Source organism: Lentzea sp. NPDC055074, assembly GCF_053608005.1.
This window is the reverse complement of the sequence record NZ_JBSGUQ010000005.1, coordinates 454082-511215: the sequence shown is the minus strand read 5'-3', so window position 1 is coordinate 511215 and position 57134 is coordinate 454082. Positions and strand designations below refer to the sequence as shown.

General features: G+C 69.7%; 52 protein-coding genes, 1 pseudogene and 1 riboswitch (2 of these 54 running past the window's edge). Of the genes and pseudogenes, 28 read left to right on the top strand and 25 right to left on the bottom strand.

From position 1 onward, the window contains the following. Positions 1 to 1820 carry the 5' portion of an FtsX-like permease family protein gene (locus tag ACWF7A_RS15720; RefSeq protein WP_452251142.1) on the bottom strand. 571 nt of this gene lie to the left of the window's left edge, so only the first 1820 of its 2391 coding nucleotides appear in the window; it begins with the start codon at positions 1818 to 1820; the stop codon falls past the left edge of the window. A gap of 107 nt (positions 1821 to 1927) precedes the next feature. Here ACWF7A_RS15720 and ACWF7A_RS15715 point away from each other — a divergent pair, with 107 nt between their 5' ends. Further along, positions 1928 to 2419 carry an NUDIX hydrolase gene (locus ACWF7A_RS15715; RefSeq protein ID WP_452251141.1) on the top strand — a complete coding sequence of 164 codons (492 nt, stop codon included), beginning with the start codon at positions 1928 to 1930 and terminating at the stop codon, positions 2417 to 2419. Positions 2420 to 2446: 27 nt separating this feature from the next. Here the strand turns inward: ACWF7A_RS15715 and ACWF7A_RS15710 are convergent, their stop codons facing one another. From ACWF7A_RS15710 to ACWF7A_RS15685, 6 genes and pseudogenes are all read right to left on the bottom strand, one after another. Then, a complete protein-coding gene (locus tag ACWF7A_RS15710) occupies positions 2447 to 2761 on the bottom strand; it encodes a hypothetical protein (protein WP_452251140.1) in 315 nt (104 codons plus the stop codon). A gap of 13 nt (positions 2762 to 2774) precedes the next feature. Beyond that, positions 2775 to 3110 (bottom strand): antibiotic biosynthesis monooxygenase family protein, encoded by a 336-nt coding sequence (locus ACWF7A_RS15705; protein ID WP_452251139.1) that lies wholly within the window; start codon positions 3108 to 3110, stop codon positions 2775 to 2777. A gap of 13 nt (positions 3111 to 3123) precedes the next feature. Continuing rightward, positions 3124 to 4002, bottom strand: coding sequence for an aldo/keto reductase (locus ACWF7A_RS15700; RefSeq protein WP_452251138.1), 879 nt, complete (start codon positions 4000 to 4002; stop codon positions 3124 to 3126). Between the two features lie 195 nt (positions 4003 to 4197). Continuing rightward, the gene (locus ACWF7A_RS15695) at positions 4198 to 5253 is read right to left on the bottom strand and encodes a glycoside hydrolase family 5 protein (RefSeq protein ID WP_452251137.1); all 1056 of its coding nucleotides are present in this window, start codon (positions 5251 to 5253) and stop codon (positions 4198 to 4200) included. Positions 5254 to 5350: 97 nt separating this feature from the next. Further along, complete coding sequence (locus ACWF7A_RS15690; RefSeq protein WP_452251136.1) at positions 5351 to 6106, bottom strand: ABC transporter permease; 756 nt, start codon at positions 6104 to 6106, stop codon at positions 5351 to 5353. A gap of 50 nt (positions 6107 to 6156) precedes the next feature. Continuing rightward, positions 6157 to 6804 (bottom strand): annotated as a pseudogene (locus ACWF7A_RS15685) (ABC transporter ATP-binding protein); the annotation flags it as partial. Positions 6805 to 6915: 111 nt separating this feature from the next. Here ACWF7A_RS15685 and ACWF7A_RS15680 point away from each other — a divergent pair. From ACWF7A_RS15680 to ACWF7A_RS15670, 3 genes are read left to right on the top strand one after another with little or no spacing between them, the layout of a single operon-like run. After that, entirely contained in the window at positions 6916 to 7983 is a 1068-nt protein-coding gene (locus ACWF7A_RS15680) for a sensor histidine kinase (protein WP_452251135.1), read from the top strand. Continuing rightward, a complete protein-coding gene (locus ACWF7A_RS15675; RefSeq protein ID WP_452251134.1) occupies positions 7980 to 8609 on the top strand; it encodes a response regulator in 630 nt (209 codons plus the stop codon). Before ACWF7A_RS15680 ends, ACWF7A_RS15675 begins: the two co-directional genes overlap by 4 nt. Then, entirely contained in the window at positions 8609 to 9109 is a 501-nt protein-coding gene (locus ACWF7A_RS15670; RefSeq protein ID WP_452251133.1) for a DUF6368 family protein, read from the top strand. The genes ACWF7A_RS15675 and ACWF7A_RS15670 overlap by 1 nt, the downstream gene beginning before the upstream one ends. A gap of 59 nt (positions 9110 to 9168) precedes the next feature. Here ACWF7A_RS15670 and arc read toward each other — a convergent pair whose 3' ends face one another. Further along, entirely contained in the window at positions 9169 to 10968 is a 1800-nt protein-coding gene (gene arc, locus ACWF7A_RS15665; RefSeq protein ID WP_452251132.1) for a proteasome ATPase, read from the bottom strand. A gap of 724 nt (positions 10969 to 11692) precedes the next feature. On the opposite strand from arc, the gene ACWF7A_RS15660 reads away from it, so the two are divergent. Continuing rightward, positions 11693 to 12517, top strand: coding sequence for an Rv0361 family membrane protein (locus ACWF7A_RS15660; protein WP_452251131.1), 825 nt, complete (start codon positions 11693 to 11695; stop codon positions 12515 to 12517). 40 nt (positions 12518 to 12557) lie between these two features. After that, positions 12558 to 13430: an Rv0361 family membrane protein gene (locus ACWF7A_RS15655; protein WP_452251130.1), complete on the top strand. Its 873-nt coding sequence runs from the start codon at positions 12558 to 12560 to the stop codon at positions 13428 to 13430. Positions 13431 to 13495: 65 nt separating this feature from the next. Here ACWF7A_RS15655 and ACWF7A_RS15650 read toward each other — a convergent pair whose 3' ends face one another. Continuing rightward, positions 13496 to 14320 carry a tRNA (adenine-N1)-methyltransferase gene (locus tag ACWF7A_RS15650; RefSeq protein ID WP_452251161.1) on the bottom strand — a complete coding sequence of 275 codons (825 nt, stop codon included), beginning with the start codon at positions 14318 to 14320 and terminating at the stop codon, positions 13496 to 13498. Between the two features lie 15 nt (positions 14321 to 14335). Then, positions 14336 to 15454: a site-2 protease family protein gene (locus ACWF7A_RS15645; protein ID WP_452251129.1), complete on the bottom strand. Its 1119-nt coding sequence runs from the start codon at positions 15452 to 15454 to the stop codon at positions 14336 to 14338. A gap of 108 nt (positions 15455 to 15562) precedes the next feature. Here ACWF7A_RS15645 and ACWF7A_RS15640 point away from each other — a divergent pair, with 108 nt between their 5' ends. The 4 genes from ACWF7A_RS15640 to ACWF7A_RS15625 all read left to right on the top strand — a co-directional run bounded on the left by ACWF7A_RS15640 (position 15563) and on the right by ACWF7A_RS15625 (position 18337). Beyond that, positions 15563 to 16408 (top strand): RecB family exonuclease, encoded by an 846-nt coding sequence (locus ACWF7A_RS15640; protein ID WP_452251128.1) that lies wholly within the window; start codon positions 15563 to 15565, stop codon positions 16406 to 16408. Continuing rightward, positions 16405 to 17178, top strand: coding sequence for a thioesterase family protein (locus ACWF7A_RS15635; RefSeq protein WP_452251160.1), 774 nt, complete (start codon positions 16405 to 16407; stop codon positions 17176 to 17178). Before ACWF7A_RS15640 ends, ACWF7A_RS15635 begins: the two co-directional genes overlap by 4 nt. 15 nt (positions 17179 to 17193) lie before the next feature. Beyond that, the gene (locus ACWF7A_RS15630) at positions 17194 to 17361 is read left to right on the top strand and encodes a hypothetical protein (protein WP_452251127.1); all 168 of its coding nucleotides are present in this window, start codon (positions 17194 to 17196) and stop codon (positions 17359 to 17361) included. A gap of 361 nt (positions 17362 to 17722) precedes the next feature. Then, positions 17723 to 18337 (top strand): phosphoribosyltransferase, encoded by a 615-nt coding sequence (locus ACWF7A_RS15625; protein WP_452251126.1) that lies wholly within the window; start codon positions 17723 to 17725, stop codon positions 18335 to 18337. Here the strand turns inward: ACWF7A_RS15625 and ACWF7A_RS15620 are convergent. Genes ACWF7A_RS15620 through ACWF7A_RS15610 form a run of 3 tightly spaced genes read right to left on the bottom strand, consistent with a single transcriptional unit; the run spans position 18298 to position 19744 of the window. Further along, complete coding sequence (locus ACWF7A_RS15620; protein ID WP_452251125.1) at positions 18298 to 18609, bottom strand: antibiotic biosynthesis monooxygenase family protein; 312 nt, start codon at positions 18607 to 18609, stop codon at positions 18298 to 18300. The genes ACWF7A_RS15625 and ACWF7A_RS15620 overlap by 40 nt on opposite strands. Further along, positions 18606 to 19466 (bottom strand): ATP phosphoribosyltransferase, encoded by an 861-nt coding sequence (gene hisG / locus ACWF7A_RS15615; protein ID WP_452251124.1) that lies wholly within the window; start codon positions 19464 to 19466, stop codon positions 18606 to 18608. Before hisG ends, ACWF7A_RS15620 begins: the two co-directional genes overlap by 4 nt. 14 nt (positions 19467 to 19480) lie before the next feature. Beyond that, complete coding sequence (locus ACWF7A_RS15610; protein ID WP_089912086.1) at positions 19481 to 19744, bottom strand: phosphoribosyl-ATP diphosphatase; 264 nt, start codon at positions 19742 to 19744, stop codon at positions 19481 to 19483. Between the two features lie 108 nt (positions 19745 to 19852). On the opposite strand from ACWF7A_RS15610, the gene ACWF7A_RS15605 reads away from it, so the two are divergent. The 4 genes from ACWF7A_RS15605 (at position 19853) to ACWF7A_RS15590 (ending at position 22147) form a co-directional block, all read left to right on the top strand. Then, the gene (locus tag ACWF7A_RS15605) at positions 19853 to 20503 is read left to right on the top strand and encodes a (2Fe-2S)-binding protein (RefSeq protein WP_452251123.1); all 651 of its coding nucleotides are present in this window, start codon (positions 19853 to 19855) and stop codon (positions 20501 to 20503) included. Positions 20504 to 20551: 48 nt separating this feature from the next. Beyond that, a riboswitch (cobalamin riboswitch) is annotated at positions 20552 to 20726 on the top strand. 33 nt (positions 20727 to 20759) lie between these two features. Further along, positions 20760 to 20948, top strand: a complete 189-nt coding sequence (locus ACWF7A_RS15600) for a CbtB domain-containing protein (RefSeq protein ID WP_093588538.1) — start codon at positions 20760 to 20762, stop codon at positions 20946 to 20948. Positions 20949 to 20970: 22 nt separating this feature from the next. Beyond that, positions 20971 to 21726 carry a CbtA family protein gene (locus ACWF7A_RS15595; RefSeq protein WP_452251122.1) on the top strand — a complete coding sequence of 252 codons (756 nt, stop codon included), beginning with the start codon at positions 20971 to 20973 and terminating at the stop codon, positions 21724 to 21726. 250 nt (positions 21727 to 21976) lie between these two features. Continuing rightward, the gene (locus ACWF7A_RS15590; protein ID WP_452251121.1) at positions 21977 to 22147 is read left to right on the top strand and encodes a hypothetical protein; all 171 of its coding nucleotides are present in this window, start codon (positions 21977 to 21979) and stop codon (positions 22145 to 22147) included. Here the strand turns inward: ACWF7A_RS15590 and ACWF7A_RS15585 are convergent. Both ACWF7A_RS15585 and metH read right to left on the bottom strand, forming a co-directional pair. Continuing rightward, on the bottom strand, positions 22144 to 22800 hold the full coding sequence (locus tag ACWF7A_RS15585; RefSeq protein ID WP_452251120.1) for an HAD family hydrolase: 657 nt from the start codon (positions 22798 to 22800) through the stop codon (positions 22144 to 22146). The two genes, ACWF7A_RS15590 and ACWF7A_RS15585, sit on opposite strands and share 4 nt — an antisense overlap. Continuing rightward, positions 22793 to 26332 carry a methionine synthase gene (metH, locus tag ACWF7A_RS15580; protein WP_452251119.1) on the bottom strand — a complete coding sequence of 1180 codons (3540 nt, stop codon included), beginning with the start codon at positions 26330 to 26332 and terminating at the stop codon, positions 22793 to 22795. Before metH ends, ACWF7A_RS15585 begins: the two co-directional genes overlap by 8 nt. Before the next feature lie 48 nt (positions 26333 to 26380). Here metH and ACWF7A_RS15575 point away from each other — a divergent pair, with 48 nt between their 5' ends. The 5 genes from ACWF7A_RS15575 to ACWF7A_RS15555 all read left to right on the top strand — a co-directional run bounded on the left by ACWF7A_RS15575 (position 26381) and on the right by ACWF7A_RS15555 (position 30224). Then, positions 26381 to 27280 (top strand): PAC2 family protein, encoded by a 900-nt coding sequence (locus ACWF7A_RS15575; RefSeq protein ID WP_452251118.1) that lies wholly within the window; start codon positions 26381 to 26383, stop codon positions 27278 to 27280. Positions 27281 to 27385: 105 nt separating this feature from the next. Further along, positions 27386 to 27910: an RNA polymerase sigma factor gene (locus ACWF7A_RS15570; protein WP_452251117.1), complete on the top strand. Its 525-nt coding sequence runs from the start codon at positions 27386 to 27388 to the stop codon at positions 27908 to 27910. Then, the gene (locus ACWF7A_RS15565; protein ID WP_452251116.1) at positions 27910 to 28638 is read left to right on the top strand and encodes a hypothetical protein; all 729 of its coding nucleotides are present in this window, start codon (positions 27910 to 27912) and stop codon (positions 28636 to 28638) included. Before ACWF7A_RS15570 ends, ACWF7A_RS15565 begins: the two co-directional genes overlap by 1 nt. A 144-nt stretch (positions 28639 to 28782) precedes the next feature. After that, the gene (locus tag ACWF7A_RS15560) at positions 28783 to 28989 is read left to right on the top strand and encodes a hypothetical protein (RefSeq protein WP_452251115.1); all 207 of its coding nucleotides are present in this window, start codon (positions 28783 to 28785) and stop codon (positions 28987 to 28989) included. A gap of 74 nt (positions 28990 to 29063) precedes the next feature. Further along, positions 29064 to 30224: an MFS transporter gene (locus ACWF7A_RS15555; protein ID WP_452251114.1), complete on the top strand. Its 1161-nt coding sequence runs from the start codon at positions 29064 to 29066 to the stop codon at positions 30222 to 30224. On the opposite strand, the gene ACWF7A_RS15550 is transcribed toward ACWF7A_RS15555, so the two are convergent. Then, entirely contained in the window at positions 30154 to 31737 is a 1584-nt protein-coding gene (locus ACWF7A_RS15550) for an ABC transporter permease (RefSeq protein WP_452251113.1), read from the bottom strand. The two genes, ACWF7A_RS15555 and ACWF7A_RS15550, sit on opposite strands and share 71 nt — an antisense overlap. After that, positions 31734 to 32621 (bottom strand): ABC transporter ATP-binding protein, encoded by an 888-nt coding sequence (locus tag ACWF7A_RS15545; protein WP_452251112.1) that lies wholly within the window; start codon positions 32619 to 32621, stop codon positions 31734 to 31736. Before ACWF7A_RS15545 ends, ACWF7A_RS15550 begins: the two co-directional genes overlap by 4 nt. A gap of 82 nt (positions 32622 to 32703) precedes the next feature. Here ACWF7A_RS15545 and ACWF7A_RS15540 point away from each other — a divergent pair, with 82 nt between their 5' ends. After that, positions 32704 to 33201 (top strand): GbsR/MarR family transcriptional regulator, encoded by a 498-nt coding sequence (locus ACWF7A_RS15540; protein WP_452251111.1) that lies wholly within the window; start codon positions 32704 to 32706, stop codon positions 33199 to 33201. A gap of 66 nt (positions 33202 to 33267) precedes the next feature. Here ACWF7A_RS15540 and ACWF7A_RS15535 read toward each other — a convergent pair whose 3' ends face one another. Next, positions 33268 to 34368, bottom strand: coding sequence for a S1 family peptidase (locus ACWF7A_RS15535; protein ID WP_452251110.1), 1101 nt, complete (start codon positions 34366 to 34368; stop codon positions 33268 to 33270). A 499-nt stretch (positions 34369 to 34867) separates the two neighbouring features. Between ACWF7A_RS15535 and ACWF7A_RS15530 the strand changes: the two genes are divergently transcribed. Together ACWF7A_RS15530 and ACWF7A_RS15525 are read left to right on the top strand one after the other, a co-directional pair. Then, positions 34868 to 36574, top strand: a complete 1707-nt coding sequence (locus ACWF7A_RS15530) for a S8 family peptidase (RefSeq protein WP_452251109.1) — start codon at positions 34868 to 34870, stop codon at positions 36572 to 36574. Between the two features lie 150 nt (positions 36575 to 36724). Further along, the gene (locus ACWF7A_RS15525) at positions 36725 to 37108 is read left to right on the top strand and encodes a hypothetical protein (RefSeq protein WP_452251108.1); all 384 of its coding nucleotides are present in this window, start codon (positions 36725 to 36727) and stop codon (positions 37106 to 37108) included. A gap of 9 nt (positions 37109 to 37117) precedes the next feature. Here ACWF7A_RS15525 and ACWF7A_RS15520 read toward each other — a convergent pair whose 3' ends face one another. Together ACWF7A_RS15520 and mshC are read right to left on the bottom strand one after the other, a co-directional pair. Then, positions 37118 to 37576, bottom strand: a complete 459-nt coding sequence (locus ACWF7A_RS15520) for a hypothetical protein (protein WP_452251107.1) — start codon at positions 37574 to 37576, stop codon at positions 37118 to 37120. Between the two features lie 16 nt (positions 37577 to 37592). After that, positions 37593 to 38831: a cysteine--1-D-myo-inosityl 2-amino-2-deoxy-alpha-D-glucopyranoside ligase gene (gene mshC / locus ACWF7A_RS15515; RefSeq protein ID WP_452251106.1), complete on the bottom strand. Its 1239-nt coding sequence runs from the start codon at positions 38829 to 38831 to the stop codon at positions 37593 to 37595. Between the two features lie 237 nt (positions 38832 to 39068). On the opposite strand from mshC, the gene ACWF7A_RS15510 reads away from it, so the two are divergent. From ACWF7A_RS15510 to ctaD, 5 genes are all read left to right on the top strand, one after another. Then, positions 39069 to 43226: a glycoside hydrolase family 2 TIM barrel-domain containing protein gene (locus tag ACWF7A_RS15510; RefSeq protein WP_452251105.1), complete on the top strand. Its 4158-nt coding sequence runs from the start codon at positions 39069 to 39071 to the stop codon at positions 43224 to 43226. Between the two features lie 67 nt (positions 43227 to 43293). Next, positions 43294 to 44100: a slipin family protein gene (locus ACWF7A_RS15505; protein WP_452251159.1), complete on the top strand. Its 807-nt coding sequence runs from the start codon at positions 43294 to 43296 to the stop codon at positions 44098 to 44100. A gap of 97 nt (positions 44101 to 44197) precedes the next feature. Then, on the top strand, positions 44198 to 48094 hold the full coding sequence (locus ACWF7A_RS15500; RefSeq protein ID WP_452251104.1) for an AAA family ATPase: 3897 nt from the start codon (positions 44198 to 44200) through the stop codon (positions 48092 to 48094). Next, positions 48095 to 49420, top strand: coding sequence for an esterase/lipase family protein (locus ACWF7A_RS15495; RefSeq protein ID WP_452251103.1), 1326 nt, complete (start codon positions 48095 to 48097; stop codon positions 49418 to 49420). 38 nt (positions 49421 to 49458) lie between these two features. Beyond that, complete coding sequence (gene ctaD / locus ACWF7A_RS15490; protein ID WP_452251102.1) at positions 49459 to 51219, top strand: aa3-type cytochrome oxidase subunit I; 1761 nt, start codon at positions 49459 to 49461, stop codon at positions 51217 to 51219. A gap of 25 nt (positions 51220 to 51244) precedes the next feature. Here ctaD and ACWF7A_RS15485 read toward each other — a convergent pair whose 3' ends face one another. After that, positions 51245 to 52057 carry an SCO6745 family protein gene (locus tag ACWF7A_RS15485; RefSeq protein WP_452251101.1) on the bottom strand — a complete coding sequence of 271 codons (813 nt, stop codon included), beginning with the start codon at positions 52055 to 52057 and terminating at the stop codon, positions 51245 to 51247. Positions 52058 to 52188: 131 nt separating this feature from the next. Here ACWF7A_RS15485 and ACWF7A_RS15480 point away from each other — a divergent pair, with 131 nt between their 5' ends. Continuing rightward, complete coding sequence (locus ACWF7A_RS15480) at positions 52189 to 52725, top strand: DUF4240 domain-containing protein (protein WP_452251100.1); 537 nt, start codon at positions 52189 to 52191, stop codon at positions 52723 to 52725. A gap of 161 nt (positions 52726 to 52886) precedes the next feature. Here ACWF7A_RS15480 and ACWF7A_RS15475 read toward each other — a convergent pair whose 3' ends face one another. The 4 genes in view from ACWF7A_RS15475 to ACWF7A_RS15460 are tightly spaced (at most 55 nt apart) and all read right to left on the bottom strand, a layout consistent with a single transcriptional unit that may run on beyond the window. Further along, positions 52887 to 53270, bottom strand: a complete 384-nt coding sequence (locus ACWF7A_RS15475; RefSeq protein WP_452251099.1) for a hypothetical protein — start codon at positions 53268 to 53270, stop codon at positions 52887 to 52889. Further along, positions 53270 to 55198, bottom strand: coding sequence for a vWA domain-containing protein (locus ACWF7A_RS15470; protein WP_452251098.1), 1929 nt, complete (start codon positions 55196 to 55198; stop codon positions 53270 to 53272). Before ACWF7A_RS15470 ends, ACWF7A_RS15475 begins: the two co-directional genes overlap by 1 nt. Further along, entirely contained in the window at positions 55195 to 56586 is a 1392-nt protein-coding gene (locus ACWF7A_RS15465; RefSeq protein ID WP_452251097.1) for a sigma 54-interacting transcriptional regulator, read from the bottom strand. The genes ACWF7A_RS15470 and ACWF7A_RS15465 overlap by 4 nt, the downstream gene beginning before the upstream one ends. 55 nt (positions 56587 to 56641) lie before the next feature. After that, positions 56642 to 57134, bottom strand: partial view of a N,N-dimethylformamidase beta subunit family domain-containing protein gene (locus ACWF7A_RS15460; RefSeq protein WP_452251096.1) — the final stretch only. Its footprint extends 1652 nt past the window's final position; only the last 493 of its 2145 coding nucleotides appear in the window; its start codon lies beyond the right edge, outside the window; its stop codon occupies positions 56642 to 56644.

Genomic DNA, 57134 nt, shown 5'->3' with positions numbered 1-57134 from the left:
GGCGTGTAGCCCGTGATGCTGCCCGGAACCGTCCCGACCACCTCGTACTGCTTGCCGTCGGCCTCGACGAACGGCTTGTCCTCCCAGTGCGGGGGCACGATCGCGGTGCCCGCGACGAGCTGCTCGGCGCCGGACACGTTCTGCGCCTTCAGCCACGTCCGGAACTGGTCGGGGTCCACGCTCGCGGCCCCGTCCCCCGTCTTGTGCAGCACGACGCTCGCGGCCACGCCCGCCTGGGCCGGGATCTCCGGCAGCGGCCGGTCGCCCGCGTCCACCACGGTCGCGTCCGGGCGCTCCTCGTTGGCGTACTGGAAGGTCAGCTCCTCCGCCCCGCCGAGCACGACCAGGAAGAACGTCACCATCGAGCTCGCCAGCAGCAACGGCAGCGCCACCGACGCCGACCGCTGGGGCATCCTGCGCACCTCGGCACCGGCGAGCTTCCACTGCGTGCCGCCGATCCGGCCGAACAGCCGCGCGATGAGCGGGACCGTGACCGGGCCGAGGATCCAGAACAGGCCGGTCACCGCGGCGATGGCGGAGAACGTGACGGCGAGCGGAGCGGCGGAGGTGCCCTTGGCGGCGATGGCCGCCATCGCGAGCAGCACGGCACCGCCGGTGAACAGCACGCCGAACACGAGCCGAAGGCGACGCACGGACCGAGGGGGAATCTCGTTCTCCGCGTCACGCAGAGCAGCCAACGGCGAGACGCGCGCGGCGTTGATCGCGGGACGAACAGCCGCCATCACGCTCAGCAGCGCGGCGACGACGACTCCGAGGATCACGTACCCGAGCGAGGGCAACAGCTCCGGGCTCAGTTCCACCGCGCCGAACAGCACGGAGATGCCGGAGACGTCGAACGTCCTGGCCAGCAGCCACGCCATCGGCCCGCCGAGCAACGCACCGGCGACACCGGCCAGCGCACCCGTCACGAGGGCCTCGAACAGGCTCCTGCGCACCAGCGGCCCGCGCTGGGCGCCGATGCAGCGCAGCAGCGCGGTCTGCCGCTGCCGTTGCGCGTAGACCGCGCGGAACGTGGCGGCCGCGACGAACACGGCCGTGGCCAGCGCGAGCACGCTGAACGGCAGCAGGATGAACGTCAGTTCGTTGCCGATGCTGTCGGCGTCCGGCGCCGGGTCCCACACGACGTACGACGCGCCCGCGGCGGCCTTGACGGCGTCGCGCGCACCGCCGATCACCCAGATCTCCTTGGTGAACGGCTCCGGGTCGAGCTTCTTCGCGAGGTCCGGACCGGCGACCAGGATCGGCCGCGAGTCGAGCCCGCCCTTCTTCATGACCCCGCTGACTGTCACCTCGACGGGCTTGCCGTCCGCGGCGGCGAGCTCGATCCGGTCGCCCGGCTTCAGCCCCTGCTCGTACGCGGTGATCTTGTCGACGGCGACGTCACCGTCCGCCGCCGGCGCCTTCCCCTCGGCGAGCGGCCAGCGCACCAGGTCGGGCTGCTGGACGTGCACCTCGGCGCGGTGCTCCCCCGCACGGCCGTTGGTGTCCAGCAGATCCGCCTGCGCCACCTGCACGGGCACGGCCCGGCCGACGGACGAGAGCTTGGCGAGCACCGCGGCGTCGAGCTCGGGGCGGTCGGTCTCGGGTGTGCCGTACTCGGCGGGTTTGGTGTCCACCACGTGGCTCACCGACGACGGGGTGAGGGGCGCGCCCTCGTCGACCGACCGGGTGAGCGCGTCGCTCAGCACCAGTGCGGCCAGCAGGCAGGCCACGCCGACGACGAGCGCGACGCCGGGCAGCAGCGCGCGGCCCGGCCGGGCGCGGAACTCGGCGACGCCGAGCCGCAGGGAAGTGGACACGAATCCTCCTCGGTGACGTCTGACGTCCACGAAGGTAGGAAGGAAGGCGATCAGCGGGCGTCGGACTGGGGTAGCAAGCTCGCGTACGACCACAGGAGGACACGGGGATGATCACCCTCTACGACGAGGCCGCGAACGTCATCGGCGAGGTGACCCGCGAGCGCATGCGCGCCGAGAACCTCTGGCACGGCTGCGTCCTGACCGTCGTGCACTCCACCGACGGCGAACGGGTCTACGTGCACCGGCGCACCGACACCAAGGACATCTTCCCTGGCCTGTACGACTTCTCGGCGGGCGGCGTGATCGACGCGGGCGAGACCCCGGACGAGGCGGCCCGCCGAGAGCTGTGCGAGGAGCTCGGCGTCGAGACCCCGCTGACACCTCTGTTCCAGACCACCTACGTCGACGAGCAGACGCGCTATCACGCGTGGGTCTACGAGACGCGCTGCGACGGCCCGTTCACCCACCAGCCCGAGGAGGTCGCCTGGGGCGGGTGGATGGACGCGGCCGAGCTGCGCGGCAGGATCGAGGACCCGGGCTGGCCGCTCGTGCCGGACGGCCGCGTGATCGGCCGGGAATGGCTCGCCAGGACCGGGTGAGGCGGTCGCGGAGGACGTTCCCGGCCGTCACGGGGAACGTTCCGCTGCTCCCTGTTCGAACCCGAGGCGGCAGCCCTCGACCTGGTCGGCCACCCGCTCCATGAACCAGCGCATGATCTCGTAGGGGATGACGTGCTCGTCGTGGCTGTGGATGTGGACGGCCGGCTCCAGAGCCGGGTCCTCGTCGGGCACCACCGCCACCAGGAAGGCGGCTTCGGGCCAGTGCGGCTCCGCGTCGGGCGTCTCGACGGGGGCCGCCTCGCTCAACTCCACGCACCACGCGTCGTCAGGCAAGGCGTAGTGGAACTGGACGGCGTAATGGCGGCCTGCATGAACGCGCACCTCTCGCATGTTCTCAGGACCGGGTGAAGCCGTGGCTGCGCTCGACCTTCGCGATGTGCAGCGTGTAGCTCTCGTACCAGCTGTCGCGGCCGCGTTTCTGCGCCACCTGGTGCTCGGCGTTCGTCCGCCACCGCGTGAGGGCCTCGGCGTCGCGGAAGTACCCGACGGTGATGCCGAGCCCGCCGGGGTTCTGCGCGTGGTCCATCCCGAGGTAGCCGGGGATGTCGCGGACCAGCTCCTCCATGCGCGCGTTGGTCTCGGCGTAGCCGGCCTGGTCCTGGGTGCGCACGGTGGTGAAGATCGCCGCGTAGTAGGGAGGGTCGAAAGCCGGGAGGGGTGCGTCGCTCACGGCGCCACCGTAGCTAGTTCCAGGTGAGGCCGGAACGGATTTTCCAGTACCGCTCGGCGGGCTCGGCCAGGTCGGGCAGGTCCACCTCGACGGCCAGCGCCTCCACATTGGACCGCAGCTGCTCCGGGCTCGCCGCTCCGGACAGCACGACGTCCGCCCACGGCTGCCGCGCGATCGCCGCCAGCGCGACGGCGTCCGGCCCGACGCCCAGCGCCTTCGCCTGTGCCGCAACCGCTTGCGGTGGCTCGACGACGAGCCGTCCGTTGGCGACGCCCTCCTTGACGATCACGCGCAGCCCGGCGTCGTGCGCCTCCCGCAGCGCGTCGCCGGCCGAGGTCTCCAGCAGGTTCCAAGTGGACTGGACGGACCGGAAGACCCCGAGTTCCACAGCCTTGCGGATGGTGTCGGCCTGCCTCGGCCCGGACGTCGAGAAGCCCAGCGGCACCCCGATCCCGGCCATCGCCTCCAGCAGCGCGCGGTCGGTGAACAACGGGCTGTCGGCCGTCAGCGAGTGCACCTGGTAGAGGTCGACCCGCGGCAGCAGCGCCGTGGTCTCCTGCCACTGCCGCGTGAACCGGGCGAGCGAGTGCTCCTTGACCTCGTGCACCTCGGCGTCGGGCCGCCAGTCCGCGGTGTAGGCGTAGCCCCACTTGCTGGAGATCGTCACGTCGTCGTGGCCGGGAAGCCACGACGAGAGGAAGTCCTCCGACAGGCCGTACGACCGGGCCGCGTCGACCCACCGGATGCCCAGTTCGTAGGCCGTGTCGAGGACGAGATGGCACTGCGCGCGCATGGACTCGACGTCGCGCACGGCCGGCAACGCACCCTCCCGGCCGAGGTTGATGTACGCGGGACGACCGAGGGACGCGAGACCTAGAGCGAGCTGAGCCATGCCGTCAACGGTAGGTCACCGCTGGTCGGGCGCGCGCACGATGTCCCGCACCCGGACTCCCGCCGGCTTCAGCCTGCGCGTGCCGCTGAACGACGTGCCCGAGCAGGTGCCCCGAGGGCAAGCGGCACAACGAAGAACGGCGGCCCCGAAGGACCGCCGTTCACCTGACCCGCCGGGGCCGGTCGTCCAGAGGGATCAGAAGTCGTCAGCCGTGCGGATGTGGTTGCGCACCCACTTGCCGGCCTCCTTCAGCACACCCTCACCGGCGAAGTTGCCGCCCGAGCAGGTGCCGCTGTTGAACACCGCACCCGTGCGGTGGTCGTCGGAGAAGTTCCAGTTCGTCCAGGAGATCTTGGCCTCCTTCATGAACGAGATGAACTTGTTCGCCATGGTGAAGTCGTTGGGACCGTCACCGGAGGCCTCCTGCGAACCGAACTCGGTGACGAAGACCGGCACCTGGCTCGAGACCGTGCGCAACGCGTTGAGGTACGAGTCGCGGTGGTCCTTCGCGTAGAAGTGGAACGTGTACATCAGGTTCGAGGCGTTGACCTTGTTCTGGCTGACCTCGTTGATGTTGCGGCCGTCGGACAGGCCGAACGTCGACCAGCCGTGCGTACCGACGAGCACGAGGCTGTCCGGGTCCTCCGCGCGGATCGTCGGGATGACGGCCTCCGCGTAGGTCTTGACCCGCGACCACGTCACGCCGTTCGGCTCGTTGGCGATGTCGTAGATGATGTTCGTCTTGTCCTTGTGCCGCTGCGCGATCTCCTTGAAGAAGGTCTTGGCGCGCGTGGTGTTGTGGTTCGGGTCGCCCGGCGAGAGCTGGTGCCAGTCGACCAGCGCGTACAGGCCGCGCTTGGTGGCCTCCTCGATGTAGCCGTGCACCATGTCGGTGAACTTACGAGGGTTCGACTCGTAGCCACCTTCCTGGATGTACATCGAGATGCGGAGGATGTCCGCCTTCCAGTCGTTCGCGAGCGCGTCCAGGGACGCGGTCTTCACGCACTGGGAGTACCACTGGATGCCGTGCGTGCTCATGCCGCGCAACTGGATCTGCTTGCCGTTCTTGTTGCACAGCTTGACGCCGCACACCTTGAGCTGACCGTTGACCGCCGCGGGCGAGCCCGGAGGCAGCGCGGCGGCGGCGAAGGTGCCCTTGGGCGCGTCGGCGACGGAGCTTCCCGCCATCACGCCGGTCAACGGGAGCACGAGTGCCGCGGCGAGCGCCACCACAGACTTCTGCCAGGACATACAGCGTCTCCTCTCGGACTGCCGGCGGCGGATTGGTTAGGTAAGTTTCCTTACCGATTAAAGGTATAGATGACCTTAGGTCGGCCCCAAGAGCGAGTCAAGCGTCTCGTCGCAGAAGAGTCACAGTTCCGGTACCCAGAGTCACCAGTACGTAAAGCCCCAAAACTGCGACAGCGGCCAACGGACTCAACGGAGGTTCGTTGACGACACCCGCGACCTCCCACACCAGGTACGGCACCATCACCGCGGACGCGTCCACGTTCCAGGGCTCCGGCAGCATCGGCGTGACGGCCGGCAGTCCCCACAGCACGACGCCCATGACCACGACCGTGACCGCCGTCGACCGGAACGCCAGCCCGAGCCCGAGGCCGAACAGGCCCGTGACCAGGATCGACAGCACCGCCGCACCACCCCACGGCAGCACGTCGCCGAGGCCGGCCCAGGGTGCGATCGGCGCGGGCCGGTCCCCCATGATCAGCCGGCTGATGCCGAGGCTCAGCGCGAGCGTCACACCACCGACCACGACGGCCACGGCGGCGGCGAGCACGGTCTTGGCCGCCAGCAGGCGCTTCCGGTCCGGCACGGCGGTCAGCGCGGTGAGCCGCGGGTCGGACGTCGCGATCAGCGCGCCGAGCGCGGCGACGAGGAACTGGACGACCGGCGTGATCACCACGCTGAAGTCGGCGGAGGCGAACCTGGCCTGCTCGGCGGCCGGCGACGTGTCGTAGTCCCGGACCATCAGCAACGAGATCGCCGCGCCGAACACGATCATCAGGCCGACGGCGGCGAGCAGCCCGTACGGCGCCCGGACGGTCCGGAGCTTGCGCCACTCGGCGGCGAGCACGTTCTTCACAGTCCCCTCCCGGAGGTGAGGTCGAGGTAGGCGTCCTCCAGCGAACCGTTGCGCGTCAACGCCTCCATCGGCGTCTCCTTGACCAGCTGTCCTCTCGCGACGATCACGACGTGGTCGGCGGTCAGCGCCATCTCGCTCATCAGGTGGCTGGAGACGAACACCGTCCGGCCCTCCTTCGCGAGCCCGCGCATGAGGTCGCGGATCCACCGCACGCCCTCGGGGTCGAGCCCGTTGACCGGCTCGTCGAACATCAGCACCCGCGGGTCCCCCAGCAACGCCGCCGCGACGCCCAGCCGTTGCTTCATGCCGAGCGACAACGCCCTGATCCGCTTGTGCCGCACCCCTCCCAGCCCGACCTGCTCCAGCAGCTCGACCGCGCGCCCGCGGCCGATGCCGTTGCTGGCCGCGATCCAGAGCAGGTGGTCGAGCGCCCTGCGGCCGTGGTGGACGGCGGCCGGGTCGAGCAACGCGCCGACGTGCCGCAGCGGCTGGTCCAGGTCCTGGTAGCGCTGGCCGCCGATCAGCGCCTCCCCGCCGGAGGGCCGGTCCAGGCCGAGGATCATCCGCATCGTCGTGGACTTGCCGGCCCCGTTCGGGCCGAGGAAGCCCGTCACCAGTCCGGGGTGGACGGTGAACGACAGGTCCTCGACCGCCGTCGTGTCCCCGTATCTCTTCGTCAGGTTCCGCACCTCGATCATGCGGAGAAGGTTCGCGCGTCAGGGCTGCCGGCGGATCGGCCGCAGGTCCGAGCTCCGGAATCGGACCCTGGTCCGAGGCACGGGCACGCCGCACTCGATAGCGTCGGCGCCGTGATCGCGAGACTGCACCTCTACCTGGTCGACCTGGCCGCCGCCGCGGTGATCGGCGTGCTCGTCGGCTACGCCATGGTGGAGAACCAGGACAAGCCGTGGTGGCTGGTGCTGCCCGGTGCCGCACTGGTCGCGCTGCCCGTCGCGGTGCGCCGCCTGTGGCCGGTGACCACGCTGGTGATCACCACGCTCGCGACCGTGGCCGTGGTGATCGGCCAGGTGCTCCCGGTCCAGGCGCTCGGCGCCCCGGTCGGCGCGATCTGCTTCGCGCTCTACACCGTGTCGGTGGAACGCCCCCGCGCGTGGTCGCTGGCCGGCCTGATCGCCACCGTCATCGCCACCTCCGGCGTCTCGGGAGGCGAACCGGAGACCCTGCTGGTCGGCTTCGCGGTGCTCGGCGCGGTGTGGGTGATCGGCTACACCACGCGGTTGCGCCGGTCGATGCTCGCGCGGGAGACGACGCAGCAGGCCGAGCAGGCCCTGGCCGACGAACGCCTGCGCATCGCCCGCGAGCTGCACGACGTGGTGGCGCACAACCTTTCGCTGATCGCCGTGCAAGCGGGCAACGCCGCACACGTGCGCTCACCCGAGCACGCCTACGAGGCGTTGCAGGTGATCTCCGAGACGAGCCGTGCGGCACTCACGGAGATGCGAGGCCTCTTGGGCGTGCTGCGTGCCGACGCCGACCTGGCGCCCTCCCCCGGCCTCGACGGCCTGCCCGACCTGGCCGACCGCGCCTCGCTGGCGGGCGTCCGCGTCACGCTGGAGGTGCGCGGTGACACCGTCGTGCCGGAGGGCGTCGGGCTCTCGGCGTACCGGATCGTGCAGGAGGCGTTGACGAACGTCGTGAAGCACGCGGCCCCCGCGTCGTGCACCGTCCTGGTAGACGTGACACCGGAAGCCGTCCGCGTCGACGTGGCGGACGACGGGCCCGGGGTGAGGGAGCTCGGAGTGGGACACGGCTTGATCGGCATGCGCGAACGCGTGGCCGTCTACGGCGGCACGTTCAGCGCGGGACCCGGTCCCGGCGGAGGTTTCCGGGTCGTCGCGGAACTGCCGCAGCGATGACCCGCGTGCTGATCGCCGACGACCAGGCGTTGCTGCGCGCCAGCTTCCGGTTGCTGGTCGACAACGAACCGGACCTCACCGTCGTGGGCGAGGCGGGCACCGGCGCCGAGGCCGTCGCCCTGTCCGCCTCGCTGGAGCCCGACGTGGTGCTGATGGACATTCGCATGCCGGAGATGGACGGCATCGAGGCCACGCGGCTGCTCGAAGGCCCGCGGGTGCTGGTGCTGACGACGTTCGACCTCGACGAGTACGTCTTCGGCGCGCTGAGGGCCGGCGCGTCGGGGTTCCTGCTGAAGGACACGCCGCCCGCCGAGCTGCTGGCCGCGATCCGCGTGGTGGCGTCCGGCGAGTCGCTGCTCTCGCCGACCGTGACGCGGCGGCTGATCTCGGAGTTCGTCCGGCACCCCGCCACGCCGGTGGTGCGCGGGCTGGAGCGGGTGACCGAGCGGGAGAAGGAGGTCCTGCTGCTGATCGCCCGCGGCCGGTCCAACGCGGAGATCATGGCCGAGCTGCACGTCAGTCCCGGCACGGTGAAGACGCACGTCGGGAACCTGCTGGCGAAGCTGCACGCCCGCGACCGGGCGCAGCTGGTGATCGCGGCCTACGAGTCCGGCCTGGTGCGCTGATGCCCGGCCCAACGCTGGTGGTCGAACTGGCGGAACCCCTGTCCGAGACCGCGCTGCGCGAGTTGGAGGCGTTCGTGCGCCGCCACTCCACGCGCTTCGAGCAGCCGCGCGCCTGGTTCTTCGACGTCAGCATCTCTCTGGGGCACGACGAACCGCGCCCGTTCCTGGTCTACCTCGTCCGGCAGGGCGACGACATCTTCGAGGCGGAGCACGCCGACGAGCACGAGGCCGAGGAGGTGCTCGGTTTCAAGCCGGTCCAGGCCGTGAACATCAGCGCGGGCTGCAACGGCCACACCGACCACGTCGCCACGGCGCTGCTCACCGCGGCGGTCCTCGACGTCGTCGGCGGCGTGGCCAGCGCAGAACTCCCGGCCGGGCAGGTGGTCACCGGGCTGCCGGGCGTTCTCGGTCTCACCGCGGGCACGTACCCGACGGCGCTCGGGACGTCGGAGTTCCTCAGGGCGTGGGTCGAGCAGCCCGGCTTCCGGCTGCTCAAGTAGCCGCAGACGCGAACCGCCCCGGCCGCGAGAAGCGACCGGGGCGGTTCGGTGAAACAGCCTTACAGGTACGTGCCGGTGTTCGTGGCCGTGTCGATCGCGCGGCCGGTGTCCTGGTTCTTCCCGGTGACGAGCGTGCGGATGTAGACGATCCGCTCGCCCTTCTTGCCCGAGATGCGAGCCCAGTCGTCCGGGTTCGTCGTGTTCGGCAGGTCCTCGTTCTCGGCGAACTCGTCGAGGATGGCGGCCTGCAGGTGCCGGACGGAGAGTCCGGGCTGCTTGGTGTCCAGCAGCGACTTGATCGCCGCCTTCTTCGCCCTGTCGACGATGTTCTGGATCATGGCGCCGGAGTTGAAGTCCCGGAAGTACAGGACCTCCTTGTCACCGTTGGCGTAGGTGACCTCCAGGAACCGGTTGTCCTCGGACTCCTCGTACATGCGCTCCACGGTGTGCTGCACCATGCCCTCGATGCAGGCCTTCGGGTCCCCGCCGAACTCGGCGAGGTCGTCGGCGTGCAGCGGGAGGTTCGGAGTCAGGTACTTGTTGAAGATGTCCTTCGCGCCCTCGGCGTCGGGCCGCTCGATCTTGATCTTCACGTCGAGCCGGCCCGGGCGGAGGATCGCCGGGTCGATCATGTCCTCGCGGTTGGAGGCGCCGATGACGATGACGTTCTCCAGGCCCTCGACGCCGTCGATCTCGGCGAGGAGCTGGGGCACGATCGTCGTCTCGACGTCGGACGACACACCCGAACCACGGGTGCGGAAGATCGAGTCCATCTCGTCGAAGAACACGATCACGGGGGTGCCGTCGGACGCCTTCTCACGAGCCCGCTGGAAGATCAGGCGGATGTGCCGCTCGGTCTCACCGACGAACTTGTTGAGGAGCTCGGGGCCCTTGATGTTGAGGAAGTACGACTTGGCCTGCTTGTCGGTCTCGCCGCGGATCTCCCGCACCTTCTTGGCCAGCGAGTTCGCCACCGCCTTGGCGATGAGCGTCTTGCCGCAGCCGGGAGGGCCGTAGAGCAGGACGCCCTTGGGCGGGCGCAGCTCGTACTCGCGGAACAGGTCGGCGTGCAGGAACGGCAGCTCCACGGCGTCGCGGATCTGCTCGATCTGCCGGGAGAGGCCACCGATGTCGCTGTAGTCGATGTCCGGGACCTCCTCGAGCACGAGGTCCTCGACCTCGGCCTTGGGGACCCGCTCGTAGGCGAAACCCGCCTTCGAGTCGACCAGCAACGAGTCGCCGGGCTTCAGCGGCGCGTCGAGCAGTGGCTGGGCGAGCCAGACCACCCTCTCCTCGTCCGCGTGGCCGACGACCAGCGCCCGCGAGATGGTGTCCTGGCCGTCGTCGTCGGTCAGCACCTCCCGCAGCGCGCAGACCTCACCGGAACGCTCGAACCCGCCGGCCTCGACGACCGTGAGCGCCTCGTTCAGACGGACGGACTGCCCGTAGGCGATCTTCTCCGGCTCGACCGCGGGGGACACGGCCACGCGCATCCTGCGGCCGGACGTGAAGACGTCCACGGTCCCGTCGTCGAAACGTGCCATGAAGACGCCGTACCCGCTGGGCGGTTGCGCCAGCCGGTCGACTTCCTCACGCAGCGCGAGCAGCTGGCTTCGTGCTTCGCGGAGGGTGTCTATGAGCTTCGTGTTTCGCTCGGTCAGCTGGCTGACGCGCTCTGTCGCCTCAGCCAAGCGCTGCTCGAGCAACCGCGTGTGCCGCGGGGACTCGGTCAGCTTGCGACGCAACGACGCGATCTCGTCCTCGAGGAACCTGATCTGCGCAGTCAGCTCAGCAGAATTGTTGCCCTGGTTCAGCTCGCCACCCTCATCGGGTTGGCTGCCGGGATGACCGTGCTGCATGTCGGCACCCTCCTCCCGTGTTCGTACCGATTACGGTACCGGCGATCACCGACAAAATGGGGTACTCACAACATCATCTTCGCTCGTGTGGTGCAACGGTGAACCCTCCAACAGAGGTCAACTGCTCCATCTCGGTGTCCGGTACGACCGCCCTACCGCTACGGTGCGTCTCAGAAACCACGACCGGCGAGTCGTACCACGACACGCCAGGCGACCTGCGAGAAGTCCGAGGAGAGGGCCATGGGCGCACCTGTGCGGGCACCCGGCCCCTACGGTCCGCGACCACGCTCGGGCGACGGTGGACACGCCTGGTACGGCTCACGCCCCGGCGACGGGCGGCGATCCGCCGTCGTCCCACCAGGTGGACCAGCGCCTGGTCCGTTCGGTGGTCACGCACCGCAACCCACCCCGTCCGTGCCCCTCGGAGGCCCTTCTCGAGCAGGCCTCCGTTCCGACCGGAGGGCGTGCGGCCAACCGGGTGGTTCCGCCGACGCGACCGGCGCACCACCCCGACAGCGCAGAGCATCGCGCTCGATTCCCGGTGGAGTTGCCACAATCGTTATCAGACACGGCCTTCGCGTGGCCGGAACGCAACTCCAGCGCGACTTCAGACCGTGTGCATAACCACTCGTGCGTGTCGATAGATCCCATTCGTACGCGGGCTACACGGCGAAGCACCACAATGTCCAGTGATAGATCACCTCTTCCGGATCGGGGAGTTTCGATGACCTACCCGCCGCAGCAGCCCGGGCCCTACGGGCAGCAGCCGGGTCACGGCCAGCAGCCCCAGCCGGGGTACGGCCAGCAGCCGCCACCCGGCCACGGCCAGCAGTACGGCCAGCCCCAGCAGAACCCGTTCGGCCAGCAGGGGCCGCAGAGCGGCGGCTTCCCGCAGCAGGGCCAGTACGGTCAGCAGCAGGGGCAGTACGGCCAGCAACCGGGCCAGTACGGTCAGCAGCCGCCCGGTCAGCAGGGCCAGCAGCCCTACGGTCAGCAGCCGTACGGCCAGCCCGGCGGCTTCGGCGGTCCCCCGCCGAAGAAGAGCAACACCGGCCTGATCGTCGGCGTCGTCGTCGGCGTCCTGGTGCTCGTCGGCGGCGGCATCACGGCGGCGGTCCTGTTCGCCGGCGGCAACTCCAGCGACTCGAGCACCTCGGCGCCGGACTCCGGCGCGGGCGGTGGCGACGCGGCCGAGGTCAAGAACGTCGCGAAGGAGTACTTCGCGATCAACAACGACATCGACAAGGCCTCGAAGCTCGCCTGCAAGGAGGTCATCGACGAGGCCAAGGAGCTGCAGGAGAAGTTCAAGCAGCTCCCCGCCGAGCAGCAGAAGGCGGCCGAGGAGCTGTCCAAGACGCTCAAGCCCAAGGTGACGGTCGGCGACGCGACCGTGTCCGGCGACCAGGCGACCGTGAAGGTCAAGATCGAGATGTCCTACAGCGGCCAGAGCAAGGTCACCGACACCGAGGTCAAGTTCAAGAAGATCTCCGGCGACTGGAAGTACTGCACGCTCGCGTCGGAGTCTCTCCAGGTCCAGCCGCCCAAGTGACCTGCAGCCGGATCCGCACACATTCTTCGGGGGAACTTCGATGACCTACCCGCCACAGCAACCGGGACCCTACGGGCAGCAGCCGCCCCAGCAACCCGGCTACGGCCAGCAGCCGCCGCCGGGGTACGGGCAGCAGCCCGGCCAGCCACCCCAGCCCGGTCAGCCGCCCCAGCCGGGCTACGGCCAGCAGCCGCCTCCCGGCCACGGGCCGCAGCCCGGCCAGTACGGCCAGCCCCAGCAGGACCCGTTCGGCCAGCAGGGCCCGCAGAGCGGCGGCTTCCCGCAGCAGGGCCAGCAGGGTCCGTACGGCCAGCAGCCCTACGGCCAGCCCGGTCAGTACGGCCAGCCCGGTCCCTACGGCCAGCAGCCGTACGGCCAGCCCGGCGGGTTCGGCGGTCCGCCGCCCAAGAAGAGCAACACCGGCCTCGTCGTCGGCGTGATCGTCGGCGTGCTGGTCCTCGTCGGTGGCGGTGTCACGACGGCCGTGCTGCTCTCCGGCAACGACTCCAGCAACTCCAGCTCGCCGTCGAGCTCGGACTCGGGCTCGGGCGGTGACGAGGCGGACCTCAAGGCGTTCGCCGAGGAGTACGTCGACGTGGTCACCTCCAAGAACGAGAGCAAGGCCAAGTCGATGGCCTGCAAGGAGATGCTCGACGAGGCGGCCGAGATCGAGAAGAAGCTGACCCCCGAGCAGAAGAAGCTGGCCGAGCAGGCCAAGAAGTTGCCCGTGCCGAAGATGACGTACAAGAGCTCGACCATCTCCGGCGACGAGGCCACCGTCACGTTCACCATCAGCGGCGAGTACGGCGGCAAGACCGAGACCCTCGACTCCGACCTGAAGTTCAAGAAGGTGTCGGGCGACTGGAAGATCTGCACGCTGTCGAAGGACATCAAGATCCCGACGACCAGGTAGTCGCCGGCACGACATGGCGAGGGCCCCGCACTTCACCGAAGTGCGGGGCCCTCTGCGTCGTGGCGTCAGCCCTTGCTGGGACGGCGTTGCGGCTTCGGCGCCGTCACGCCCTCCGCGAGCCTGCGCGTGGTCAGCAGGAACGCGGTGTGCGCGATCATCCGGTGCTCCGGGCGCACGGCGAGACCGACGACGTGCCACGGGCGGACGAGCGTCTCCCACGCGTGGGGCTCGGTCCAGCACGTCATCTCGCGCAGCGCCTCGGTGACCACGGAGAGCTGCGTGGTGGTGGCGACGTAGACGACGAGGACGCCGCCGGGGATGAGGTTCTTGGCGACCGTGGGCAGGACCTCCCACGGCGAGAGCATGTCGAGGATGACCCGGTCGACCTCGCCCTCGTGGTTCTTCACGTCGTCGACGGTGATCGACCAGTTGCCGGGACGCTCGCCGAAGAACGTCTCCACGTTGCGGATGGCGTGGACCGCGTGGTCGTCGCGCACCTCGTAGGACTGGACGCTGCCCTTCTCCCCCACCGCGCGCAGCAGCGAGCACGACAGCGCTCCGGAGCCCGCACCCGCCTCCAGCACGCGCGCGCCCGGGAAGATGTCGCCGTACATGCAGATCTGCGCGGCGTCCTTCGGGTAGATCACCTGCGCGCCACGCGGCATCGACAGCACGTAGTCCGGCAGCAACGGGCGCAGCGCCAGGAAGTTCGTGCCGCCCACCGACTGCACCACGGACCCCTCCGGCTGCCCGAGGAGCAGGTCGTGCGGGATGGCGCCGCGGTGGGTGTGGTACTCCTTGCCGGGCTCCAGAACGACCGTGTAGTGCCGTCCCTTGGGGTCGGTGAGCTGAACCCGGTCGCCCGGCTGGAACGGTCCACTTGCGCTAATCACCGCGCAATGGTGTCAAACGCCCTTCTCAATGGCCGCACGCAGGTCCTCCCTGCGCAGCACGCCCGCCGGGCGGCCCTCCAGGTCGACGACGAGGAACTGCCACGCGGCGGTGCCCTGGACGCGTTCGACGATCTCCTCGCCGGGCTCGTCGGCGAGCAGCACGGTCTCCGGCAGGATCGGCTCGGCCGCCTGCTCCGCGGGCGCGAAGGGGCTTGCCGCGGCGAGCCTCTCGGCCGCCTCGGTGTCGAGCAGCCCGGCCGCGACGCCGTCCGCGCGCACCAGCACCACGCCCCGTCCGGCCGAGGTGCTCAGCGCGTCCGCGACGGGGCTCTCCGCCGGCAGCTGGAGCACCGGGCGGATCAGGTCGTTGAGCGTCACACCGGCGGGCCAGGTGCGGCGGCGTTCGCTGGCTAGCTCGCCTCTCGCGCCGACGACGACTCCCCACGCCGTCAGCACGCACACGCCGAAGCGCAGCCAACGGTCCTGGGCACCTTCCGCGACGCCGTACAGCGCCCACGCCACCAGTGCGATGGCCACGGCGATACCGCCGACGACGGCGACACGCGTGCCCATCGCCCGTTGGCCCGTCATGGCCCACACGCCCGCCCTGACGATCCGGCCGCCGTCGAGCGGCAGGCCGGGCAGGAGGTTGAAGATCGCGACGGCGGCGTTCGCGGCGGCGAGCTGGAAGACCAGCACCCACACGACGCCGTCCTGCCGCATGACCATCGCGCCGAGGCCGAACACGATCGCCAGCCCGATGGACACGATCGGCCCGGCACCGGCGACGGCGCCCTCGTGGCCGGGTTTGCCGGGCGTGCGCATGATCTCGGTCGACCCGCCCAGCAGGAAGAGGTGCACCCTCCTGACCGGCAGGCCGAGCCGCAGCGCCACGACGCAGTGCCCGAGCTCGTGCGCGAGCACCGACATCCCGAGGAAGAGGGCGAGCAGCACGGCCATCACCAGACCGATGCCCGGAGGCGTGCCGGGGGCCAGGTCGTCGACGAACGGCGCGTAGAACGCGACCACGATCGCCGAGCCGATCCACCACGACGGCGCGAGCAACACCGGGATGCCCGCCACCCGGAACAGCAGCAGGCCGCCCACTCGATCACTGATCCGCGCGGCCACGGGAGAACTGTAGAGGGGGTGGTGTGATCTCGCGGTTCGGTGCACCGGCGGCCCGTCCGGGAGGTGGCGCTCCCGGGATTGTCAGACCCCTGTCCTAGGGTGCGAACCATGAGCACCACGTTGCGCAGGCCCGCGCTCTCGCCTTCCCGGGCAGGGGACTTCAAGCAGTGCCCGCTGCTCTACCGGTTCCGCGCGGTCGACCGGCTGCCGGAGAAGCCGACGAAGGCGCAGGTGCGCGGCACGGTGGTGCACGCGGTGCTGGAGGACCTGTTCGCGCTGCCCGCCGCCGAGCGCGTGCCCGACCGAGCGCGCTCGATGATCGAGCCGGCCTGGGAGCGCGTGAAGGCCGAGCGCCCGGAGTTCGCGTCCCTGTTCGAGGTTCCGGGCAGCGCCGAGGAGGTGGAGTGGCTCGCGTCCGCCACGAAGCTGCTCGACGGCTACTTCGGCCTGGAGGACCCGACGCGCTTCGAGCCGGAGTCGCGCGAGCTCCTCGTGGAGTCCGAGCTGCCGTCCGGAGTGCTGCTGCGCGGCTACATCGACCGGGTGGACGTCGCCCCGACGGGTGAGATCCGCGTCGTGGACTACAAGACCGGCGCCGCGCCCCGCGAGGTGGGCGAGGCGAAGGCGTTGTTCCAGATGAAGTTCTATGCCCTGGTGCTGTGGAAGCTGCGCGGCGTCGTCCCCCGCCAGCTGCGCCTGATGTACCTGGCCGACCGCCAGGCCCTCGCCTACACGCCGGACGAGGGCGAGCTGGCCCGCTTCGAGCGCACCCTCGACGCGATCTGGCAGGCCATCATGCGTGCCGCGCCGACGGGCGACTTCCGCCCCAACCCGGGCCGCCTGTGCGACTACTGCGACCACAAGGCGTTCTGCCCGGCGTTCGACGGCACCCCGCCGCCCTACCCGGGCTGGCCCGAGCCCGACGACACCGAGACCCTCCAGGACCGCGACTGATGGAGGCCTTCTACCAGCCCCTGGGCGCCGGCACGTTCCGCTCGACGCAGCACACCGTCGGGCCGTGGGGCCCGGACAGCCAGCACCTGGGTCCGCCCTCGGCGCTGCTGGTGCGCTCCCTGCTCGCCCTGGGCAACCCGTCGTCCGCCTTGGCGCGCGTCACGTTCGAGGTGCTGGGCCCGGTCCCGGTGGCCGACCTGACGGTGTCCACGTCGGTCGAACGCCCCGGCCGCTCGGTGGAACTGCTGGCAGCCTCCCTGTCGTGTGAGGGCCGTCCCGTGCTGACGGCGCGGGCGTGGCGCATCGTCGGCTCGGACACGACGTCCGTGGCGGGCGGCGAGGCCTCCGCCCTGGCACCGCCGGAGTCCGCGGTACCGATGGAGATCCCGGAGCACTGGGGCGGCGGCTACCTCGCCGCCGTCGAGTGGCTTTCCGTGTCCGGCGGCATCTTCACGCCGGGCGACGCCCAGGTCTGGGCCCGCCCGCGGGTGGCCGTGGTCGAGGGCTCCTTGCCCTCCCCGGAGGAGCGCCTGTTCGCCGTGGTCGACTCGGCGAGCGGCGTCTCGTCCCGTGTGGACATTCGCAAGTGGTACGCCATCAACACCGATCTGACCGTCCACCTGCACCGGCGCCCCGTCGGCGAGTGGGTCGGCATGGACGCGCGAACGACCATCGGGCCGGACGGGGTGGGGCTCGCGACCAGCGTGGTGCACGACGTGGAGGGGCCGGTGGGGTCGACGGCACAGGCGCTGTTCGTGCGCGAACGCTGACGCCGGGAGGCGGCCGTGCGCGGAGACGAAGCGATCGTGGTGCGGATGTTCCACGCATGGCTCGACACCGAAGGCCGGGTGGTCGAGGCCGTCCGCGACACCGGCCTCGACATCCACACCGCGTACGGACGGATCCTCTGCCGCCAGGGCGAGGTGGACGATCACACCGCGCGCTACGGCTAGGCGCTGTCCTCCAAGTTCGTTCGGTGAGAGGCGCGGGCGAGAGACCCTGAGGCGGTGCTGCCGCCACGCCCTCATACCGGGCGTATTCGGGCGTTGCGGCGGTGCCGCCTCCGGAGCCCTCGGCCGCTACTGTCGCCTGACGAGACTTGCAGGACAGCGCCTAGTGGTCCGAGACGAGCCGCGATCGTCGCGGGCGGCGTTGCGCGCTCCGGCCAGGCTGCGAGCGGTGTTGCGGACGACGATCTGCGCGGTGTCGGAAACCGGCGCGGTTCGGCTGCTCTGAACGGTCACGCCGGCGACCGGCACCACCCGTCTTCCGGATCGCCGCCGCGGACGAAGTGCGCGTAGCGTCAGCGAGACCGTGAAGAGGTTCGCGAACCGGCAGGAAGCGGGCCGCGCCCTGGCAGCGCGACTCGCCGACCTCCCCTGGCACGATCCCCTGGTCCTGGGCCTCCCGAGAGGCGGCGTCCCGGTGGCGAAGGAAGTGGCCGCCCACCTCGACGCCGAACTCGACGTGGTCGTGGCCCGCAAGATCGGCGCCCCAGGCCACCCCGAGTACGGCGTAGGCGCCGTCACCGCGGACAGCGAGCCCATCTACGACCCGAGGGTTCTCAGAGCGCTGAACCTCACCGAGGAACAACTGGGCCGCACCTGCGACGAGGAACGCGAAGAAGCCAGAAGACGAACGACCCTCTACCGAGGCGACAGACCGCTCACCCTCGAGGACCGCGACGTGATCCTGGTCGACGACGGCCTGGCCACCGGCGTCACCGCCAGAGCGGCACTCCACTGGATCGCCCAGCGCGCACCGAGGAGCGTCACCCTGGCCGTCCCGGTGGCGGCGAGGGAGTCGCTCGAGACGTTCAGGACGCGGGTGGTCGCCGTCCTCACGCCGAAGCAGTTCGGCTCGGTCAGCCGCTGGTACGAGAGCTTCGATCAGACCACGGACGAAGAGGTGCTCAGCGCGCTCTCGTAGTGCGACACCACCGGGAACGGCGAGTAGAAGCGGTGCAGCAGCGACGACCACCGCTCGTACGACGGCCCCTGCCGGAAGCCCACGGTGTGCGCTTCGACGGAGTCCCAGCGCACGAGCAGCAGGTAGCGCGCCGGCGTCTCCAGGCACCGCAGCAGTTCGAGACCGCGGAAGCCCGGCGAGGCGGAGATCAGCTCCCGCGCCTCGCCGAACGCCCACTCGAAGTCCTGCTCGGAGCCCGGCAGGACGTCGAGCACGGCGTGCTCCGTGATCACAGCCGGCAGAACCTGATGTCCGAGGCCAGCACGGCCTTGGCACCGATCGCGGCCAGCTCGTCCATCACCTTGTTCGCCTCCTTGCGCGACACCATCGCCCGCACGGCCGCCCAGTCCGGGTTGGCCAGCGGCGCGACGGTCGGCGACTCCAGGCCCGGAGTCAGCGCGATCGCGGCGTCGAGGAGCGTCCGCGGGCAGTCGTAGTCGAGCATCAGGTACTGCTGCGCGAACACGACGCCCTGCAAGCGGGCGGTGAGCTGCTTCTTCGCGGCCGTGACCTCCGAGCCGTTGCGGTGGATGAGGACCGCCTCCGACTCGCAGATCGGCTCGCCGAACGGCACCAGGTCGTGCTGGCGCAGGGTGCGGCCGGAGCCCACCACGTCGGCGATCAGGTCGGCCACGCCGAGCTGGATCGAGATCTCCACGGCACCGTCGAGACGGATCACCTTGGCGGTGATGCCACGGGCCTTGAGGTCACGCCCCACGAGCCTCGGGTACGCGGTCGCGAGGCGCTTGCCTTCGAGGTCGGAGACCTTCCAGTCGGTGCCGCGAGGCCCCGCGTAACGGAAGGTCGACCCCCCGAAGCCCAGTGCCAGCAGCTCCTCGACGGAGTTGCCGTTGTCGTCGGCGCCCGAGTCGGCGGCCAGGTCACGGCCGGTGATGCCGAGGTCCAGGTCGCCGGACGCCACGTAGATCGCGATGTCCTTGGGACGCAGGAAGAAGAACTCGACCTCGTTGTTGTTGTCGAGCACGGTCAGGTCGCGCGGCTCGTGCCGCTGCCGGTAGCCCGCTTCGGTGAGCATGGCGGAGGCGCGTTCAGCGAGCGCACCCTTGTTCGGGACTGCTACGCGCAGCATGTGAAAGTCTTCCGTCAGAGGTACTTGTAGACGTCTTCGAGGGTGAGCCCACGGCCCAGCATGAGCACCTGGAGGCGGTAGAGCAGCTGCGAGATCTCCTCGGAGAGCTTCTCGTCGGACTCGTACTCGGCGGCGATCCAGACCTCGCCCGCCTCCTCCAGGACCTTCTTGCCCTGCGCATGGACCCCGGCCTCGAGCGCAGCGACGGTGCCGGAACCCTCCGGCTTGGTGGCGGCTCGTTCGGTCAGTTCAGCGAACAGGGAATCGAAGGTCTTCACGGCACGACATCCTCCCATCCCGCTGACCCCCGTCCACACCGCGGTCGCATCTGTCCCAGGCCGTGGACGTGATCTGTCCTGCATGGACACCCGGTAGCGTGAACTTCTGTGTCTGAGTTCGCCGAGGTGCTCGAAGCACTGCGCCGCGTGCGCGGGATCAACCCGTTCTTCGCTCTCGACGTGGGCCGTCCGGACGAGTCCTGGCTGCCGGGAACAGCGCTTCTCGAAGGACCCGCTCTCAAGAACACGATCGACGCCATCGCGATTCGGTACAAAGCGGAAGAACCACGCGTCGCCGCCAGCCTGTTCTTCCTCAGTTACACGGCCCGGTTGCTCAGCCCTCTCACGGCCGCGAACATCCCGATCGACGTGCGGCCGGAGAACCTGTGGTGGCGGCACCACGTCACGGACGGCCTGAGCGTCCGCATAGACCAGCCACGCCTCGGCCCGCCCGCCGCCGAGGCCCTCGCGCCCGTGGTGGAGGCGGTCCACGCGCAGGTCCCGGTGGCGCGCGGGCTGCTCTGGGGCAACGCGATGTCGAACGTCGCGGGCGCGCTCAAAATGGTTGTGCGCGCACGCATGCTCACCGCCGAGGAAGCGGAAGAACGCGGCGAACGGCTCATGAGCGCACCGCCGTTCGAACAGGCGGGAGAATTCCTGACTTTTCCCGGCGAGGTCACGTTCCGGCGTCGGTCGTGTTGTCTCTATTACCGCGTCGCCGCAGGTGGGAAGTGCGGTGACTGCCCACTCGTGAAGTGAGGAACGCAACAACTCTTATGGCCGGTTGTGCTTAACGTGCCGCTCAACTTACGGTGCACCCGCCGCAGTGACGGGAAGCCGGTGAGAATCCGGCGCGGTCCTCGCCACTGTGACCGGGAAGCGATCCCCGCCGAGCACGTCACTGGTCCCCGCCGGGACTGGGAAGACGCGGGGGCAGCGTTGATCCGGGAGTCAGGAGACCGGCTGCGGCGCCGCAAGGAGAGTTGACCTTCCACGAGGTATGGAGGAGCCCGTCATGACGAGCCCCGCAGCAAGCCTGTCCGCCGTCCGCGTGCCCAAATGGGCCTTCGCCGTCTCTGTGCTCGGCCTGATCGTCACGTACCTGGTCCTGCAGGAGAACGGTCTCGCGCTCGGCGCGGGTTCCGAGTTGCTGCACGAGTTCTTCCACGACGGCCGTCACGCCCTCGGCGTCCCCTGCCACTGATCCCATTCCCCCGATCAAGCAGATGACGACGTACAAGTCCCTTGCGCTGCGCGGAGTCGCGGCCGGCGGTATCGCCGGTGTCGCCTCCGCGCTGGTGCAGCTCCTGGTGACCGAGATCCCGATCCGCGCCGCGCTCGCGGTCGAGGAGGCTCGCGCACCCGCCGGTGAGGAAACCGGCCATTCGCACGGTGGCGAGGACGAGCTCGTCAGCCGCGGCGCCCAGGTCGTGGGCGGCATGCTCGGCGTGGTGATCGTCGGCATCGCCGTGGGCCTGGTGTTCGCCACCGCCTACGCGCTGTCGAAGCGCTGGTTCGCCGGCAGCACGCCGTTCAGCCGCAGCTTCACGTTCGGTGCCGCGGTGTTCGGTGCCGTGGCGCTGCTGCCGTGGCTCAAGTACCCGGCCAACCCGCCCGCCGTGGGCGACCCGGAGACGGTGAACTACCGGACCGCGCTCTACCTCGGTGTGGTGGTGGCCGGCCTGGTGATCGTGTGGGCCGCCAGCTGGCTCGCCGAGCAGCTGCGCGCCCAGTCTCAGCCGGTGCGGACGACGGTCGTGCTCCTCGCGGTGGCCGCGGCCTCCGCGGTGGTGCTGCTGGCGTTCCCCGCGCCGCCGGACACGATCCCCGCGGACATGCCGGTGAACGTGCTGTGGCAGTTCCGCCTCAGCTCGCTCGCCCAGCTCGCCACGCTCTACGTCGGCCTCGGCGTGGTGTTCGGCCTGCTGGTCGACCCGGCCACGCGCAGGGTCAAGGCCTCCGAGAAGGCCGCAGTCGCGTGATGGTGCGGGGTGGCCGCGAGGCCACCCCGCACACCCAACCGCGGGAACGCATCCACAACGGGTTGCGCGTCAACGCATCCCGCACCTTCGACCAGATCACGGCCGCTCCCGGGGCAACTGGTCTCTGGCGTCCCGCCGGCGCCGAGAACCTGATCCCGGCGCGGTAAACCCCGTTGTCCCCGGAGGATTCCCAGCGGGAACGACGTCGGGAACATTCCTCGAGGAGTTCGTCCCGATTGCCGCGGCCGGCATGGGCGACTACCTGTTCATCGACGAACGTCCGGGTCCGGAGTCCGGGTGCGTCCGCGAGTGGGACGTGGACGAGGGCAGCCGGCTGCCCTCGCTCTGGCCGAGCCTGTTCGCGATGCTCACGGACATCGCGGACGACGCCAGGCTCCGCTGGCGGCGGGTGCGGCCCTAGAGCGCCTTCAGGACCTCGACGTCCACGCCGACGAGCGAGTCGCGGAACACCCGCCGCTCCCCCGCCTCGACCTCGACGTCGCACGGCACCACGAGCACGGTGCACCCGGCGGCCACCGCGGCGGCGACACCGGTCGGCGAGTCCTCGATCGCCACGCACCGGGCGGCGTCCACGCCCAGCAGCCGCGCCGCCTTCAGGTACGGCTCGGGCAGCGGCTTGTTCAGCCCGTCCACCTCGTCCCCGCACACGGTCACGTCGAACAGGTCCCGCCCGATCGTGTCCAGCGCCACCTCGGTCAGCGACCGCTCGGTCGACGTCACCAACGCCATCGGCACGCCCGAAGCACGCACGGCCTTCAGAGCCTCCTGCGCGCCCGGACGCCACGGCAGACCGGCGCGGAACACCTCCTCGGTGCGGCGCGAGATCCACGCGGCTCCGTCGGCCATGTCCGCCTCGGTGGGCTCGATGCCGACGTCGGCGAACAGCAGGCGCATCGTGGTGGGCACGTTGCTGCCGACCATGCGCTCACGGGTGTGGAGCGTCAGCACGCCGCCGAGCTTCTCCGCGTACTCGTAGAGCGGGATGTCCCACAGCTTCTCGGAGTCCAGCAGCGTCCCGTCCATGTCCCACAAAACCGCGTGCAGGTCAGACATTGAAGTACTTCGCCTCCGGGTGGTGCGCCACGAAGGCGTCGGTGGACTGTTCCGGGTGGAGCTGGAGTTCCTCGGACAGGGTGACCCCGATGCGCGACGGGTCGAGGAGCTCGACGACACGCCTGCGGTCTTCCATCTCGGGGCAGGCGCCGTAGCCGAACGAGTAACGGGCGCCGCGGTAGCCGAGCTTGAAGTACTCCTCGACGTCGGCGGGGTCCTCGGCGGCGACGGTGCCACCGGTGGGCCACACGAGCTCCTCGCGGACCCGCTTGTGCCAGTACTCGGCCAGCGCTTCGGTGAGCTGGACCCCCAGTCCGTGGACTTCCAGGTACTCACGATACGCGTTCTTGCCGAACAGCTCGTTCGCGTAGTCGGCGATCGGCTGGCCCATAGTCACCAGGTGGAACGCGATCACGTCGACCTCTCCGGCCTCCTTCGCGCGCCAGAAGTCGGCCAGGCACAGGCGCCGATCCCTTTTCTGGCGCGGAAAAGCGAACCGGAAGCGCTCGGCCGCGTCCACCGAGGGCTCTTCCAGAACGATCAGATCGTCGCCGTCGGAGACGCACGGGAAGTAGCCGTAGACGACGGCGGCGTGGGCAAGAACACCTTCCGTGGCAAGGCGATCCATCCAGTAGCGCAGCCGTGGCCTGCCCTCGGTCTCGACCAGTTCCTCGTAGGTCGGGCCGTCACCGCGCGTGCCCTTCAGGCCCCACTGGCCCATGAACGTCGCACGCTCGTCGAGCAACGCGCTGTAGTCCGCGACCGGGATGCCCTTCACCACCCGGCTGTCCCAGAACGGCGGCGCCGGGATCGGGTTGTCCGGCGCCACGTCGGAGCGGCCGGTCACGACTTCTTCTTCCCCCGCAACGGCTTTGCGTGCCGCCGCGATGCGCAGCGACCGTTCGCGACGGGCCTTGCGCTCCAGAACCTTCGCCTGGGCCTCGGAATCCACCAACGGGGTCTCCCCGCGCTTGGCGGCCATGATCGCGTCCATCAGACGCAGACCCTCGAACGCGTCACGCGCGTAGCGGACGTCGCCGAAGTACATCTCCGTCAGGTCGTTCTCGACGTACGCGCGCGTCAGTGCCGCACCGCCCAGCAACACCGGCCACCGCGCGGCGACACCCCGGGAGTTCATCTCCTCGAGGTTCTCCTTCATGATCACGGTCGACTTGACCAGCAGACCGGACATGCCGATCGCGTCCGCGCGGTGTTCCGCGGCGGCCTCCAGGATCGTGCTGATCGGCTGCTTGATGCCGATGTTGACGACCTCGTAGCCGTTGTTGGACAGGATGATGTCGACGAGGTTCTTGCCGATGTCGTGGACGTCGCCCTTCACCGTGGCGAGCACGATCCGGCCCTTGCCCCCGTCGTCGGACCGTTCCATGTGCGGTTCGAGGTGCGCGACGGCGGTCTTCATGACCTCGGCGGACTGCAGCACGAACGGCAGCTGCATCTGGCCGGAGCCGAAGAGCTCGCCGACGGTCTTCATGCCCGCCAGCAGGGTGTCGTTGATGATCTGCAACGCCGGGCGCTCGTCCAGGGCGGCGTCGAGGTCGGCCTCCAGGCCGTTGCGCTCGCCGTCGACGATGCGGCGCTGCAGGCGTTCGAACAACGGCAGCGCGGCCAGCTCCTCGGCGCGCGAGGCGGAGTTCGACTTCGTCGTGACGCCCTCGAACAGCTCCATCAGCTTCTGCAACGGGTCGTAGCCCTCGCGGCGGCGGTCGTACACGAGGTCCAGCGCCACCGCGCGCTGGTCGTCGGGGATCCGCGCCATCGGCACGATCTTGGACGCGTGCACGATCGCGGTGTCGAGGCCCGCCTGCACGCATTCGTGCAGGAACACGGAGTTCAGCACCTGACGCGCGGCCGGGTTGAGTCCGAAGGAGACGTTCGACAGGCCCAACGTCGTCTGCACGGCGGGAAAACGGCGCTTGAGCTCGCGGATCGCCTCGATCGTCTCGACGGCGTCGCGGCGCACCTCCTCCTGCCCGGTGGAGATCGGGAACGTCAGGCAGTCGACGATGATGTCGTTGACGCGCATGCCCCAGTTCGTCGTCAGGTCCTCGATCAGCCTGGTGGCGACGCGAACCTTCCACTCCGCGGTGCGGGCCTGGCCCTCCTCGTCGATGCACAGCGCCACCACGGCCGCACCGTGCTCGGAGGCGAGCCGCATGATCTTCTGGAACCGGGAGTCCGGGCCGTCGCCGTCCTCGTAGTTGACGGAGTTGACCGCGCACCGGCCGCCGAGGCACTCCAGACCGGCCTGCAGCACGCCCGGTTCGGTGGAGTCGAGCATGATCGGCAACGTCGACGCGGTGGCCAGCCGGGCCGCCAGGGCGCGCATGTCCGCCTCGCCGTCGCGGCCGACGTAGTCGATGCACAGGTCGATCAGGTGGGCGCCCTCGCGCGTCTGGTCGCGCGCGATCTCGATGCAGTCCTCCCACTTCTCCGCCAGCATCGCCTCGCGGAACGCCTTGGAGCCGTTGGCGTTCGTGCGCTCGCCGATCATGAGCACCGACGCGTCCTGCTTGAACGGGACGGCCTGGTACGAAGAGGACACTCCGGGTTCCGGCCGAGGCCGGCGTGACGACGGACCCAGGTCGCGCACCGCCTCGGCCACCTGGCGCAGGTGCTCGGACGTCGTGCCGCAGCAGCCGCCGACGAGCCGCGCGCCGAACTCGCGCACGAACCCGGCCAGGGCCTGGGCCAGCTCCTCCGGCGACAGCGGGTACACCGCGCCGTGCGGTCCCAGTTCGGGCAGGCCGGCGTTCGGCATCACCGACAACGGGATGCGCGCGTGCTTCGCGAGCGTCCGCAGGTGCTCGCTCATCTCGGCGGGGCCGGTGGCGCAGTTGAGACCGATCAGGTCGATGCCGAGCGGTTCCAGCGCGGTGAGCGCGGCGCCGATCTCCGAGCCCAGCAGCATCGTGCCGGTCGTCTCGACGGTCACCTGGGCGATGATCGGGACGAACCGGCCCTCCGCCGTCATCGCCCGCTTGGCGCCGATGACGGACGCCTTGGTCTGCAGCAGGTCCTGCGAGGTCTCGACGATGATCGCGTCCACGCCACCGACGAGCAGGCCCTTGCACTGCTCCTGATAGGCGTCGCGCAACGTCGCATAGGGAGCGTGGCCGAGCGTCGGCAGCTTGGTGCCGGGCCCGACGGAGCCGAGCACGAACCGGGGCTGTCCGGACGTGCTGAACTCGTCCGCGACCTCGCGCGCCAGGGCCGCGCCGCGTTCGGACAGGTGGAAGATCTGGTCCGGAATGTCGTACTCGGCCAGGTTCGCGAGGTTCGCCCCGAACGTGTTGGTCTCCACGGCGTCACAACCGACTTCGAGATAACCGCGGTGCACGGCCTTCACGACGTCCGGACGGGTGACGTTCAAGATCTCGTTGCAGCCCTCCAGACCGTTGAAGTCGTCAAGAGAGAGGTCTGCGGCCTGGAGCATGGTGCCCATGGCTCCGTCAGCGACGACGACCCGGTTCACCAGCGCTTCCAGCAACGGCGACGCTCCGCGATCACGCATGGGCCAAGCCTACGATGAGTTGACCGGCCGAACCCGTAGTCTGGCGCCGTGAACGATCCGTCCCAGGAATCCCCGACCCCCTCGAACCCGCGCATCCCGCTCACGGCTCCGATCATGGTCTGCGCGTTCGAAGGCTGGAACGACGCAGGCGACGCCGCCAGCACCGCGATCGAGCACCTCCAACTCACCTGGGACGCCACCCCGCTCGCCGAGATCGACCCGGACGACTACTACGACTTCCAGGTGACGCGCCCGAGCGTGCGCATGGTGGACGGCGTCACGCGCAGGGTCGACTGGCCGACGACGCGGCTGTCGGTGTGCCGCCCTCCCGGTTCCGACGTGGACGTGATCCTCGTGCACGGCATCGAGCCGAACATGCGGTGGCGCAAGTTCGCCGCCGAGCTGCTGGGCCACATCGACGCGCTCGGGGTGACGACGGTGGTGACGCTGGGCGCGTTGCTCATGGACACGCCCCACACGCGCCCGGTCCCGGTCACCGGCACGGCCTACGACGCGGACGCCGCCGAGAAGTTCGGCCTGGAGCACTCGAAGTACGAGGGCCCGACCGGCATCGTCGGCGTGTTCCAGGACGCGTGCGTGCAGGCGGGCATCCCGGCGATCTCCTTCTGGGCCGCCGTGCCGCACTACGTCTCTCAGCCGCCCTCCCCCAAGGCCACGCTGGCCCTGCTGCACCGGGTCGAGGAGGTCCTCGACATCGAGGTCCCGCTCGGCGCGCTGCCGGAGCAGGCCGAGGAGTGGGAGCGCACGGTCTCCGAGATGGCCGACGAGGACGAGGACGTGCGCAACTACGTGCGGGCCCTCGAAGAGCGCGGTGACGCGGAGCTGCAGATCACCGAGGCGTCGGGCGACGACATCGCCGCGGAGTTCGAGCGCTACCTGCGCCGCCGCGGCCGTGGTCCGGGCTGGCCGTCGACCGGTCCGCGCTGACTTGCCGAGAAGGCCCCCGCCGGGGGCCTTCTTCGTTTTCCGGGTGTGACAGCCACGGGCCTGCCGGACAGGTAGGAGGTGAAGGGTCACGACCGAGAGGACGACATGAGCGAATCTCCACCTGGCAGCAGGGAGGACCGGTTCCGGGACCTGCACCGCCGGACGTACCCGGACCTGGTGCGGTTCGTGGAACGGCGGGTGCCGCCCGCCGAGGCCGAGGACGTCGTCTCCACCGTCTACCTGACCGCGTGGCGGCGGCTCGGCGACGTGCCGCAGGACGCCCGGCCGTGGCTGTTCGCGGTGGCGCGCAGGACCATGGCGAACCAGACCCGCGGGCTGCGGCGCAGACGAGCGCTGGACGTGCGGGTGGCGTCGTCGTTCGACGAGCTGGTGCCGGACGGCTCGGCCGAGGTCGCGGCACGCCTCGACCTGGTCCGCGCCTGGCGGACGTTGAGCGCCACCGACCGCGAGGTGCTGGCGCTGGTGGCGTTCGACGGCCTCACCGCCGACCAGGCCGCCGTGGTGCTCCGGTGCCGTCGCACGACCTTCGCGATGCGGCTCACACGCGCCCGGCAGCGACTGGAACAGGCCCTGAACCCCATGCCCGAACGAGCAGGAGTGCGCGCGTGATGACCGAACTGAAGGACCTGGACCCCGCCCGCGACCGCGAGCCGAACCAGGTGGAGTGGATCCGGTCCACCGCCCACGTCGAGCGCGTCATCAGCGGCACGTACGACTCCGAGCGCTCGGCCTGGTCGCGCCGGACGGTCGTCGGACTGGCCGGAGCCGCGGTCGCCGCGGGTGTGCTGGCGGGGATCGCCCTCGTGCCCGGCGCCACGGACGAGGCGTTCGCGAAGTGGACCCCCACCCCTGGACAGCCCGGCTCCGACCTGGTGCTCCCCCAGGCTCGCGCGTGCGCCTCGGAGTGGGGTGCGAGCGCGCCGGCGGCGACGGACGTCGTGCTGGCCGAACAGCGCGGGATCGCGACGATCCTGATCCTGAAGAAGGACAACGGTCTCGCCGAGTGCATGGCGATCGGCGAGAAGGTCTTCAACTACCAGACGCTCACGAACGGACCGGTCACCCCTCTCAGCGGAGCCAGGGTGACGTACGAGACGTCGAGCTCGAGCGGTAGCGGGGACGACCAGTACTCGCGGGTCGTCGGCCGGATGGGGCCCGACGTCACCAAGGTCGAGATCACGCTGGCCGACGGTCAGGTGATCACGGCGGGAACCGGCGCCGGGTGGTGGACCGCGTGGTGGCCGGGGCCCGAGGGCGGCGAGGTCGGCACGTGGAAGGTCATGGTGCACACCTCGCGGGGCAGCAGCAGCCACGATCCGATCGATCTCACCCGCTGACGGTCTTTCACGCAGGTCAGGAGCCGTCCCGGTCATTTGGGCCGGGACGGCTTTTTCACGCTTCCGAGTGATCGAGCCGGGGTTTCCCGCTGCCGAGGAATGGGTACCAAGATCCACCTCCAGACAGGAACCACCGTGTCTCTCGTGCGCAAGATCGCTGTCGGTCTCGCTGCGGGTGGCGGCGTGCTGTTGGCCGTGTCTCCCGCCAGTGCAGCTCCCATCTCCTCCGTCGACTCCCTCGGGGAGAACGGCCCTCACACGGCCGTCAGCGACGTCAGGGAGTCGTTCCAGGGCAACCTCTCGGGGCTGCAGGACAGGACGCAGGGGTTCACCGCCGGGATCGGCGGATAGAAAGTTAGCGACAACAACCACTTTTCGGCGTTCTCCGCCGCTCGCCGCAATAGGGTGGGCGGCGGAGGTGCCCGTTGGGACGGTTGGCACGCGCCGGGTTGTACGCGGGCGCTTTGATCGGGCCGTTCGGCGGCGCCGTGACCACCTCGATCCTGCCCGAGATCGGCGACAGCTTCGGCCGCTCGGCGGGGTCCGCCGCCTCGACGCTGACGTACTACATGGTGCCGTTCGCCGTGCTGATGCTGGCTTCCGGCACGCTCGCGCAGCGCTGGGGTCCACAACGGACTGTCCGGATCGCGTACATCGCCTACGCCGCCGCGTCCGCGCTGGCCGCCACCTCCTGGACTTTCGAGGTGCTGCTGGCCTCCCGCGCGTTGCAGGGCGCGGCGAACTCGTTCACGACACCGGTGCTGCTGGCCGTGATCGCCGCGTCGACGCCGAAGGAGAAGCTCGGGCGGGCTCTGGGGTTGTTCGGGTCGATGCAGGCCGCCGGGCAGACGTCCGCGCCGCTCGTCGGAGGACTCACCGCCGAGATCGACTGGCGGTTCGCGTTCGTCGTGATCGCGGTGGTGGCCGTCGGGCTCGCGATCCTCGGGGTACCGCAGACGGACGGCGAACCGGAGCGCGACGCGAGCCTGCGCAGCGCGTTCGTGCCGAGCACGCTGCGGCCGGCCGTCATCGCGTTCGTCTGCTGGGGCTGTCTGGGCGGGCTGTCGTTCCTCGTGGCGTTCCGGCTGGACGACGTGTTCGGCCTCGGCGCCGGGGAACGCGGGCTGCTGCTCACCGGCTTCGGCGTCGTCGGGTTCCTGACGGCCCGGCAGATCGGCAAGGCCATCGACAGGTTCGGTGCCGCGACCACCGTCGTCGTCGGCGCCACGCTCGGCGCGGGACTCGTCGCGGCGGTGGGCACGACGCCGATCGCGGCGGTCGCGGTCATCGCGTGGGCGCTGACCGGAGCCGCCGCGCAGGGCGTGCTGGTGAGTCTCAACGCGCTGGTGCTGCAGGGCGGGGGCGCCAACAGGGGCGGCAGCGTCAGTGTCGTGCAGTCACTGCGCTTCATGGGCGCCGCCGCGGCCCCGCTGGCGTTCGTCCCGCTCTACCAGTCGCACCCGCTGCCGGCCTTCCTCGTCCCGGCGGCGTTGCTCGTCACCGTGCCCGCGATCGTCACGTGGACAGGTCGCGCCGGCGGAACCCGGCGAACCCCGCCACCAGGAGCACCACCGCGACCGCTGTGAGCCAGGCGAGCGGGCCGAACGTGATGTCCGGGTACTTCGGGACGTGCGTGAACGGCGAAACGTCGATCATCCACTGGTCGAGCTGCAGCGCCGGGCCGAGCAGCGTGAGCACCAGCGCCGCCGACACCACCGCCCAGCTGACGCCGGTGAGCTGCGGGAACAGTCCGAACAGGACCAGTGCCACGCCCGCGATCACCCACGCGGCGGGGAGCTGGACCAGCGCCGCGCCGAGCATCTTCGGCAGGACCGTGCCCACGTCGCCGGTCTGCAGGCCGTGGACCAGGCCCAGCCCGAGCCCGGACGCCGCCAGCACGACCGCGCCGCCGAGCAGGGCGAACACCGCGTGCGACGCGACCCAGCCCCAGCGCGATACCGGAGTGGCGAGGATCGGCTCCGCGCGGAACGAGGTCTCCTCCGACCGCAGCCGCAGGATCGCCTGCACGAGGTAGATCGACGTGATCAGGCCCAGCAGCTGGGTGACGGTCGCGAAGAACGCGTCGACCATCGCGTCGGCGCCGCCGATCTTGCTGACGATCTGCCCGAGCGTCGGGTTGTCCTGCACCATCTGCCCGACGGCCTGCGCGACGCTGCCGTAGATCACGCCCACCGCGAACAGCGCGACGGACCAGCCGATCAGCGAGCCCTTCTGCAGCCGCCACGCGAGCCCGAACGGGCTGCTGATCGTGCCCTGCGGCGGCCCGAGCCGTGCGGGGAGCAGGCCGAGGCCCACGTCGCGGCGGCTCACGATGGCGGACGAGGCACCCACCAGCAGGACGAACGCCGCGAGCGGGAGCAGCAGCACCCAGAACCTGTTGTCCGCGAACGACCGCACGTGCTCGGTCCAGCCGATCGGCGAGAGCCAGGTCAGCCACTGCGGCCCCGACTCCCCCGCCGCGTCGCCCGCCGCGCGCAGCAGGTAGGTGACACCGAGGAACCCGCCCGCGATCGCGTTGGACACGCGGGAGTTCTCCGAGAGCTGCGCGGTGAGCGCGCTGACGCCGGTGAACACGAGCCCGACCGACGCGGTGGACAGCCCGAACGCGACCGCGCCCGCGGAGTCGAGGTCCTTGCCGATCAGTGCCAGCGCCTGCAGGAGACCGATCAGCAGGCTCGTACCGCCCGCGACGATCACCGCGGCGGCGAGCGGCGCGTGCCGTCCGACGACCGTGGCGGCGATCAGCTCCGTGCGGCCCGCTTCTTCTTCTGCGCGCGTGTGCCGGGTGACGACCAGCATGGCCATGATCGCGATGAACAGGCCGGAGAAGACGCCCCAGCGCCACACGACCAGGCCGCCGAGCGACGACCAGTCGTGCAGCGGTCCGAGCATCGCGAGGAAGGCGGAGTTCGCGTTCGCGGTGACGCCGAGCAGAGCCCGCGACTCGGCGGTGCCGTACAGCTCCTCGAGCGCGGTCGTCGTCGAGTACGTGACGCCGACGAGGAACAGCACCCAGACGGGCAGCAGGATCCGGTCGCGGCGCAACGCCAGCCGCACGAGGTTCCCGGTGCCGATCATTTCGCGTCCTCGTAGTGGCGCAGGAACAGCTCCTCCAGCGTCGGCGGCTGCGAGGTCAGCGTGCGCACGCCCGTCGCCACGAGCTGCTTGAGGACCGGGTCGAGCTTGTCCGAGTCGACCTCGAACCTGACCCGGTTGCCCTCGGCGACGAGGTCGTGCACGCCGGCGAGGCTCGCGAGGCCGTTGGGCGGGCCGGCGAGCTCGGCGGAGATGGACGTGCGGGTGAGGTGCCGCAGGTCGGCGAGCGTGCCGGTCTCGACGATGTGGCCGCTCCGGATGATGCTCACCCGATCGCACAACGCCTCGACCTCGGCGAGGATGTGGCTGGAGAGCAGCACGGTGCGGCCGCGCTCGCGTTCGTCGTTGATGCAGTCCTGGAAGACGGCCTCCATCAACGGGTCGAGGCCCGAGGTCGGCTCGTCGAGGATCAGCAGCTCGACGTCGCTCGACAGGGCGGCGACCAGCGCGACCTTCTGCCGGTTGCCCTTGGAGTAGGTGCGGCCCTTCTTGCGCGGGTCCAGTTCGAAGCGCTCCAGGAGCTCCGCGCGGCGGGCCTTGTTCAGGCCGCCGCGGAGCCGTCCGAGCAGGTCGATGACCTCGCCACCGGTCAGGTTGGGCCAGAGGTTGACGTCGCCGGGGACGTAGGCGAGGCGGCGGTGGAGGGCCGCGGTGTCCTTCCACGGGTCGCCGCCGAGCAGCCGCGCGGTACCGGAGTCGGCACGCAGCAGGCCGAGCAGGATCCGGATCGTCGTCGACTTGCCGGAGCCGTTCGGGCCCAGGAAGCCGTGCACCTCACCGGTCTGGACGTCCAGGTGGAGATCGTCCAGTGCACGCGTCGGGCCGAAGATCTTCACCAGGCCCGACACGGATATCGCGGATGTCATGGCCGGTAAGCTACACTTCTTTCACAACTTCGTGAAGCATGTAAATTTTGCCCGATCGACTGACGAAAGGGATGATGCCGCCGTGACGAGTGCTACGGAGCGTGACACGCAGGCGGTGAGCCAGTTCGTCGAACGGTTCGGCGGGATTCTGGCGGACACCGGCGTACCGCGCATGCCGGCTCGCATCCTCGCGGCCCTGCTGACGACCGACTCCGGACGGCTCACCGCGGCCGAGATCGCCGACCTGCTGCAGATCTCCCCGGCGGCGGTGTCGGGGGCGGTGCGCTACCTGACCACCGTGCAGATCGTGAGCCGCGAGCGCGAGCCCGGATCACGCCGCGACGTCTACCGGATGCGCGACAACGTCTGGTACGAGGCGACGTTCCGCAAGGACCAGATGCTGGTGATGATCGACGAGGTGCTCGGCGAGGGCGTCCGGGCGCTCGGGCCCGGCTCCGAGGCCGGGTCGCGGCTGGACGAGACGCGCGAGTTCTTCCGGTTCGCGCACAGCGAGCTCGGCACGATGCTCGACCGCTGGCGCGTGCACCGCGAGAAGTGGCTGGAGGAGCGGTCTTCCTGACCTGGCCCCGAACGCGACGAGGGGGAGCTTCCGCTACTGGAAGCTCCCCCTCGTCGTTCGGCTACATCAGCCCGTGGTGAGAGTCAGGCCGTAGGCCTCGAGGATCTCGTTGACCGGCTGGTAGTAGGTCGTGCCGCCGCTGGTGCAGTCACCGGAGCCACCCGAGGTGACGCCCTGCGCCTGCGTGCCGCTGACCCACGAGCCACCCGAGTCACCGGGCTCCGCGCACACGTTCGTGCGCGTGAGGCCGCTGACGGAGCCCTCCTGGTAGTTCACGGTCTGGCTCTTCGCCTGGACCTCGCCGCAGTGCCAGCCCGTGGTCGAGCCGGAACGGCAGATCGAGGCGCCGACCGCGGACTCGGTGTGACCGGACACGACGACGTCGGCGCCGCCGTAGTGGTTCACCTTGGCCGTGGACGTCCACGACGAGTTGGTCTTGACGAACGAGTAGTCGTTGCCCGGGAAGGACGACTTCTCGAACTCGCCCATCGCCGTCTTGTCGACGCCGGTCACCGTGTCACCGGGCGAACCGCAGTGTCCCGCCGAGACGAAGCCGCCCTCGACCGAGAAGCCGACGGAGCACCGTCCGGCGTTGTTGATGTAGTAGGCGTCGCCACCGCGGGTGTCCTTGAACAGCCGCGGCGCCTCGTCGGTCTCGACGACCTTCGCGGCCGTGCCCGCCTTCTCCACCAACGGCTTCGCGGCGTCGGACTGCCCGCGCTTCACCGTGATGGTGACCGCGTTCGCCTTCGTGTCGACGTACCAGCCGGTGACCTCGGCCGGGGCCGGCGACGCGTCGAGCTTCGCCTTGGCCGCGTCGAGGTCACTCGCCTTGTGCGCGACCGTGCGGGGCTCCGCGCCGAGCTGGCGGAGCCGGTCTGTCTTGGCCGCGTCGGTCACACCCACGACGAGCCTGCCGGACGACGCGTCGAACCACGCGCCTCCGTAGCTCTCGCCGGCGTACCCCTCCACGACCCGCTGCAGGACCGCGGCCGCGCTCTCCTGGCGCAGCCTCTCCGCCGCCTGCTGGGCGTCGAGCCCCAGATCGCGCTGCATCGCGGCGAGCAGGTCGGCGGACGGTCCCTCTGCGGCGACGGCGACAGGGGAGACCGTCGTCGTGAGAGCACCCGCCAACACGGCCACAGCTGCGACAGCCATGCGCTTCATAGGCAATTCTCCTTGTTCCTTCGGTTTTGCAGGGCCGGTGTAACGCCGGACCGGGCAACCGCGATGAGGAGATCAGCTGTGCTGCAACACAGCGCGTACGACACCGGATGAATGGCGTCCCCAGGCGGCGAACTGCCCGATCAGTTCGTTCCTCCGTCTGGGCGACGCTACTTCGGCATGCCTACCGGACGGTAGGGTCGATCGAGGGGTGGACCTCGCGGCGTTCGGGTTGATATAGGGAAACCAAATGCGTTCTCTCGGTCTATTTCCGTGACACAGAGCGACCATTCGCCTTGACACGAAATGTCAAATCTGTCAACAGTTCGCACTCGACGGCGTATCCCTCTGACCTGCGGTTTAGGGCTAGCGTGCTGGACACCCTGTTCCCTGCACGAGGGAGAACCCTGCCATGCGAAGAGTCTTGAGTGCGGGACTCACAGCCGCTGCCGCCATGTGTCTGGCCGCCGCTGTGGTTCCGGCCGCATCAGCTCAAGAAAACGTGGGGACGATTCTCGGCGCCGACCGCGCCGACGTCGTGAAGGACAGCTACATCGTCTCGCTGAAGGCCGACACGGCGTCGAGGGCCGCCGCACCGGGCTTGGCGAGCAAGTACGGCGGCCAGGTCGGTCAGGTCTGGCAGCACGCGCTCAACGGCTTCTCGGTGAAGATGACGGCCAAGCAGGCCGCCAGGCTCGCCGCGGACCCGACGGTCGCGTACGTCCAGCAGGACGCCACGGTGCACGCGCTGGACGTTCAGCAGAACCCCCCGTCGTGGGGTCAGGACCGCGTGGACCAGCGCGACCTGCCGCTGAGCAACAGCTACCAGTACGACACCACGGCGTCGAACGTGACGGCGTACGTCATCGACACCGGTGTGCGCACCACGCACTCCACGTTCGGTGGCCGTGCGACGTGGGGCACCAACACCTCCGGTGACGGCAACAACAGCGACTGCAACGGTCACGGCACGCACGTCGCCGGCACCATCGCGGGCTCGCAGTACGGCCTCGCGAAGGCCGCCAAGATCGTCGCCGTCAAGGTGCTGACCTGCGGCGGCTCCGGCACGACCGCCGGCGTCGTCGGCGGCATCGACTGGGTGACGGCGAACGCGGTCAAGCCCGCGGTCGCCAACATGTCGCTCGGCGGCGGCGCGGACGCCACCCTGGACGCGGCCGTGCGCCGTTCCATCGCGTCCGGCGTGACCTACGCGATCGCGTCCGGCAACTCGAACACCGACGCCTGCAGCACCTCGCCCGCACGCGTCACCGAGGCCATCACGGTCAACTCCTCGACGAACACCGACGCGCGTTCGTCGTTCTCGAACTACGGCTCCTGCACGGACATCTACGCTCCGGGCTCGAACATCGTGTCGGCGTGGAACACCAACGACACCGCCACGAACAACATCTCCGGCACGTCGATGGCCACCCCGCACGTCGCGGGCGCGGCAGCCCTGTGGCTCGCCACGCACCCCACCGACTCCCCCGCCGCCGTGTGGAACGGCATCAACGCCGCCTCCACGCCCAACAAGATCACCAACGTCGGTGCCAACACGCCGAACAAGCTGCTGTACACGCTCTTCGGTGGCGGCCAGCCGAGCGACCCGTCCGTGACGAACCCCGGCACGCAGAACTCCACCGTCGGCACGGCGGCCTCGCTGCAGCTGTCGGCCTCGGGCGGCACCGCGCCGTACTCGTGGTCCGTCTCCGGTCTCCCGGCCGGTCTGTCGGCGAACGCCTCCGGCGCCATCTCCGGCACCCCGACCACGGCGGGCACCTCCACGGTGACCGCGACGGTCACCGACTCGGCCGGCAAGACCGGCTCGGCGACGTTCTCCTGGGTGGTCAGCGCGGTCGGCGGCAGCTGTGACGCCCGCACCAACTCCACCCCGGTCAGCATCCCCGACAACACGACCGTGACCAGCACGATCGTCGTCTCCGGCTGCGCGGGCAACGCGTCGGCCACGGCGTCGATCAAGGTCGCGATCACGCACACCTACAAGGGCGACCTCGTGGTCGACCTCGTCGCGCCCGACGGCTCGGTCTACAACCTGCACAACCGGTCCGGCGGCTCGGCCGACAACATCAACGAGACCTTCACCCGCAACCTCTCCTCCGAGGCTGCGAACGGCACGTGGACGCTGCGGGTGCGTGACGCCGCGTTCCTCGACACCGGCACGCTGAACAACTGGACGCTCGACGTCTGAGCTTCTCTCCGCTGAACGAACCGCCCCCGGTGCTTCCGCCTCGGGGGCGGTTCCACGTTCAGGCCTGCTCGAACTACGAGTAACGAGTGCTGACCACCACCCGACAAGCACGCTGCGCACCGAGACGACGGCAGCAACGGGGAGAGTCGCGTGGGGTTCTTCAGCAAGACACCGGAGGAGATCGCAGCCAAGAAGGCCGCCGATGAGAAGCTCGCGACGGAGAAAGCGGCCGCGCGCTTCGCCGAGTCCCCTGCCGGGAAAGCTCGTGTGGCGAAGGCTGAAGGCGCGAGGATCTTCCAGATTTCGATCGAGCTCCTGGACACGTCCGCGGTCAGCACGATCCTGTCGGCGTGGAAGGGCAACAACCACACCCAGACGCTGAATGAGATCGAAGCTGAGGGGTGGAAGTTCGAGGCCGTCTCGACGACCTTCATCCCGCAGACCACCACGATCACCGAAAGCTCGTTCACGAACGGCTCGAGCGGGGACACTTCCGGCGTTGTGCTGGCCACGTACGTGTTCCGAATCGCCTGACCCGGCCGTTCAGGCCTCGTCGAACCACGCGCGCCGGTGCTCGAACCACTCCGCCAGGTCGTCCTTGTCGAGGTCCTGGTCCAGCAGCTCCAGCACCGCGTCGCGGTCCGGGTGATCACTCGCGCGCACGTGCTCGACAGTGGCTCGGACGCCTGCGGCGCAGAGGTGCTCGACGTCGTACACGCACCCGGCGTCGAAGTTGGCACGTTTGATCGCGAAGTGCAGCCAGACGTCCTCGGGACGCCGGTGCAGGGCCAGCAGGAACCCGGCCAGCGCGGCCTGCTCCCCCAGTCCCTGGGAGTGGCTGCGGTACAACGCTTCCTGCTCGGCCAGGAACCGCAGCAGCGGCAGGTCTTCGGGTGTGTGGGCGTCGTGCAACGCCCACAGCACCTCACCGCGCGCCGCCTCGTTCACGTCGCCACCGGCGCCGTCACTCAGGTAGCGCAGTGCCTGCCAAGCCTCTGTCACCGGCTGATTGTGACTGTTAGAGGTCCACGCCCAGAAGAGCGTCCACCGCCGTACGGATCTGCGACGGCCCGTGCCTATCCGACCCACCGTGCGCCAGCGCCTCATCGGCCCACGCGTCGATGGCCGCCAACGCCTTCGGCGTGTCGAGGTCGTTGCCCAGGTGGTCGCGCAGCCGCGTCACGGTGTCCACAGCGGACGGTCCCGTGTCGAGGTCCGCGGCCCGGCGCCACTTGTCCACGCGGGCCAGCGCCTCGTCGAGCAGCGCCTGCGTCCACGGCCGGTCGGCGCGGTAGTGGCCCGCGAGCAACGCCAGGCGGACGGCGTTCGGGTCGATCTTCTCGGCGCGCAGCTTCGAGACGAAGACCAGGTTGCCGCGCGACTTCGACATCTTCTCGCCGTCGAGGCCGATCATGCCCGCGTGCACGTAGTGGCGTGCGAACGGGTGCTGGCCGGTCTGGGCCTCGGCGTGCGCCGCGGAGTACTCGTGGTGCGGGAAGATCAGGTCGGAGCCGCCGCCCTGCACGTCGAAGCCCATGCCGAGGCGGTTGTGGGCGATGGCGCTGCACTCGATGTGCCAGCCGGGGCGGCCGTCACCCAGTTCGGACGGCCACGACGGCTCGCCGGGGCGCTTCATGCGCCACAGCAGCGCGTCCAACGGGTGGCGCTTGCCCGCTCGGTCCGGGTCGCCACCGCGTTCGGCGAACAGCCGGAGCATCTCCTCGGAGGAGTAGTTCGACTCGTAGCCGAAACGGCCCGTGGCGTCGTGCGAGTAGTAGATGTCCGGGTACTCGGAGTCGTCCGCACGGTAGGCATGGCCGTCGGCGACGAGCTTCGCGACGACCTCGACGATCTCCGGGATCGCCTCCACGATGCCGACGTAGTCCTGCGGCGGCAGGACGCGCAGGGCCTCCATGTCCTCGCGGAACAGGGCCGTCTCGCGCATGGCGAGCACCACCCAGTCGTCCTTGTCCCGCTCGGCCCGCTCCAGCAGCGGGTCGTCGACGTCGGTGACGTTCTGGACGTAGTGCACGTTGTGGCCGTTGTCGAGCCATACGCGGTGCACGAGGTCGAACGCGAGGTAGGTGGCGGCGTGGCCGAGGTGAGTCGCGTCGTACGGCGTGATCCCGCAGACGTACAACCTGGCGGTGTCTCCTGGAGCCGTCGGACGCACTTCGCCCGTAGCCGTGTCGAACAGCCGCAGCGGGCGGGGGTCCCCCGGAACCCGTGGCACAGGAATCGATGACCAGGTCTGCATGTATCCGACACTAACGCGTGCCGACAGGTGGAGCGTGATTTCCGGCTGTTGGGACGGCCACGCCCGCATTCGTTCGGACAGAAAAGCAAGACATTCGTTGACGGCGTCGCGGCGGCGCCCCTAGCTTCCGAAGGCATGCTTCGTGTCGTCGTAGCCACGGTGGTAGCGCTCTCACTCTCCCCGGCAACCGCACACGCCGAACCCCTGGACGCCTTGGCGTATCTGGAGAATCCCAGAATGACCGGCGAGCACCAGGAACCTCCGCACCCGGACTTGGAGCCCGAGCGCAGGCTGAGCCTGAACGGCGAGTGGCGCCTGCGGATGTTCGACAGGCCGCAGGACGTCAGGGACACCCCGGACGGGTGGCGCACGGTCAAGGTCCCCCACACGTGGCAGACCGACTTCCTCGACCACCCGATGTTCCGCAACATCCCCACCGAGATGTACCCGGACGACCCGCCCGGGGTCCCGCACGACGTCAACCCCACCGGCGTCTACGAGAAGACGTTCGACCTGCCGTCGGACTGGGACCGCACGCTCGTCCGCTTCGAGGGCGTGACCAGCGGATACTTCGTCTGGGTCAACGGCACGTACGCAGGCTACGACCAGGGCGGCTACACGCCCGCCGAGTTCGACATCACCTCCAAGCTCCGCCCCGGCCACAACACGCTGAAGGTCCAGGTCCACCGCTGGGGCTCCGGCTCGCACCTGGAGGACTACGACCAGTGGCGGTTCTCCGGCATCTTCCGCGAGGTCTGGCTCTACTCGACGCCGAAGACCTACCTCGCGGACGTGACGATCAGGACCGACCTGGACGCCCAGTACCGCGACGCCACGCTCACCGCCGACGTGAAGATCGGCGGCCCTGCCGAGGGACACACCGTCCGGACCAGGCTCTTCGACCCGCACGGCCGTGAGGTCGCCGTCCAGGACGGCAGGGTCGCGAACCCGCTCAAGTGGACCGACGAGACCCCGAACGTCTACGAGCTCCAGATCGAGCTGGTCGAGAACGGCCGCGTCGTCCAGACCGGCAGGCAGCCCGTCGGGTTCCGCGAGATCGAGATCGCCGACCGGCAGCTGAAGATCAACGGCAAGCGCGTCCTGTTCCGCGGCACGAACCGAGCCGAGACGTCCGTCCGCGGGAGCCGCTACGTCACCCGTGCCGACCAGGAAAAAGACGTCCAGCTGATGAAGCGGTTCAACATCAACGCCGTGCGCACCTCGCACTACCCGAGCGACCCGTACTTCTACGAGCTCGCGGACCGCAACGGCCTGATGATCGCCGACGAGGTGGACATCGAGACCCACCACCACGACGGCTGCCCGAACAACTGCCTCGCCGAACGCCCTGAGTGGCAGGACGCGTTCCAGGACAGGTTCGTCGCGATGATGCAACGGGACAAGAACCACCCGAGCGTCGTCATGTGGGACACGGGCAACGAGGCAGGCCTCGGCAAGGCGCACTACACGATGGCCGAGTACGCACGGAAGAACGACACCCGCCCGCTCTACCACCAGCCGAACGTGCCGGACGGCGACGCGCCGTTCGCGGACGTGGCCGGCCCGCGCTACCCGTCACCCGCGAGCCTCGAAGCCAAGGCGAAGACCACGACCAAGCCGATCATCATGGGCGAGTACGCGCACGCCATGGGCAACAGCCTCGGCAACTTCAAGGAGTTCTGGGACGTCGTGCGCGCCTATCCGCAGGTGCAGGGCGGTTTCATCTGGGACTGGGCCGAGCAGAACATCGCGTTACCGCTCTACACCACACCCGACGACGCGAACGGCATTCTCGCGCACCTGTCCGGCAAACCGTCCCAGGTGGACGGAAAGCACGGCAAGGCGTTGCAGCTCAGCGGACTCGACGACTTCGTCGAGGTCTACCGGGACCGCAAGCTCGACGAGGTGACCAACGGTCTCACCCTGGACGCCTGGGTCAAGCCCGACACGTGGACCGGCGACTTCACCGTCATCTCCAAGGGCGACCACCAGTACGCGCTGAAGATGTCCAACGCGACGACGCTGGAGTTCTTCGTCCACAGCGGTACGTGGCGCACGGTCCGTGCGACGGTTCCGGCAGATTTCCAGGGCAACTGGCACCGCGTCACCGGCACGTTCGACGGCACGAAGCTGCGGTTGCTGATCGACGGCCGTGAGGTCGCCACGACGGACTACAGCGGCACGATCGACTGGTCGCACTGGCCCGTCAACATCGGCCGCAACGCCGAGACCATGCAGGAGAACGTCGGCACGCGCATGGCCCACGGCGCGGTCGACCAGGTCCGGATCTACCACCGCGCGCTGACCGAGTCCGAGCTCGCGTCGGACCCGAAGCAGACCGCGGTGCTGGCGCTCGACTTCGAGAAGCTGGAGGACAAGGGGCGTCAGCAGTCCTACGGTGCCGGCACCGGTGGCGTCGACGGCGTGGTGTGGGCGGACCGCAGGCCGCAACCGGAGACCACCGAGCTGATGGCCGTCCACTCCCCCATCCGGTTCTCGCTGGCGGGCAGCGAGCTCACGATCGTCAGCGAACGCCGGTTCACCGGCACCGACGACCTCGAGCTGCGCTGGCAGGTGCAGGACAACGGCCGCACGATCGCCCAGCACCGGGGCAGGCTCCAGCCGGGCACCATCGCGTTGCCGGACTTCGAGGCCGAGACCGACCGCCGGCTGACCGTCCGCGCGGTCGACCGGCAGGGCAACGACGTCGGCGTCGCCCAGTTCCCGCTGGGCGGCACGCAGATCGCCGGCCTGCACACACCGGGCACCCCGGGCAGGCTCACGACCACCGAGACCGGCGACGAGGTCGTGTTGTCCGGCAAGGACTTCCGGTACGTCGTCAGCAAGACGACCGGCACGCTCACCTCGATGCGCGTGCGGGGCACCGAACTGCTCAGGACCGGCCCGGAGCTCGACGCGTGGCGTGCTCCGCTGTCCAACGAGTTCATGAGCGAGGACGGCTCCTGGTACCGCAACGGCCTCGACCGCCTCAAGACCACGCCGTCGAGCGTCACGGTCACCCGCAACGCCGCCGACACGGTCATCACCGCGAAGTCCACGGCCCAGGCGGTGCAGAACGCGTCGTTCGGCCAGACCTTCACCTACCGCGTCACAGGTGACGGCGAGATCACCGTCGGCCACCGGGTCGCCGCGCAGGACCGCATGCGCGACCTCAGTTACCTGCCGGGCATCGGCTTCACCCTCGAGGTGCCGCAGGACTTCCGGAAGTTCACGTGGTACGGGCGCGGTCCGGGCGAGAACTACGACGACCGCAAGTCCGGCAACCCGGTCGGCATCTACGAGTCCACTGTGGACCGGGAGTTCAACGACTACTACAAGCCGCAGGACTACGGCAACCACGCGGACACGCGCTGGGCGACGCTGTCCAACGGCCGCGCGGGCCTGCTCGTGGCGGGTGACCTCGACGTCCGGGTCTCGCAGTACGACGACCTCGACCGCGCCGCGTACCCGTTCGCACTCAAGAAGAACGACGGCTGGACGACCCTGCACGCGGCGCACCGCGTGACAGGTGTCAGCGAGACGTTCCACGAGCCGTTGCCGCAGTACCAGGTGGAGGCGGGCAACGAGTACGCGTACTCCGTGCTGCTGCGTCCGCTCACGCCCGTGGAGGCCGCGACGGGCAAGCTCGGCAACCGGGTGGACTGCGCGCCCACCGCGGAACTCCGCGCCACCGACACCGTCCTCGAACCGGGCGAGCAGGTCGAGGCCGAACTGGTGGTGACGAAGCCCTGCCCCGGTACCACCACGGCGAGGCTGACCGCGCCGGACCACTGGTCCGTCACGCCCGCCACGGCCGATCTCTCCCGCGGCAGCGCGAAGGTGACGATCAGGCGCGACGGCGGCGCCACCGGCACCCGCCCGGTCTTCGCGGAGATCAGCACGGGCAAGGCGGCCTCCACCCTGACGAAGGACTTCACCGCCACTCCCCGCCCGCCGCAGGGCGAAGCGCAGGTGTCCGCGCTGGAGTTCCTCGACGAGCGCAACGGCTGGGGTCCGGTCGAACGCGACCGCAGCAACGGTGAGGAGCAGGCCGGCGACGGCAACCCGATGAGCATCCGAGGCGCTGGGTTCGCCCACGGCGTCGGTGTGCACGCCGACTCGGAGTTCCAGGTCTACACCGGCGGCCGGTGCGGCACGCTCACCGCGACCCTCGGCGTCGACGACGAGACGAACGGCGGCGGCACAGTCCGGTTCGAGATCCTGAAGGATGGCCGATCGGTCTACCAAAGCCCTGTGCTGACAGGGCAGAGCGCGGCCGTCCCGATCACCGTGGACACGAGTGGAGCAACGGTGCTGACGTTCCGGGTGACGGACGGAGGTGACGGCAACCCGCACGACCACGCCGACTGGGCGTCCCCGGTCCTGCACTGCTGAAAATCGTCAGACCCCGGGCGTACCGTGGGAGATCAGGGCATTCGCCGCTGAAAGGCGGGGTCTCATGATCATCTTCGAAATCCTCGGCGGACTGGTCGCGCTCGGAGGCCTCGGCCTCGCGATGAGCGCCAGAGTGATCAAGCAGTACGAGCAGGGCCTGGTGTTCCGGTTCGGCAAGCTGCAGCAGGGCGTGCGCGGGCCAGGGCTGACGATGCTCCTTCCCGGGGTCGACCAACTCCGGAAGGTGAATCTGCAGATCGTCACCCTGCCCGTGCCGGCGCAGGACGGCATCACGCGCGACAACGTCACCGTGCGTGTGGACGCCGTCGTGTACTTCAAGGTGCAGGACCCGGCGAAGGCCGTCATCAACGTCGAGGACTACCGGTTCGCGATGTTGCAGGTGGCGCAGACGTCGCTGCGCTCGATCATCGGCAAGAGCGAGCTCGACGACCTCCTGTCCAACCGCGAACGGCTCAACCAGGGCCTGGAGCTGATGATCGACACCCCGGCGCTGGCATGGGGCATCGACATAGACCGCGTCGAGATCAAGGACGTGGCGTTGCCCGAGAGCATGAAGCGCTCGATGTCGCGCCAGGCCGAGGCCGAACGGGAGCGGCGCGCCCGCATCATCACCGCCGACGGTGAGCTGCAGGCGTCCAAGAAGCTCTCCGAAGCCGCCGGGACCATGGAGTCCACACCCGGCGCGCTCCAGCTGCGGCTGCTGCAGACCATCGTGGAGGTGGCGGCGGAGAAGAACTCGACGCTGGTGCTGCCGTTCCCGGTGGAGCTGCTGAGGTTCCTGGAGAAGAACACGAACCTGGAGCTGCCGAAGGAGTCGACCGAGTCGCCGAAGGAGCCGAAGGACCAGACGTGAGCCCTGAGGCGCCACACGTCGTGCGACTACGCCATGTGAGTTACCCGCCGTAACACCCCTTGCCCGCGGGCGACGTGTGAACAGGGGGTAGTGACGCATGCAGGAGAGGGTCAGAGGCAGGTTCGTCGGCATCGGCGTCGGCTCCTACGAGCTGGTGCAGCCGCTGCAGCACGCCGTGAGCGACGTGCGGGAGCTGCGTGCCCTGCTCAAGGGCTACGACGGCGACCCCCTCGCCGACCCGACCGAGGCCGACGTCCGCGCGCACATGAAGGAGCTCCGCCGCCGTCCGCAGGACGGCGGGGCGCTGGTCGCGTTGTGGAGCGGGCACGCGATCCCCGTCGCCGGCAACCTCAGGCTCCTGGCCAGGGACAACGACGGCGCGATCGACGGCATCATGCTGCACGAGTTCGCGCTGTGGTGTGCGGCCTCGGGCGCGCACCAGGTGCTCATCATCATCGACGCCTGCTACTCCGGCGCCCAGCTCGACGAGGCCGTCCGCACGGTCGCGGCCCTCCAGGAGGAGTTGCTCGCGGGCCAGGTGCACTGGGCGGGTGTGCTGGTGTCGTGCTCCAGCGTCGAAACGGCCCGTGACGGTCTTTTCGGCGGGAAGCTCCGCAAGCTGCTGCGTGCTGGTCCCACGGCTGATGAGGACGCACGGCGGTGGAGCGACCGCATCGCGTTGGTCGACGGTGGTGCGGTCGGCACGGCGTTGCTGAACGCGTGGGACAGCGACGTCCAGCGGCCGCGCTTCATGCAGTACGGGTCCGCGCAACCGATGCTGCCGAACCCTCTCTACGCCGCGAACACGGTCGTGAAGCACCTTCTGCTCGCGGCCCGCGGTGGTGACTCCCCGGACAACAGGTCGTGGTTCACCGGCCGCACCGCCCAGGTCGACAAGGTCGTGAGCTGGGTGCGGTCCGGGGCCGCCGGCCTGCGGGTGGTCACCGGGTCGCCGGGCACCGGCAAGTCTGCGGTCGTCGGCCGAGTCGTCAGCCTGTCCAACTCGGCCGAGCGCGACCTGCTGCTGACCGCCGGGCCGTCGTTCCGCCACGCCGACCCCGGTCCCGGTTCGGTCGACGCCGCCGTGCACGCCCGTGCGATGGACGCGGACCGCGTGGCCGACCTGCTGAGCCGCCAGCTCGTCGCCGCCGGGCTCGTCCCCGGACCCGACGGCCCGCGGCGGGGCGCGGCCGAACTGGTGGGTGTGGTCAGCGCGCTGGCGGAGCCTCCGGTGCTGGTCGTCGACGGACTGGACGAGGCGCGCGGCGAGTCGTTCTCGATCGCCACCTCGCTGCTCACCAAGCTCGCGGCCCACGCGGTCGTGATCGTCTCGACCCGCCAGGCGCACCGGGTCGCGGGTGGTGCTCCCCTGCTGACCGAGCTGTCGCCGGTCGAGGTGCTGGACCTCGACGACGCCGACAGCGAGTCCGACGTCCGCGAGTACGTGATGGCACGCCTGGGGCCCGCGGCGAAGCAGTCCACCGTGGACGAGCTGGCGAAGCTGCCGTTCCTGACCGCGTGGATGATCACCGACCAGGTGCTCGCCGACGGCGGCGCGGACCTCAAGCTGTCGCTGGACGCCGCGTTCGACCGTGAGCTTGCGAAGGTGCCTTCTGCCCGTGCGTTGCTGACGGCGCTGACGTGGAGCTACGGCGCGGGATTCCCCGAGGCCGAGTGGAGGGCCGTCGCGCACGCGTTGTCGGGCGAGGAGTTCACGCGTGACGACATCACCGCCGTGCTCACCGAACTGGGCCGTCACGTCGTGCAGGACGGTGAGGAGGGCACGGCGGTCTTCAAGCTGACGCACCAGACGTTCGCGGACCACCTGCGGCAGCCGTTCGCACCGAGCCGGGACGAGGTGTTCGCGCCGGACGCCGAGAAGGTGGCGTGCGCGCTGATCGGGCTGTACCGGCAGCGCATGGAGGCCGGCGTGCCGCCGAACGTGCCGGGCTACCTGTGGAAGTACGCGTGGCGGCACTGCGGGCACGCGGGGACGCGGGCGCTGGACGGGCTGCGAGCGCTCGCCGTGATGAACCGGATGTTGTTGCCCGACATCGCACTCGCGGCCACGACGGCCGCCAACGAACTGATGCACTGGGGCCGCGGTGACGAGGCCGTCGCGCCGCTCGAAGAGGCCGCCGAGCACTTCCGCGCTCTCGTACCGACGCTGCGGATGTACCTGGCGGACCTGGCTTTCGTGCTGAACAAGCTCGGGCGGCGGTTCCGCGACGCCGGACGCCTCCAGCAGGCCGTCGCACCCGCCGAGGAAGCCGCCGTGCGGTATCGCGAGCTCGTGGCGTCGACCCCGACGTCGGCGGAAAGCCTTACGCACAAACGGCTTGCGCAGCGCATCGCGAAGACGATGACGCACGGCGGTGACAACCCGACGTACGCGGCGCACCTCAGCGGCGCGTTGGTGGACCTGAGCGAGGTCTACGCGATGTTGGGGCGCAGGCAGGACGCACTGTCCACGGCTCGTGACGCCGTTGCGGCCGTGGACACAGACGCACCGCTCGCGCGCGCGATCACCTGTCTCGCCGCACGGTGCAGCGACTCGGGTCTGCGTTACGAGGCCATGCAACGGTCGAAGCTGGCCGTCGAGCTGTACTACTCACTCGCGCAGACGAACCCTGTATTCCTCGCGGACCTGGTGAGCGCACTGGTGGAGCTGAGCCGCGACTACCTGGCACTGGGCCGGCTGGCCGACGCCGACAGCATGACCCGGCAGGCCGCGGACATCAGCGGCACGCTCGGCCGGCACGCCGCGTTCCGGCCCCAGCTCGCCGACGCGGCGCTGAGCCTGAGCGTCGCGTACAGCATGGGCACCCGCACGGACGCGGCCCTGAACACCGCCCGGCAGGCCGCCGACCTCGCCGACGGGCTGCCCGTGCACGGTCAGGCGCTGCACAACCTGATGCGCCGCCAGCGCGACGCGGACAAGCCCCGCGAGGCGCTCGCCACCGGCCTGCGGACCGTCGAGGTGTGCCTGCTGCCGGAGAACACGGACCGCCTGTCGACACTGGCGGCGGCGTTGTTCACGCTCGACACGATCTGCGCGGGCCTGAAGCAGCCCGAGATCGTCGACGAGACCTGGGAACGCGTCATCGCGCGGTTCACCGGCCCGCACCTCGCCACGCTGCTGATGCTGCGGGCCGCGGCCACGAGGGCCGGTGATCCTGCGGCGGCGAAGTGGCTGTGCCAGGCGCTCACGCACGTCGGCCAGTCGCGGCAGGCGATCCACGACGTGCACGACATCGCGCGCCGTCACTACGACTCAGGCCCATGGCCGTGGGACACCGTTCCTGACTGGCTGTCGGTCGACCGTGCGTTGCTGCGGACCGCACGCTCGTGGGTGTTCGCACGCTCCTATGCCGAGGAACGGACGATCCTGCTCGCACACCCCGAGTTGTTGTCCACTGACGCTGACGTCGCTGTCACGGAAGCGTTGTACGGCACGAGCCTGATCGAGGCCCAGGTGATCCAGGCACGCCGGGCGACCGCGCGGCAGCAGGGTGTCGTGCTCGCCTATCGGCCGTGGCTGCTCGCGAGTCTCGCGGACGAGTTCGTGGACGCGACGCCCGCACGCCGACGCGAACTGCTCACCACGCGCCGGGAGGAGTTGCTGGACAAGGAAGTGCTGAAGAACGTCCGCGACAACCGGCCCGTCCACGCGCTGCTGTTGCTGGCCGACGAGGACACCGACGTGCTCGACCTCGTGCTGGACGCCGTCGAGGACCCCGCACGCGTGACCGAGATCCTGCGCGGGCTCGCCGCCGGTGCGTCGCCTCAGGCGTTGACGCAGGCCGTGACGGCGTTGGAGCCGCACGCGTTGGCGGCGCTGTACAAGGTGGTCGCGCGTGCTCGGGCAGGAGACCAGCGTCTGGCGTTGCCCGCGGCTGATCAACGAATGGCGTGGATCCACGAGCTCACCTACCTGGTGCCCGCGAACTTCGCGTTGCTGTCCCTCATCCGCAAGCTGGCCGAGGAGTCCTAGATGAGCGATCTGGTCGTCGTCCTGCCCGGCATTCTCGGCAGCACGCTGCGCAACTCGGACGGCATGGTCTGGGAGGTCTCCGGCAGGGCCGCGTTGCGCGCGGTGCTGACGCTGGGCCGCAGCCTGCGGCAGCTGAAGCTCCCGGCCGGCATCGGCGACGAGCACCCCGGCGACGGCGTCGAGCCCGTCGGGCTGATGGCGGACCTGCACGTCGTCCCGGGCATCTGGACGCCGTTGAAGGGCTACGACCGGGTGACACGCCGGATGAACTCGCTCGGCTACACCGTCGAGAAGGGCAACCTGATCCTCTTCGCCTACGACTGGCGGCTGTCGAACCGCTACAACGGCGCGCTGCTGGCACGGCGGGTGGACGAGGCGCTGGATCGCATCGGGCCGGACGCCAAGGTCAGCTTCGTGTGCCACTCGATGGGCGGGCTGGTCGCGCGGTGGTGCATCGAGCAGTGCGGGATGGCCGAGCGGACCGCGAAGCTGATCACGATGGGCACGCCGTACCGCGGCGCCGCCACCGCACTGGACCAGCTGGTCAACGGCGTGCGCAAGGGGCTCGGCCCGCTGGCGGTCGACCTGACGGAGTTCGCGCGGTCGATGCCGTCGCTGCACCAGCTGCTGCCCGAGTACGCGTGCATCGAGTCTCCCGGCGGGCTGCTCAAGACGACCGAGGTGTCGCTGCCCGAGCTCGACACGAAGATGGTGTCGGACGCGATGGCGTTCCACGGCGCGTTCACCGACTCGTTCGCGGACAAGACGTACGCGATCCTCGGCGGTAAGCAGCCCACGGCCACCACGGCTCGTATCGCCGACGGCAAAGTCACCTGTTATCGGACCTATGGCGGCGAAGACCTGTACGGCGATGCGACCGTGCCGATGCCCGGCGCCGCACGCCGTGGCCTCGCGTTGGACTCGAACACGCTGCACCGCGTGACGGAGCAGCACACGTCGTTGCAGGACAACGCCGCCGTGCTGGACGCCGTGGAGTCGTTCCTGACCGCGAAGCCCATCGTCCCGCGCAACGTGGTCACGACCGAGCCGCAGCTCAGCGTGCCGGACCTGGTGCTGACCGGGGAGACGATGGAGGTCACCGTCGAGCTGAAGGACACGCCGGCGCGGGCGCTGAAGGTGGCCCTGCTCGACGAGAACGGCAAACAGGTCGAATCGCGCAGTCCGGCGATCTCCGAGAAGATGGCGATCACATTCGATGAATTGACCCCCGGCGCCTACTACGTGCAGGTCAGCGGCATTTCCGTAGGCGCTCCGGTGGCCCCGGTGACCAGTGCGGTGCTCGTCGTGGATTGCCCCTCGGTCTGACCCGGAGGACGATTCAACTCTGGCACGGAGGAGGCGCGATGACCACGATCAAGCCCACGCCCGTAGTGCCCCATCCGGGGGCGGCGCGCGCACGGCCGAAGGGCTCGTACTTCCTCCAGCTGTTCAAGACGACGGATCCCAAGCAGATCGGGATCATGTACCTGACCACGTCGTTCGTGTTCTTCATGATCGGCGGCCTGATGGCGCTGCTGATGCGCGGCGAGCTGGCGCGGCCGGGCCTGCAGTTCCTGTCGAACGAGCAGTACAACCAGCTGTTCACCATGCACGGCACGATCATGCTGCTGCTCTACGCGACGCCGATCCTCTTCGGGTTCGCGAACTACATCCTGCCGTTGCAGATCGGCTCGCCGGACGTCGCGTTCCCGCGCCTGAACGCCTTCTCGTACTGGCTGTACCTGTTCGGCGGCATCATCGTGGTCGCCGGGTTCGTCACGCCCGGTGGCGCCGCCGACTTCGGCTGGTTCGCCTACACGCCGCTGTCGTCGGCCGTGCACTCGCCGGGTGTCGGCGCGGACCTGTGGATCATGGGCCTGGCGGTGTCCGGCCTCGGCACGATCCTCGGCGCGGTCAACATGACGACGACGGTCGTGTGCCTGCGCGCGCCCGGCATGACTATGTTCCGGATGCCGGTGTTCACCTGGAACATCCTGGTGACGTCCGTGCTGATCCTGCTGGCGTTCCCGATCCTGACCGCGGCACTGATGGGTCTCGCGGCGGACCGCCACCTCGGGGCGCACGTGTTCGACCCGGCCAACGGCGGCGTGATCCTATGGCAGCACCTGTTCTGGTTCTTCGGCCATCCCGAGGTGTACATCGTCGCGTTGCCGTTCTTCGGAATCGTGACCGAGATCTTCCCTGTGTTCAGCCGCAAACCGTTGTTCGGCTACAAGGGTCTGGTGTTCGCCACTCTCGCGATCGCCATGCTGTCCGTGGCCGTGTGGGCGCACCACATGTACGCCACGGGTGCGGTCTTGTTGCCGTTCTTCGCGCTGATGACGTTCCTCATCGCGGTGCCGACGGGCATCAAGTTCTTCAACTGGATCGGCACGATGTGGAAGGGGCAGCTGACGTTCGAGACGCCGATGCTGTTCTCGATCGGCTTCCTCGTGACGTTCCTCTTCGGTGGCCTCACGGGCATCCTGCTGGCCTCACCGGCCGTCGACTTCCACGTGTCCGACACGTACTTCGTGGTGGCGCACTTCCACTACGTGCTGTTCGGCACGATCGTGTTCGCCACCTACGCGGGCATCTACTTCTGGTTCCCGAAGATGACCGGGCGGATGCTCAACGAGCCGTTGGGCAAGCTGCACTTCTGGACGACGTTCTTCGGCTTCCACGGCACGTTCCTCGTGCAGCACTGGCTGGGCAACGAGGGCATGCCGCGCCGTTACGCCGACTACCTGCCCTCCGACGGCTTCACGTTCCTCAACACGTTGTCGACCATCGGCGCGTTCCTGCTCGGCGCGTCCGTGCTCCCGTTCGTGTGGAACGTCTTCCGCTCCTACCGCTACGGCGACCTGGCTCCGCAGGACGACCCGTGGGGCTACGGCAACTCGCTGGAGTGGGCGACGACCTCACCCCCGCCGAGGCACAACTTCAAGGAGCTGCCGAGGATCCGCTCCGAACGCCCGGCGTTCGAGCTGCACTACCCGCACATGGTGGAGCGGATGCGCGACGAGGCGCACTTCTCGCTGACCCATCCCGGCAAGCACCGGGCGGGCAAGGACGAGGTCACCGAGAAGGCGCTCGCGTCGACCGAACGGGACGGCGCGGACTAGGGTCCGGCCCGGCCGTCGCCCGCTCCTAGCGGCGGCCGGGGATCATCCCGGCCTCGACCACGGCCTTGCTCAACGGCGCGGCCAGTTCCACGAACCGCTGCTTCTCCTGGTCGGACAGCACGTCGTAGGCCGGCGCGGCCATGTGGTCCGTGTCGTCCTCGATGCCCTGCCGCAGCTCACGCCCCTTCTCCGTGAGCAACTGGTCCTCACCGACGAGCCCACGCCCCTGCAGGTCCTGGAGAGTCGCCGCCCACTGCTCCTCAGACCACGCACGCGTCTTGCGCAACACATCGGCCGGATAGTCACCCGTGGCGACGTGCAACACCAACGCCTCGATGCCCGTGACGTTGTGCCGCAGCAGCGCCGCAAGGTGTCCGTCACCCCGGAACTCACGCAACAACGTCTGCGCGTGGAACAGCTGCAACCGAGGCTCGTCCGGCCACGGCAGCGCGGCGTGCGCGGCGAACAACGGCCGCCCGTGCAGCATGTCCTTGGACCGCTCGGCCGCACGCCGGGCCAGCTCGTTGATCTCCTTGAGGTCGTCCGGCAGCACCTTGGCCAGCGCCTCGTCCGCCGCCTCCCACCGAAGCTCGAGCATGCGCTCCGGCGACACCTTCTCCCACGCCTGCGGGATGCGCGCACGCACGATCGCGGGGTTGAAGTTGTAGAACGTCGCGATCACGACCTCGGCCCCGACCGCACCGAGCGCCGCGGCACGGGACGCGAAGTAGCCGCCGGGCCGGTCCAGCCCGACACTCGCGTACCGCTGCTCCGCCTCAGGAGAGAAGTAGATCATTCCGTGCACGGCCTCGAGCGAGCGAAACAGAGTCCTGATCATGTCTACAACCTAGAACGTCCAGGCTCGTAAGTCAGCCGCCGGTGCCGCATCGGTGCGCGCAGCCTCCTCTCCGTCCGTCCGTCCGTCCGTCCGTCAAAAAATTGTCAGACCCCTCTGCCAAGCTTCGAGCTGTGGACCCGAACTCCTTCTGGAAGCTCATCTCCGACGCCCGGGCGAGCGTCCCCGACCCGGCCGACGGTCACGCCGTGGCGGCCGCCGCCACCACCCTGCTCGCCGAGCGCCCGCCCGCCGAGATCGTGGCGACCCAGCAGGTCCTGTGGGAGGTGCTGACGGCCTCGTACCAGAACCCGCTGTGGGCAGCGGCCTACCTCGTCAACGGCGGCTGCTCGGACGACGGCTTCGACTACTTCCGCGGCTGGCTCGTGACCCAGGGCGAGGAGACGTACACGGCCGTCCTGGCCGACCCCGACTCGCTGGCGGCCTTACCCGTGGTCGTGGCCGCCGCCGAGTCCGGTGACGAGTTCGAGTGCGAGGACGCGCTGTCGATCGCGTGGAACGCCCACATCAAGGCGACGGGCATGCAGTTGCCCCAGGACGCCTTCCGGATCAGCTACCCCGCGCTCGACCCGGACTGGGACTTCGACTTCGACGACAGCGCCGAGCTGGCCACCCGGCTCCCACGGCTGGCCGCGCTCTACGACCTCTGAGCGCGGGGAGGACGGTTTCGACCACTTCCGGGGCTGGCTGATCACCTGGGGCCGGAACGCGGCCGCTCGTCACGCTCAGCGCCGGCAAGACGTGCGCCCCACCGCCGACCGCACCGCCAAGGTGGGCGGAACCGGCACAGGAGTTCGACGACGAACTGGCGCTACGGCAGCACTTCCCGCGGCTGACCGCCCTCTACCCGCTCCGAACCGGCCACGAGCACCCCGAACGCCACGTGGTCCAGCCACTGCGCACCCCTGGGCAGTGCGCGGAGCTGAGCGTTGTGGCGTCCGAGGACCTCCAGGTCGAGGGCGGCGATCAGCAACCCGGCCACCGCCCCTCCGACCACACCCCGCACTCGCAGCCGTGTGAGCACGAACGCCCAAAACGCTGACACGGCGAGGTGCACGACAACGCCGGCACGAGCACCCCCGCCGACCAACGAGCCGGCAGCCCGTGTGGCGCGCAACGGATCGTCACGCTTCATCAGGGCGTGCACGGTCGACGGCACGCCGCTCAACACCACCGCGAGGAGGTACCTGCGCATCAACGACGCCGACGCCGTGATTTCAGGTAGTCGCTCACCACGGCGGCGCCGAGGCCTTCCTCGTCCGCCGACACCACGCGCCCACCGCCCCGGCGGGCCACGATGTCGACGAACGCGGCCAGGCGAGGGTCGTCGCCCAGCTTGAACACCGAGATCGTCGCCCCGAGCCGGGCCAGCGCGTCGACCTCGTTCAGGGTCTTGGCGAGGGTCCTGGGCAGGGGTGGGTAGTTGAACTCCGCGTCCCCCTCGGGTTCGAGGTGCGCGGTGGGTTCGCCGTCGGTCACGACCAGCACGACGGGCTGGGCGTCGGGATGACGCCGGACGTGACGGCCCGCCAGCAGCAGCGCGTGGTGCAGGTTCGTGCCCTGCTCCCACACGCCTTCCAACGCCGTCAGCTGGCCGATGTCCACGGCCTCGGCATAACGCCCGAACGTCACCAGTTGCAGCGCGTCCGTCCGGAATCGGGTGCGCACGAGGTGATGCAGGGCCAGTGCTGTGCGTTTCATCGGCACCCAGCGGCCGTCCTGCACCATCGACCAGGAGGTGTCGACGCACAACGCGACAGCCGCACGGGTGCGGTGTTCGGTCTCGGACACTTCGAGATCGACGACGTCCATGGACATCGAGCCGGAGCGCAACACGGAGTTGCGCAGGGTTCGCGGCACGTCCCAGGGTTCGGTGTCGCCGAACTGCCACGGGCGGGTCGAGCCGATCAGCTCACCCGCCGCGCCGGCCGAGGTCGTCTCGCGGGCGCCCTGCGACGACCGCAGCTGGTCGACGACGCCGCGCAGCGCCGTCTCTCCCAGGCGTCGCAACGCTTTCGGCGTCAGCTTCAGGGAGCCGTCGGGGGCGCGTTCGACGATGTTCTGCGACCGCAGTGCCTTCTCCAGCTCCGCGAGGCGGCGGGCGTCGACCGAGGCCGACTCGCCCAGCTGGCGTTCGAGCGCCTCCAGGTCGATGTCCTCCAGGCGGGCGCCCGGATACGACTGGGAGAGCTGCTCGGCCAGGGCGTCGAGCTCGGCGAGGTCCGCCATGGCCTGGGCACCCTCGCCGAGGCCCAGCGGGTCCTGGCCGCGGAAGCGGGCGGACGACGTCCAGTCCTCGCCCGGCCGCAGCCGTTGCAACAGGGAGTCCAGAGTGGACAGAGAGGAGCCGATGCCACCGAAGGCCTGCTGGGACAACGCGGACAGCTCGGCGCGCTGCTCGTCGGTCATCGAGTTCATCATGCGTTGCGCCGCGGCCGAGCGTGCGGCCAGGGCGTCGATGAGCTCGTCGACGTTGCGGGGCTTCTCCGGGAAGAACTCGCCGTGCTTGCGCATGAAGTCGTCGAACAGGCGCGGCGTGTCCGGGGAGCCGGAGGCGTGGGCCTCCAGCAGCGAGTTGAGGTCGCGGAGCATGCGCTGGATGCGCTCGACGTCGCGGGAGTCCACGTTGGACAGCGCGTCCTTCATGCCCTGGAAGCGCTGGTCGAGCAGTTCGCGGCCGAGCAGGTCGCGGATCTGCGCGAACGCCTCGCGCGCCTCCTCGGAACGCCAGTCGTAGTTCGACAACTCCTGGACCGCGGCGGCGGTGCCGGGCGGCAGGGCGTCGAGCTGGGCCTCGCGGAAGCGCGCGTCGTCGGACGGGTCCGGGAACAGCGTCCGCCGTTCGGCCTCGACCGCGCGGTCGAGGAGCTGGCGGACCTCGGTCAGCGTGCCGTCGAGGCGGTGCCGGCGCTGGATCGACGCACGGCGCTGCCACAGGCGCGAGGTCAGGTCGTCGAGGCCGCGGGTGCCGTCGACGCCCCGGCGCAGCAGCTCGCGCAGGGCGGACGACGGCGAGGCACCCTCCATGATCTCGCGGCCGAGCTCGTCCACGGCCGCGCGGAGGTCCACCGGGGGCGCCAGCGGATCGGCGCCGCCGCCCCAGCGTCCGTAGCGGTATCTCATCCGTACACCGATCGGTCGTCGTCGGAGGAGTTGTCCTTCGACAGGTGGCGGGTCAGGTACAGCGACTCCAGCGCCAGTTCCACGGCGGAGGCGATGCGGCCGACGGGGTCCTTCGGGCCCGCGCCCAGGCGTGCCGCGACCTCGTGCAGGATCGGGAGCTCGGGCAACGCGGCCAGCAGGTCGCCGGCGTGCACCCGGTCTCCGGTCGCGACGGGGTGGCCGTCCGAGACGACCTCGGCGAGCGCGCGCAGGTTCAGGCCGGCCAGGCGGGCGCGGGCGGTGTCGGCGATCGAGCGGCGCAGCAGGTGGACGAGGACCTCGTCCTCGCGGCCGTCCTCCCCCGCCTCGAACTCGAGCTTGCCGCGCAGCACGTCCGGCACCGACTCGAGGTCGATCGGGCGGGCGATGGGCGGGGTCTCGCCGATCAGCGCGGACCGGCGCAAAGCCGACGCCGCAACGGTTTCCGCCGCCGCCACGGCGAACCGGGCGGAGACGCCGGAGCGCTGGTCGATCGACGACGACTCGCGCAGGTGCCGCACGAACCGGGCGATGATCTCCAGCAGGTGGTCGCCCACCTCGGCGACGAGGTCGGCCTCCTGGCGGACCAGGTCGACCTCGGCGTCGATCTCCAGCGGGTAGTGCGTGCGGACCTCGGCGCCGAAGCGGTCCTTGAGCGGCGTGATGATGCGGCCGCGATTCGTGTAGTCCTCGGGGTTCGCGGTGGCCACGAGCAGCACGTCCAGCGGCAGCCGCAGCGTGTAGCCGCGGACCTGGATGTCGCGCTCCTCCATGACGTTGAGCAGCGACACCTGGATCCGTTCGGCCAGGTCAGGCAGCTCGTTGATGGCGATGATGCCGCGGTGTGCGCGCGGGAGCATGCCGTAGTGGATGGTCTCCGGGTCGCCGAGCGAACGGCCCTGCGCCACCTTCACCGGGTCGACGTCACCGACCAGGTCGCCGACGGACGTGTCGGGCGTCGCGAGCTTCTCGGCGTAGCGCTCGGAGCGGTGCCGCCACACCACCGGCAGGTCGTCGCCGAGCTCGGCGGCCCGGCGCTTCGACTCGGGCGTGATCGGGTCGAGCGGGTGTTCGCCCAGCTCGGAGCCCTCGATGACGGGCGTCCACTCGTCGAGCAAGGAGATCAGGCCGCGCAGCAGGCGCGTCTTGCCCTGCCCTCTCTCCCCGAGCAGGACGACGTCGTGGCCTGCGAGCAGTGCGCGTTCGAGCTGCGGGAGCACGGTGCGGTCGAAGCCGACGATGCCGGGCCACGGGTTGCGTCCTTCGCGCAGGGCCGCGAGCAGGTTCTCCCTGATCTCGGTCTTGACGCCGCGCGGCAGGTGCCCGGCGGCGCGCAGTTCGCCCGCCGTGCGGGCCAGGTTCTGGGTCACGCGAACGACGCTACGCACCCGAACCTGACCCGTCGACGTGGAGCGACTCCAGCTCCTAGAGCCGAGCGGCGTTCACCGCGTTCAGCAGGATCCGCGACATCTTCGGGTCATGGGCGAGAGCACCGTTGAAACAAAGGGAACTCGCGCTGAACACCCACCCACCGTTCGGCTTGGACATCACGCACATCTGCGCGCCGTGCGGTTGTTCTCCGTGAGCGAACTGCACGACACCGGGTGCTTCCGGGCCCGCTCCGGTCCTGGTGTCGACCTCCCAGCCGCTGGCCGCGAAGTTGTACCCGGTCGTGCCGAACCTGTCGCCGACCCGGAGCCCGGTGCCCTCCAGGAACGGGTGGTCGGCGTCGACGACGTACGGGTACATCTCCATGTAGGAGGTGCTGTCGTACGCGACGCCGAGCACCTCCGACTCCGGCCGCCCCTGCTCACGCCACGTCCAGCGCTCGCCGTTGTCGGGGCGGCGGTGCAGCACGAACCCACCCGAGGCGTCGTGGTCGACGCGCTCGTACATGCCGTTGCCGCCCGTGTAGATG

Excerpts from the sequence above, each read along its gene's own strand:
- mshC (WP_452251106.1), bottom strand. The coding sequence starts at position 38,831 with ATGCAGACCTGGTCATCGATTCCTGTGCCACGGGTTCCGGGGGACCCC.
- ACWF7A_RS15485 (WP_452251101.1), bottom strand. The coding sequence starts at position 52,057 with ATGATCAGGACTCTGTTTCGCTCGCTCGAGGCCGTGCACGGAATGATC.
- ACWF7A_RS15590 (WP_452251121.1), top strand. The coding sequence starts at position 21,977 with ATGGGCGACTACCTGTTCATCGACGAACGTCCGGGTCCGGAGTCCGGG.
- ACWF7A_RS15585 (WP_452251120.1), bottom strand. The coding sequence starts at position 22,800 with ATGTCTGACCTGCACGCGGTTTTGTGGGACATGGACGGGACGCTGCTG.
- ACWF7A_RS15510 (WP_452251105.1), top strand. The coding sequence starts at position 39,069 with ATGACCGGCGAGCACCAGGAACCTCCGCACCCGGACTTGGAGCCCGAG.
- ctaD (WP_452251102.1), top strand. The coding sequence starts at position 49,459 with ATGACCACGATCAAGCCCACGCCCGTAGTGCCCCATCCGGGGGCGGCG.
- ACWF7A_RS15660 (WP_452251131.1), top strand. The coding sequence starts at position 11,693 with ATGACCTACCCGCCGCAGCAGCCCGGGCCCTACGGGCAGCAGCCGGGT.
- ACWF7A_RS15500 (WP_452251104.1), top strand. The coding sequence starts at position 44,198 with ATGCAGGAGAGGGTCAGAGGCAGGTTCGTCGGCATCGGCGTCGGCTCC.
- ACWF7A_RS15600 (WP_093588538.1), top strand. The coding sequence starts at position 20,760 with ATGACGAGCCCCGCAGCAAGCCTGTCCGCCGTCCGCGTGCCCAAATGG.
- ACWF7A_RS15675 (WP_452251134.1), top strand. The coding sequence starts at position 7,980 with ATGACCCGCGTGCTGATCGCCGACGACCAGGCGTTGCTGCGCGCCAGC.
- ACWF7A_RS15495 (WP_452251103.1), top strand. The coding sequence starts at position 48,095 with ATGAGCGATCTGGTCGTCGTCCTGCCCGGCATTCTCGGCAGCACGCTG.
- ACWF7A_RS15565 (WP_452251116.1), top strand. The coding sequence starts at position 27,910 with ATGACCGAACTGAAGGACCTGGACCCCGCCCGCGACCGCGAGCCGAAC.
- ACWF7A_RS15550 (WP_452251113.1), bottom strand. The coding sequence starts at position 31,737 with ATGATCGGCACCGGGAACCTCGTGCGGCTGGCGTTGCGCCGCGACCGG.
- hisG (WP_452251124.1), bottom strand. The coding sequence starts at position 19,466 with ATGCTGCGCGTAGCAGTCCCGAACAAGGGTGCGCTCGCTGAACGCGCC.
- ACWF7A_RS15470 (WP_452251098.1), bottom strand. The coding sequence starts at position 55,198 with ATGAGATACCGCTACGGACGCTGGGGCGGCGGCGCCGATCCGCTGGCG.
- ACWF7A_RS15640 (WP_452251128.1), top strand. The coding sequence starts at position 15,563 with ATGAGCACCACGTTGCGCAGGCCCGCGCTCTCGCCTTCCCGGGCAGGG.
- ACWF7A_RS15595 (WP_452251122.1), top strand. The coding sequence starts at position 20,971 with ATGACGACGTACAAGTCCCTTGCGCTGCGCGGAGTCGCGGCCGGCGGT.
- ACWF7A_RS15535 (WP_452251110.1), bottom strand. The coding sequence starts at position 34,368 with ATGAAGCGCATGGCTGTCGCAGCTGTGGCCGTGTTGGCGGGTGCTCTC.
- ACWF7A_RS15695 (WP_452251137.1), bottom strand. The coding sequence starts at position 5,253 with ATGTCCTGGCAGAAGTCTGTGGTGGCGCTCGCCGCGGCACTCGTGCTC.
- arc (WP_452251132.1), bottom strand. The coding sequence starts at position 10,968 with ATGCAGCACGGTCATCCCGGCAGCCAACCCGATGAGGGTGGCGAGCTG.
- metH (WP_452251119.1), bottom strand. The coding sequence starts at position 26,332 with ATGCGTGATCGCGGAGCGTCGCCGTTGCTGGAAGCGCTGGTGAACCGG.
- ACWF7A_RS15700 (WP_452251138.1), bottom strand. The coding sequence starts at position 4,002 with ATGGCTCAGCTCGCTCTAGGTCTCGCGTCCCTCGGTCGTCCCGCGTAC.
- ACWF7A_RS15655 (WP_452251130.1), top strand. The coding sequence starts at position 12,558 with ATGACCTACCCGCCACAGCAACCGGGACCCTACGGGCAGCAGCCGCCC.
- ACWF7A_RS15545 (WP_452251112.1), bottom strand. The coding sequence starts at position 32,621 with ATGACATCCGCGATATCCGTGTCGGGCCTGGTGAAGATCTTCGGCCCG.
- ACWF7A_RS15475 (WP_452251099.1), bottom strand. The coding sequence starts at position 53,270 with ATGCGCAGGTACCTCCTCGCGGTGGTGTTGAGCGGCGTGCCGTCGACC.
- ACWF7A_RS15715 (WP_452251141.1), top strand. The coding sequence starts at position 1,928 with ATGATCACCCTCTACGACGAGGCCGCGAACGTCATCGGCGAGGTGACC.
- ACWF7A_RS15570 (WP_452251117.1), top strand. The coding sequence starts at position 27,386 with ATGAGCGAATCTCCACCTGGCAGCAGGGAGGACCGGTTCCGGGACCTG.
- ACWF7A_RS15670 (WP_452251133.1), top strand. The coding sequence starts at position 8,609 with ATGCCCGGCCCAACGCTGGTGGTCGAACTGGCGGAACCCCTGTCCGAG.